This is a genomic window from Microbacterium sp. bgisy207, from assembly GCF_965345035.1.
Taxonomy (GTDB): domain Bacteria; phylum Actinomycetota; class Actinomycetes; order Actinomycetales; family Microbacteriaceae; genus Microbacterium.
In genome coordinates, this window is the sequence record NZ_CBDRMG010000007.1 from 167,289 (window position 1) to 222,662 (window position 55,374).

Here is a 55,374-nt window from a genome sequence, read left to right on the forward strand (position 1 = left end):
TCCCGGCGCCAGCACCGCGAAAGCGGCTCCCGCACCCGCGCCGTAGGCGACATGGAGCACCATCGCCCATCGCGTCACTTCGGCGCTCCGGTCGCGGCGGCGCGTGGGGCCGACCAGTCGCTGCAGGATGAGCGTCGGAGGCAGCGTGTCGATCGCGCCTCTGGCGCGGGCAGAGAGGAAGACACCCGTCATCGGGACGGTAGCGGTGGCTCCGGCAACAGCGCCGCGCACCGCGCGAGCGAGGATCGAGGAGGACATGGTCCCAGTGCACCCGGAAGGCGCCTCCCACGCGAGCGGGTTGACAGCACCGGAGTCAGGCGTCTGGGCGCTCGATGAGCACGAGGCCCTGCTTAGTCAACGCGACGGTCACCCATCCGTCCCCGAACAGATACGTCATCCCATATCCGTCCTCGTCCAGGGCGACGGCGTAGTCGGGGTTGGCGGTGATGTAGGTCCCTTGCTCGCCGTCCTCTCGGATCCAGCCTTGGGCGATCAGCTCGGATTGCAGCCGCGTCGCCTCGCTGGCGACGACAGGCGCCCAGCCGAACAGCAGGAGGTTGTCGGTCGCAGGGCCGTCGAAGTCCGCCCATGTGCACTGCAAGCCGTCTTCGACGACCGTCGCACCGACGAGGAAGTCCTCCGCTTGCGCGGTCCAGCCGTACCCTCTCAGCTCCTCCACCAGTGACGTCGAGATGAGGGTCTCGCACGTCGGTGCGGCGGCATCCGCGGTGGGTGCGGGGGAGGCATCCGGAGTCGCGATCGGCGCAGCGCTCGGCGCCGACGGCGTCGTGGGGCCGGTCGGATCTGGTGCGGGGGTCGTGGAGCAGGCGGCGAGACCGAGCACGCCGAGCACGGCCACCGCGAGAAGGGCAGGTCGGATCGGTCCGGATGTCACTGCGCGGACTCCTCACCGTGCAGCAGGGCGATGAACGCGTCGTGCAGGATGCCGTTGGTCGCGATACCGGAGCGGTCGCTCAGCGTGTGGCGTCCGTCGATCGCGGTGAACCGGCCGCCGGCCTCCTGCAGGATCGGGACGTAGGGGGCGATGTCGTACTCCTTCACGCCGAACTCGGCGACCATCTCGAGCCGGCCTTCTGCCAGCAGCATGTACGGCCACGCGTCCCCGTACCCGCGGTCCCGCCACACGGCGCGCGTGAGGCGGGTCAGGTCGTCGAGTCGCCCGGCGTCGTCCCACTGACGGATGCTTTGGAAGCTGACACTCGCCCGCTCGATCGCATCGACCTCCGACACCCGCAGCGGTTTCGCCTCGCCCGATGGCGCCGCCGTCCAGGCGCCGAGTCCGGTGGCGCCCCACCAGCGCCGACCGATCGCCGGCTGGCTTACGACCCCGACGCGGGGAACCCCATCGATCGCGAGCGCGATCAGGGTCGCCCACATGGGGATTCCCTTGAGGTAGTTCGCGGTCCCGTCGATCGGATCGATGATCCACTGCCGCGGCGCGTCTCCCGACGATCCGAACTCCTCGCCGAACACCCCGTCCTCGGGTCGCTCGGCGGCCAGGATGTCGCGGATCGCCCGCTCGGTCGCCAGATCTGCCTCCGTGACGTGCGACGCATCCGCCTTGACACGGATGTCGAGATCGGCCGCATCGAAGCGTTCCATCGACACGGCGTCGGCCGCATCTGCCAGGCGCAACGCGAGCGTCAACTCCGTCGCGAGGTCACCGTCGAAGGGTGCGTCAAAACGATTCGTCACGGGGGAGGAGGTCACACGATCAAGGATAGGTGGCGGCATCCTGAGCGATTTCCGGGTGACCTCATCGTGATGATAGAGTTGACCCTCGGTTCGCCGTGCGCTCTGCGCGGTACGTACCTCCGCGCCTCTAGCTCAATCGGCAGAGCAACTGACTCTTAATCAGTGGGTTCAGGGTTCAAGTCCCTGGGGGCGCACCATACTTTCCGCGGGGAGTCGCTCCCGCATTCGGACGCCTGCCGTCTTGCTCAAAGCGCCGTGAGAGTGCTCTCACATAGCGTTCACATAGCCGACTCCGAAGGTAGATTCTCTGGAGAGCAACACCTTCGCGGTATTCGGGTAATCGCGGAGAAGGCGGCCCGGGTGAGTTCACTCCCCGGGCCGCGTCTTCGTTTTCGGTCTCGCCGACGGCGTTCGATTGCCGCGATGTGCGGCGACGCCGGCGTCTGCACGGCGTGTCGCGGCAACCGAACAAGGCTGCGCGGGTCGCGAACCGGCCCGGGTCGCGAATCCATAACGGATGCCGACGAGCGCGCGCTGAAACTTGCCCTTGATGCCGCCGTCACCTACTGTAGACGTTACCTGAATCAGCTTTCAGGTATGCCCCTTCCAACGGTGAAAGGCACGCACATGCGGGTTACGAAGAAGTTGCTCCTGGGCACGGTGGTCGCCACCAGCGCCCTTGTTATGGCGGCCTGTGCGCCGCAGTCCGACGGCGGCGGCGCCGGAGGCGACCAGACGACGGGACCGTCCGAGGTCACGGTCGGCATCGTCTCGAGCGAGAGCGGTGCGCTTGCCGGCTACGGCGAGCAGTACCTCTGCGGTCTCCGTGCTGGTCTGGCCTACGCGACCGACGGTACGAACGAGATCAACGGCACCACCATCAACGTCGAGTACCGTGACGATGCCGGTGACCCCGACAAGGCCGTCACTGCCGTCAAGGAACTGATCGGTGACGGGGTGAACATCATCGCCGGCACGGTGTCCTCGGGTGTCGCACTCGCGGTCGCAGAGCAGGCGGAGCAGAACAAGGTGCTCTACATCGCCGGACCGGCCGCTGCCGACGCGATCACCGGCATCAACGACTACACGTTCCGCTCGGGACGTCAGAGCTCGCAGGATGTGGCAACGGCCGGGACCTTCCTCGACGACATCGCCGGCAAGACCGTGACGGTGTTCGCGCAGGACACCGCGTTCGGGCAGGGCAACGTCGCCGCCGTCGAGGCGATCCTCGGCGGCCAGGGTGCCACGGTGAACTCGGTGCTCGTGGCCGAAGACGTAACGGAGTTCACGCCGTTCGCGCAGCAGGTTCTCGCGGGAAGCCCCGATCTCGTGTTCGTCGCGTGGGCAGGTGCCACCTCAGGCGCGATGTGGCAGGCGATGAGCCAGCAGGGAGTGCTCGACGCGATCCCGGTGGTCACGGGACTCGGCGACTCCGCGACCTTCGGTGCCTACGGCGAAGCCTCCGAGAAGATCAACTTCTTGAACTACTACTTCCCCGGCGCCCCTGACAACTCCGTCAACACCGAGATGATCAGCCTCCTCGAGGAGGACGGGTGCACCCCCGACCTGTTCAGCCCGGATGGCTTCAACGCAGCGCTCATGATCGTCCACGCGATCGAAGAGGGGCAGGGCGACGTCGATGCGATGATCTCCGCTCTCGAGGGCTACTCCTTCGATGGCCCCAAGGGCACCCTGACGGTGCGAGCCGGCGACCACGCCCTTCTGCAGGAGATGTACCAGGTCAAGCTCGTTGCCGACGGCGACACCTTCGTCCCCGAGTTGGTCGACACGGTCGCCGCCGACGCGGTAGCTCCGGCCGAAGCGCAGTAAGAGGTCGACCGAAACATGAGCACTCCGGTTCCGTCCGCGCCCGCGCGACAGTCCACGCCCTCCGCTCTGCGGGTGGAGAGCTTGGGCCTGCAGATCGGCGGCGCGACAATTCTGAAGGATGTCGACCTCGATGTCGCCCCGGGTTCCCTGGTCGGCGTCATCGGGCCGAACGGCGCGGGCAAGACCACGCTGTTCAACGTCATCTCCGGCATCATGACCCCGACGACGGGTCGGGTTCTGATGAACGGCGAAGACATCTCGACGATGTCCGTGCCCGCCCGGGCGCGGGCGGGACTGGGGCGCACCTTCCAGACCTCGAGCCTGTTCCCCAAGCTCAGCGTCCTGGAGAACGTGCGACTTGCCGCGCAGGTCGCGGTCGGGCGCGATTACTCGCTGTTCCACTTCCCGACCGCGAAGGATGCAGCGACCCAGCGTGCGCTGCAGAACCTCGAGGAGGTGGGGCTGACCCACAAGCTCCTGACGCCGGCGGGCGATATCTCCCACGGCGACAAGCGCAAGCTCGAGATCGCGGTGCTGCTGGCCATGGATGCCAAGATCGTGCTGCTGGACGAACCGATGGCCGGGGTCGCATCGGGCGATGTCGCGGGCCTCGTCGACAACATCCGCGAGCTTCAGCAGCGGACCGGATGCACCGTCCTCATGGTCGAGCACCACATCGACGTGCTCATGGGTCTGGTTGAGAAGGTCGCGGTGATGTACTTCGGCTCGATCATCGCGTTCGACTCGCCCGCCGAGATCATGGCCAACCCGCTCGTGCAGAGCGCCTACCTCGGGACTGCCGCATGAGCGCCATCCTGGAGGTCACCGACCTGCGCTGCTCGATCGCCGGTCAGCCCGTGGTCGAAAGCGTCACCTTCTCCGTCCCCGCCACCGGGATCACGGCAGTGCTCGGCCGTAACGGGGTGGGCAAGACCTCCACGCTGCGCGGCATCCTGGGGCTCATCCACCGCCGAGGCGAGGTGCGACTGGCCGGGGAGCGCATCGACTCGCTCCCCACTCACCGGATCGTGAAACGGGGCGTCGGATACGTCCCGGAAGACCGCGAGGTGTTCGCCAAGCTCACCGTCGCCGAGAACCTCGCGCTGGCCGAGCGGCAGCGAAACCCCCGCCGCGAGTTCGTCGCCGAGCTGTTCCCGGATCTCGTCGGCAGACGCGATCAGATGGCCGGCACGCTCTCGGGCGGACAGCAGCAGATGGTCTCGGTCGCGCGAGCGCTCATGAACGACAACCAGCTCCTGCTGGTCGACGAGCCGACGAAGGGACTTGCGCCCAAGATCGTCACCGAGGTGGCTGACGCGCTCGAAGAGGCGGCCAAGATCGTGCCGATCTTGCTCGTGGAACAGAACCTCGACGTGGTCAAGCGACTCGCCCACGGCGCGATCGTCATCGACAGCGGCCGCGTCGTCCACACCGGTTCGGCGCGCGAGATCCTCGACGACGAGGAACTCACGCAGCGTCTGCTCGGCGTCCACGCCGAGCGACCCGCGGCTGCCGACACCGCACCATCCCCGGAGGCCCACTCGTGAGCACCATCATCCTCACCCTGGTGACCGGCGTCGGTCTCGGGGCGCTCTACTTCCTCGTCGCATCGGGCCTGAGCCTCATCTACGGCCTCATGCACGTCCTGAACTTTGCCCACGGCGCCTTCCTGACGCTCAGTGCGTTCCTCGGATGGATGGTCGCGCAAGCACTCGGCACCGAGTCGTGGTGGTCGTTCCTGGTCTCCATCCTGGTGGGCGCGGCCGTCGGTGCGGTGTTTGCGACCCTCACCGAACTCGTTCTCATCCGCCCGCTCTACGAGCGCCACATCGAACAAGTCCTCGTGACCGTCGGGCTCTCCTTCGCGGCCGTTGCCCTCTTCGAGGGCGTGTGGGGGACAGACGCCATCCCGATCTCGGGTCCGCCATGGCTCAAGGACACCACCGAGATCCTCGGTGCTCGCATTCCCAACGTGTACTGGGTGCTGATGCTCGCCGCCGCGCTCGTGCTGGCCGCGCTGGTGCTCTTCCTGAAGAAGACCCGCTACGGCATGATCATCCGCGCCGGCGTCGAGAACCGATCGATGGTGACGTCGCTCGGGATCGACGTGCGCCGCTCGTTCACCCTCGTGTTCGCCATTGGTGGCGCGGCGGCCGGAATCGGCGGGGTGCTCGCCATGCACTACTCGACGTTCGTCTCGGCGCACCTCGGGTCGACGCTGCTGATCTTCGCATTCATCGTGACGGTCGTCGGAGGGCTCGGGTCCCTCACCGGGGCGGCTGTCGCCTCCGTGGTCGTGGCGGTGCTGCAGCAGTTCGCGAACTTCTACCTCGGCGGCACAGGCGACTTCATCGTCGTCATCCTGCTGGCGGTCGTCCTGCTGGTGCGGCCCTCTGGTCTTCTCGGGAGGAAAGCATGAGCATCCGTCGATACTGGCCGGCCCTCATGGGTGTGGTGCTCGTGGTCTTCATGGCCCTCCTGCCGCTGCTGAACATCTCCATCCCCGGAGTGCTCCCCACGGCGACCTACCAGCCGGGAACGCTTGCGCTGCTGTCCCTGTGCATGGTGTTCGCTGCGCTCGCCCTGTCGTACAACCTGCTGCTGGGCACCTCGGGGATGCTGTCGTTCGGACACGCCCTGTATTTCGGAGCCGGTGCCTACGGTCTCGGGATCGCGCTCGAGCACTTCGGGGTCCCGATGTTCCCCGGGGTCTTCCTCGCCCTGATCGGCGGCATGGTCATCGCCTTCGTCACCGGCGCCGTCGCCATGCGTGTCTCGGGCATCCCGTTCGCGATGGTCACGCTCGCGTTCGCGCAAGCCGGTTCCGTGCTCGTGCGGCGCAACTCGGCGATCACCGGCGGTGAGGAAGGCTTGAGTCTGAACACCGACCAGGTGCCCGATGTCCTGGTGGGCGTGGTCAACACGCGCAATCTCTACTGGTTCGCCCTCGCGGTGCTCGTGATCGTCTACCTCGTCACCCTGTGGGTCGACACCTCCCGACTCGGGCACCTGGCCCGTGCCACGCGGGAGAACGAGCAGCGCGTCCGCGTCCTGGGGCTTCGCCCCTATCGCATCCGGCTGATCATCTTCGTGATCGCCGCGGTGCTCGCGAGCCTGGCAGGTGTCGCCTACATGCTGCTGCAGTCCGGAACCGTTCCCCGGGCGGTGTCGGCGGACCTCACGATCACAGTCCTCGTCATGGTCGTGCTCGGCGGTGTGGGATTCCGGTGGGGCGCGATCGTCGGGGGAGTGCTCTATACGCTTCTGGATCAGCGCCTGACCGTGCTCGCCGGGTCCGAGGCGATCGCGTCTCTGCCCGACATCCTTCGGATCCCGCTGTCAGAACCGCTGTTCCTGCTCGGAGCGCTGTTCATCATCGTCGTCATGTTCCTGCCCGGCGGTATCGCCGGCACGATCGACGGCTGGTGGCGTCGCCGCCACGGTGAGCGGCACGTGCGCGATAGTCTGCGGAGCATCGACGACGCGGAGGCAGATGCCGACGCGATCGGTGCCTCGGAGGTTCGGGCGTGAGCAACGACATACAGGACGAGTCGCACACGATCGGCCGGTGGCTGATCGAGCGCGCCGCGCACACACCGCATCGCATCGCGATCGACGATCGCGGCGTGACGATCGACTATGCCGACCTGGCCCGTCGGTCGCGTGCGCTCGCGGAGGGGCTCCTGGACGCCGGTTTCGGAGCCGGATCGCGCATCGCGACGGTCGCCGGGAACTCGATAGACCAGGTGGTGCTCTTTTTCGCCTGCGCGCTCACGGGCGCGGCATTCGTTCCGCTGTCGTGGCGTCAGACGACCAGAGAGCTCGTCGACACGCTCGGTCGCAGCGGGCCACACCTGGTGGTCGTCGACGATGAGTTCGCGGTCGCCGCGGGCGAAGCCCTGCGCGAGCTCGAGGCCGCGCCGCCGGTCGCGGCACTGGGCACCGCAGGAATCGAGCGCTCCCTACCTCTCGCCCAGCAGCCCCGGGATCGCCGGCCGGTCCGCGATGACGACCCGCTGCTCATCGTCTACACGTCGGGCAGCGAAGCGGCTCCCAAGGGCGTCATCCTGACCCACGCGAACTGTTTCTGGAACAACTTGGCGCTCGGTCGCGCGCTGCCCTTGGGTGAGACGGATGTCGTGCTGGCCGTCCTCCCGCAGTTCCACGTCGCCGCGTGGAACTGTCAGCCGCTGCTGGCGTGGTGGGGCGGAGCGACGGTCGTGCTCGAGCGGTCGTTCGACACCGAACGGGTGCTTCAGCTCATCCGGGAACGTCGCGTCACTGCCATGATGGGCGTGCCGACGCAGTACGCGATGCTCGCCGAGTCCCGTGGGTGGGCGACGAGTGATCTGTCATCGGTCCGCCTTGCTCTGGTCGGTGGCGCGACCCTTCCCGGGGCGGTTCGCGAGGCGTGGCAGGCGCGCGGCATCGAGCTGGTTCAGGGCTACGGTCTCACGGAGGCGGGGCCCAACGTGCTCCACTGCCCGAACGGCGTCGCTGCCGACCGCCGTGGGGCAGTTGGGCGACCGTACCCGCACGTGAGTGTGCAGGTCGTCGACCCCGAGACTCTCCTCCCGCTGCGCGGCGACGCGACCGGGGAGCTGTGGGTGAGGGGCCCGAGCGTTTTCGCCGGCTACCTCGGCGACCCCGCGGCCACGGCGCGCGCCATGCACGGCGACTGGCTGCGCACCGGAGATGTCGTCCACCGCGACGGCGACGGGGTCTTCACCGTTGTCGACCGGCTGAAAGACATCTTCATCTCGGGGGGAGAGAATGTCGCGCCGGCGGAGGTGGAGCACGCGTTGTGCCTGCATCCCCTGATCACGGGGGCCGCGGTCGTGGGTGTTCCCGACCCGGTGTGGGGGGAGCGTGGCGTCGCGTTCGTGACCGTCCGCTCGGGCGCGGTCCTGTCGCAGGACGAGGTCTTCGCGCATGCCCGCCGCACGCTCGCTGCCTTCAAGGTTCCGATCGCCATCCGGGTTGTCGACAGCCTGCCGCGTTCGTCGATCGACAAGCTCGCCCGCTCACGGCTGCGTGAGCACGCCCGGACGATTGCGGCATCCGCCCAGGAGGTGTCGCGTGAGCGTTCCCGCTGAGGATGAGGATGTCGCACCGGTGTCCTCGGCCACGGGGCGGCCGCTGACCAAGCGCGGCGAGGCCACCCGTCGGCGATTGCTCGAGGCAGCCGAGGCGGTGTTCGCCGACCAGGGCTACCACGAAGCATCGATCGTGAAGATCACCGAGCGTGCCGGCATCGGCCTCGGTACCTTCTACCTCTACTTCGACAGCAAGCAGACGATCTTCGAGGCGCTCGTCATCGACTTGAACCGACGGGTGCGCCACTCGATGTCCGAGTCGATGGCCGGAGCCACGACCCGGCTGGAGGCGGAGCGAGCGGGGTTTGCGGGCTTCTTCCGCTTCACCGCCGCCCACCCCGCTCTGTACCGGGTCGTGCGCGAAGCCGAGTTCGTCTCGCCCGAGATCCTTCGACTGCACTACACCCGCATCGTCGAAGGCTACGAGGCGGGACTGCGCGCAGCCCAGAGCAGCGGCGACGTCGATCGCGCCCTCGACCCCGAAGTCACGGCGTGGGCACTCATGGGTATGGGAGAGCTCATCGGCATGCGCTTCCTCCTGTGGGAGAGGGATGCCGACGGCAGGCCGCCCGCCGAGCTCGATCCGGCGGTCATGGCCTCGATGTCCACGCTCATCGACAACGCGCTCGCACCGCGAACAGAGCCATCTCGATCAACAAAGGAGGGCACCCCATGACCGAACAGGACCTCGCCGGACGGCGCGCGCTGGTCACCGGGGGAGCAAGCGGTATCGGACTGGCATGCGCGACGGAGTTCGCCTCACGGGGAGCGTCGGTCGTGATCGCCGACCTCAACGCGGATGCCGCGAACGCAGCTGCCGCGCAGATCGGCGGCGAATCGTGGGTCGTCGACCTCTCCGACACAGAAGCGCTCGACGATCTGCGCCTCGATGTCGACATCCTCGTCAACAACGCCGGCATCCAGCGGGTCAGTGCGATCCCCGAGTTCGATCCGGCAACGTTCCGCATGATGATGCGTCTCATGCTCGAGTCGCCCTTCCTGCTGGTGCGCGCGGCGCTCCCGCACATGTACGAGAAGGGCTGGGGGCGGATCATCAACATCTCCAGTGCGCACGGGCTGCGCGCGAGCCCGTACAAGGTCGCCTACGTATCTGCCAAGCACGGCCTGGAGGGCCTGTCGAAGGTCACGGCGTTGGAGGGAGGTGCGCACGGGGTCACGAGCAACTGCATCAACCCCGCGTATGTGCGCACGCCGCTCGTCGAGAAGCAGATCGCCGACCAGGCGAAGGTTCATGGGATTCCCGAGGACGAGGTCGTGGAGAAGATCATGCTCACCGAGACCGCCGTCAAGAGGTTGGTCGAGTCCGAGGAGGTCGCGTCTCTGGCCGGCTGGCTTGCCTCCGACAAGGCCGGAATGGTCACCGGCGCCTCCTACACGATGGACGGCGGGTGGACGGCACGATGAGCGCGCACACGTACCGCACCGTCGACGTCCCCGTTCCCGGCGGTGAACTTCACGTGGGGATCTGGGACCCGGTGGACGCGATGACCGGGGAAGTCCTGCTCGTCCACGGTGTGACGTCCTCTCACCTGGCATGGCCGTTCGTCGTCGAGGAGCTGCCGGGTATCCGTGCCATCGCCCCCGACCTGCGGGGCCGGGGCCGCAGCAACGAGGTGTCGGGCCCGGCGGGGCTGGCGGCGCACGCCGACGACCTCGCAGCGGTGCTCGATCAGCTCGGGATCGACCGCATCACCGTCGTCGGCCATTCCATGGGCGCGTTCGTCTCGGTGGTGTTCGCGCACCGGCATCCGTCGCGCGTGGAGCGTCTGCTCCTCGTGGACGGCGGGATGCCCCTCGACGTGCCGGCGGGGATGGATGCCGATGCCGTCGCGACCCATGTGCTCGGCCCCACCGCCGCGCGACTGTCGATGAGGTTCGCCTCGATCGACGACTACCTGGAGTTCTGGCGGCCCCACCCCGCGTTCGCGACCTCGTGGGCGCCCGAGCTCGAGAGCTACTTCGCGTACGACCTCGTCGACGACGGTGCCGGCGCGCTGCGCCCGGCGACGCGGTACGAGACGATGGTCGACGACACGATCGACATGAACACGGGCTCCGCACTGCCGGATGCTCTCGCCGAGGCGCAGCATCCGATCACCCTCCTGACGGTCCCGCGAGGGCTGCAGGATGAGGAGCCGGGACTGTACGCACCGGACTATCTCGACGGCGTGCTGGCCAGGTATCCGAGTGTCGAGCACACGCGCCTCGACGATCTGAATCACTACACGATCGTCATGAGCGAGGCCGGTGCGAGGGTCGTCGGCGACGCGGTTCGTGCGGTTCTGGCCCCGCGCGCAGCGCTGCGGGACTAGCGCCGGCATCAGCCGCGCGCGGCGGCGACCCGCGTCGTCAACTGGTGCGCGTGCGCAAGCAGGATGCGGCCGAGCTCGGGGAGCCGGTCCGGACCGAACCGGAACTCGACGCCGGTAAGGCTCAGGGCCCATTGCGGGTGTCCCTCCCGGGTGAACACCGCCGCACCGACACCGAAGCTCCCCTCGACGATGAGCCCCGGGTTCACGGCGTAGCCGCGCTCTTGCGTCTCCCGCAGGCGCGCGCGTAGGCGCGCGGGGGCATGCGCCGTGCCCCAACGGTCAGGCAGATCCGGATGCCGCTCGAAATACGCGTCCACATCGTGGGCTGGGAGGAACGAGAGGATGGCGAGCCCTGCCGAGGCCACGCCGAGGGGGAACCGCACCCCCTCCGAGAGCACGAACGAGCGGATCGGAAAGCTGCCCTCCTCGCGCAGCAGGCACACGGTTTCGTCGCCTCGCCGCACGGAGAGGAACGCGCTCTCTTCGGTGCGTACCGCGAGGGAGCGCACGATGTCACGCGCAAGGCTCGTGATGTCGTACCGCGAGGCAGCGGCGGCGCCCATCAGATACAGCTCGGGGCCGGGCATCCACGTGCCCCCGGATTCGTCCTGGTCGACGAGTCCCTCGTGACGCAGCGCCGTGAGCAGCCGGTGTGTGGTCGGGCGGGTGAGGCCTGCTCGACGCGCCAGTTCCGAGACGGTCAGACCTGCGGCCCCGCCCGCCGAGACCAGCCGCAGCAGCGATGCGGCACGGGCGATCGCCTGTGCACCGGGAATCGACCGTCCGTTGTCCATGATGTGGACAGTAGCTCGAATCGTGTCCACATCACAAGCGGATGCTGGAGTCCGTTGTCGGTGACCGCGACGATGAAGTGAGCGCGTCCAGCGGTGCGGGAGGCGCGGGAACACCGGCAGACCGAAGGAGCTCATCCGTGATCGACAAGACCTGGGAGTCGCCGGCCGCGGCCGTCGCTGACATCCCCGCCGGCGCGACCCTCGCCGTGGGCGGGTTCGGCCTGTCGGGCAACCCCATGGCACTGATCGAGGCGCTGCACGCGCGAGGCGTGGACGACCTCTCGATCGTGTCGAACAACTGCGGTGTCGATGACTGGGGTCTGGGCATCCTGCTGGCCGACAAGCGCATCCGCAAGATGACGTCGTCGTACGTGGGGGAGAACAAGGAGTTCGAGCGGCAGTTCCTCTCCGGAGAACTCGAGCTCGAACTGACCCCGCAGGGCACACTGGCTGAGAAGCTGCGCGCCGGGGGCGCCGGCATCGCGGCGTTCTACACCCAGACCGGCGTCGGCACCCAGGTCGCCGAGGGCGGGCTGCCCCGCCGCTACGACGGTGCCGGGGGCATTGCCGTCGCCTCTCCCGTGAAGGATGTGCGCACCTTCGAGGTCTCGGGCGGGCCGCGCGAATACGTGCTCGAGGAGGCGATTGTGACCGACTACGCGCTCGTGCACGCCCTGCGAGGCGATCGCCACGGCAATCTCGTCTTCAACAAGGCCGCACGCAACTTCAACCCTCTCGCCGCGATGGCCGGGCGGATCTGCATCGTGCAGGTCGAGGAACTGGTCGAGCCGGGTCAGATCGACCCGGATGCCGTGCACCTGCCCGGCGTCTACGTCCACCGCATCGTCGAGGTGGGTCCCGACATCGAGAAGCGCATCGAGCGGCGCACGGTCTCGGCCGCCGCCCCGGAAGGAGCCTGAGAGATGGCACTCACCCGCACCGAGATGGCCGCCCGCGCGGCCAAGGAGCTCTCAGACGGCGCGTACGTCAACCTCGGTATCGGCTTGCCGACCCTGGTTCCCAACTACGTGCCCGAGGGTGTCACGGTCGTCCTGCAGTCAGAGAACGGCATCCTCGGGGTCGGCCCCTACCCGGCCGAGGCGGATGTCGACCCCGACCTCATCAACGCGGGAAAGGAGACAGTGACGACCCTCCCGGGTGCCGCGTTCTTCGACTCCGCGACGAGTTTCGGGATGATCCGCGGCGGCAAGATCGACGCGGCCATACTCGGGGCGATGCAGGTGTCGGCATCGGGAGATCTCGCCAACTGGATGATCCCGGGGAAGATGGTCAAGGGACCGGGCGGCGCGATGGACCTCGTGCACGGGGCGGGAAAGGTGATCGTGCTGATGGAGCACGTCGCCAAGGACGGGAGCCCCAAGATCGTCACCGAGTGCTCCCTGCCGCTGACCGGCAGGGGAGTGGTCGACCGGATCATCACCGACCTCGCGGTGCTCGACGTGACAGCCGACGGGCTCGTCCTGGTGGAACTGGCACCGGGTGTGAGCGTCGAGGACGTCCGCACGGCGACAGAACCCGAGATCACCGTCTCGGACGACCTTAAGGTGGAGGCATGAACCACGAGGACGTCGTCATCGTCGGTGCCGCGCGCACCCCGCAGGGTCGGCTGAAGGGGCAGCTGTCATCGCTACCCTCGACAGCGCTGGGGAGCATCGCGATCCGCGGCGCGCTCGAGAAGGCAGGGATCTCACCGGACGCCGTCGACGCGGTGCTGGTCGGTCAGGTCCTGCCCGCGGGAGCCGGTCAGAACCCCGCGCGCCAGGCGGCGATCGGCGCCGGCATCGGCTGGGACGTGCCCGCCTCATCCATCAACAAGGTGTGCCTGTCAGGACTCACCGCCGTCATCGACGCCGCCCGGATGATCCGGCTCGGTGATGCGCGCGTTGTCGTCGCGGCCGGGATGGAGTCCATGTCGCAGGCTCCGCACCTGCTCATGGGATCGCGCGATGGCTGGTCCTACGGTTCGGTCGAGGTGCTCGACCACATGGCCTACGACGGCCTCACGGATGCGTTCGACCGCGAGAGCATGGGCGGTTCGACCGAGCGTCACAACGCCCGCTATGAGGTCACGCGCGAGCAGCAGGATGCCGTCGCAGCCCGGTCGCACCAGCGGGCGGCGGCGGCATGGGAGGCGGATGTCTTCGCCGACGAGATCGTGCCCGTGGAGATCCCGCAGCGCAAGGGCGACCCCAAGATCGTGACCCGCGACGAGGGCATCCGCCCCGAGACCACGGTCGACACCCTGGCAGGACTGCGCCCGGCCTTCTCGAAAGACGGCACGATCACGGCGGGTAACTCGTCGCAGATCTCCGACGGTGCTTCCGCGGTGATCGTCACGGGTCGTTCGCACGCCGATGAGAACGGCTGGCCGGTGCTCGCGGTGATCGGGTCCGCCGGCCAGGTAGCCGGCCCTGACAACACCCTCCACGCCCAGCCCGCGCGCGCGATCGTCGCGGCGTGCGAACGGGAGGGTATCGCGGCGTCAGATCTGGACTTCGTGGAGATCAACGAGGCCTTCGGTGCCGTCGTCGCCCGGTCCCAGGCGGAACTGGGCCTCCCGGACGAGGTCGTCAACATCCACGGCGGGGGGATCGCCATCGGGCATCCCATCGGCGCCTCCGGCAACCGGCTCGTCGTGCACGCCGTCCATGAGCTCCTGCGTCGAGGCGGGGGCACGGCCGCTGTCGCGCTGTGCGGCGGTGGCGGTCAGGGCGATGCACTGATCCTCAAGCGCTGAGGGCACACCCGCCGCGCGATCGACCGACCGGTCCACGAGGGCGGGTGCCGTCACATCGGCATCCGCCCTCGGTCACCTCTTACCGTCTTCGAGCCGCCGCGCGGCAGGGGAGTCGGCCGGAACGGGCTTGCCCTGATCGATCCGTCGCATGTCGACGATCGCTCCGACTGCCAGGGCGACGGTGATCCCCCAGTTCACCCACGCCAGCGCCGTGCGCCAGGTGAAGGTGTCCTCGCGCAGCGCGCGCAGGAGCGAAAAGCCCGAGATGACTGCTCCGATGATGCCGGTGCCGAAGAGGTACTTGCCCATGCGCTCCACGCTACACATGCGGCCCGCGCTGTCCAGCCCCGGCGTCGGGACCGGCGGAGCCGGTACCCTGGAGGTGCCCGCGTCCGCCATCGTGAAGGAGCTCGCGTGTCGCAAGCCAGTTTCGTCGTCGTCGCCAATCGACTGCCCGTGGATCGTGACGATGACGGAGGCTGGAGACGTTCACCGGGAGGCCTCGTCACCGCTCTGGAGCCGGTGATGCGCAAAGCCGACGGCGCATGGGTCGGGTGGCCCGGCAAGCCGGACCTGCATCTGGACCCGTTCGACTTCGAGGGAACCCACCTCGTGCCCGTGCCCCTGAGCGCCGACGAGGTGCAGAACTACTACGAGGGGTTCTCCAACGACACCATCTGGCCGCTGTACCACGACGTGATCTCCGCGCCGCGCTACCGGCGCGTGTGGTGGGACGCGTACGTCGACGTCAACCGCCGGTTCGCGGAGGCGTCCGCGGAGGCTGCCGCCGACGGTGCGACGGTGTGGGTGCAGGACTACCAGCTCCAACTGGTGCCGGCGATGCTGCGGCGGATGCGTCCCGACCTGACGATTGGCTACTTCCACCACATCCCGTTCCCGGCATACGGCCTGTTCTCACAGCTTCCGTGGCGTCGGCAGGTGATCGAAGGGCTGCTCGGAGCCGACGTCGTCGGTTTCCAGCGCACCGCCGATGCGAGCAACTTCGCCCGTGCCGTGCGCCGGCAGTTCCATTACACGACGAAGGCCTCGGGAATCACGGTGCCGATGGAGGACGGCAGCACCCGCAACGTGCTTGCGAAGGCATATCCCATCTCCATCGACGCGGAGTCGTACGTCACCCTCGCGCAACGACCCGACATCCAAGCGCGGGCCAAGGAGATCCGGGAAGGACTCGGCAACCCCAAGGCGGTCCTGCTCGGGGTGGACAGGCTCGACTACACGAAGGGCATCCGTCACCGGTTGAAGGCGTTCGGCGAGCTCCTCGTCGACGGCCGCCTGAGCGTCGAAGACGCCACCCTCGTCCAGGTGGCAAGCCCGAGTCGAGAGCGCGTGGATGCCTACATCCAGCTGCGTGACGAGATCGAGCTGACGGTCGGTCGCATCAACGGCGACTTCGACACGATGGATCACACCGCGATCCGGTACCTGCATCAGGCGTTCCCCCGCGAGGAGATGGTCGCTCTGTATCTCGCCGCGGACGTCATGCTCGTGACCGCGCTTCGCGACGGGATGAACCTCGTCGCGAAGGAATACGTCGCCAGCCGCATCGACAACCGCGGCGTGCTCTTGCTGAGCGAGTTCGCCGGAGCCGCCGACGAGTTGGGCTCGGCGATCCGGATCAACCCGCACGACATCGATGGCATGAAGGATGCCATCATGCGCGCCATCGACATGCCGGGAAGCGAGCAGGGGCGACGGATGCGGTCGCTGCGCCGCCGGGTCCTCGAGCACGATGTCACCGACTGGTCCAAATCCTTCCTGGAAGCGCTCGCCGCCGCGAAGCGCTGACTCGCCCGACGACGAAAGACCCGAGATGACGACTCCCGATGCACATCCCGTTTCCGCTGTCTCCGACCAGGTCCGGGACGCCCTGGCGACCGTGGCAGGAATTCCGAGACTGCTGGTGGCCCTCGATTTCGACGGCACGCTGTCGCCGCACGTCGTCGACCCGATGACGGCGCGGATGCTGCCCGCGGCGCGCGAGGCCGTGCATGCGCTCGCCGAGTTGCCCGAGACGACGGTCGCCCTCGTGTCGGGGCGGAGCCTCGTCGATCTTCGGATCATCGCCGAGCACGGCGACGACTCCCCGATCGTGCTGGCTGCCTCCCACGGTGCCGAGTACTGGATCCCGGGTGAGGGTGCCGTCGAGCCGGCGGAGGATGACGCCGAGCGCGGTCTGCGCGACCTGCTGCGCGCCCGCGCGGAAGAGATCGTCGCTGACTACGACGGCGTCTGGATCGAGCCGAAGACCTTCGGCTTCGGAGTCCACACCCGCAACGCGACTGATGAGGTCGGGGAGCAGGCGGCGGCCGCCGTCGACGCCATGGTCGCGGGCGCGGCTCCCGACTGGCGCCGGCGTACCGGCAAGAAGATCGTCGAGTACGCGTTTCGGCAGGAGGGCAAGGACACCGCGATCGCGAACCTGCGTGAGCGCCTCGGCGCGGACGCCGTGCTGTTCGCGGGGGATGACACCACGGACGAGGATGCCCTGCGAAGCCTGCAGCCGCAGGATCTGGGCATCCACGTCGGCGACGGCCCGACGGCAGCCCGCGTGAGCGTCGCGGATATCCCCGCGATGGCCGCTGCGCTGGCAGAGCTCGCGGATCAGCGCCGGCACGCGCAGGAATAGACTGCCAACATGGCCCCGCACGACAGCACCATCGACATCAAACCTCGGAGCCGGGTCGTCACCGACGGCATCGAAGCCACGACCTCCCGCGGAATGCTCCGCGCGGTGGGCATGGGTGACGAGGACTGGGACAAGCCCCAGATCGGCATCGCCTCCAGCTGGAACGAGATCACTCCCTGCAACCTGAGCCTGGACCGCCTGGCTCAGGGCGCAAAGGAAGGCGTCCATTCCGGGGGCGGCTACCCGCTCCAGTTCGGCACCATCTCGGTCTCGGACGGCATCTCCATGGGGCACGAGGGGATGCATTTCTCCCTCGTCTCGCGTGAGGTCATCGCCGACTCCGTCGAGACCGTCGTCATGGCCGAGCGCCTGGACGGCACCGTGCTGCTGGCCGGCTGCGACAAGTCGATTCCCGGGATGCTGATGGCCAGCGCCCGCCTCGACCTGTCGAGCGTCTTCCTCTACGCCGGGTCGATCGCGCCCGGTTGGGTGAAGCTCTCGGACGGCACCGAGAAGGACATCACGATCATCGACTCCTTCGAGGGCGTCGGCGCGTGCCTGTCGGGACGGATGAGCGAAGCCGACCTCAAGCGCATCGAGTGCGCGTTCGCTCCGGGCGAGGGGGCGTGCGGCGGCATGTACACCGCCAACACGATGGCATCCGTCGCCGAGGCGCTCGGTCTCAGCCTCCCCGGCTCGGCCGCGCCGCCCTCGGCCGACCGTCGCCGCGACGCGTTCGCGCACCGCTCGGGCGAAGCCGTCGTCAACCTGCTGAGGCTCGGCATCACGACGCGCGACATCCTCACGAAAGAGGCGTTCGAGAACGCGATCGCCCTCGCCATGGCACTCGGTGGGTCGACCAACGTCGTCCTGCACCTTCTCGCGATCGCCCGCGAGGCGGATGTCGAACTCAGCCTGCACGACTTCAACCGCATCGGCGACAAGGTGCCGCATGTCGCGGACATGAAGCCGTTCGGGAAGTACGTCATGAACGACGTCGACCGTCACGGCGGCATCCCGGTCGTCATGAAGGCGATGCTCGACGAGGGCCTGCTCCACGGCGACGCGCTCACCGTGACCGGCAAGACGCTCGCCGAGAACCTGCGCGATCTGAACCCGGACCCCGTCGACGGCACCGTGATCCACCGCTTCGACGACCCGATCCACGCCTCCGGTGGGCTGACGATCCTGCACGGCACGCTGGCGCCCGAGGGTGCTGTCGTGAAGACAGCCGGATTCGACGCGGCAGTGTTCGAGGGGCCGGCTCGGGTGTTCGAGCGCGAGCGTGCCGCGATGGACGCGCTCGAGGCCGGGGAGATCTCGGCGGGCGATGTGGTCGTCATCCGTTATGAGGGACCCAAGGGTGGCCCCGGGATGCGGGAGATGCTCGCGATCACCGCCGCCATCAAGGGTGCCGGCCTCGGAAAAGATGTACTACTCTTGACAGACGGCAGATTCTCGGGCGGCACAACCGGCCTGTGCATCGGCCACATAGCACCCGAAGCGGTCGACGCAGGTCCGATCGCCTTCGTGCGCGATGGTGATCTGATACGGGTCGATATCGCAGCTCGCTCGCTCGACCTACTCGTCGACGAGGCTGAGCTGAGTTCCCGCCGGCAGGGCTGGGAACCGCTTCCTCCGCGCTATACCCGTGGCGTTCTCGCCAAGTACACGCGACTCGTGCGTTCGGCATCCGAAGGCGCGACGACGAACTAGGCGTTCCTCTCTCGCAACTCTCGATCTCATCGCAAGGAATCCATCATGTCCTCCGACATCGCCACGGCCGTGCCCCGGCCACCCGCTCGCAGCGCTTCGGCACCTGTGATGACGGGAGCCGAGGCGGTCGTCCGTTCTCTCGATCTGCTGGGGGTGACCGACGTGTTCGGTCTGCCCGGCGGCGCGATCATGCCCGTCTACGACCCCCTGATGGACGACGACGCGGTTCGTCACATCCTCGTCCGTCACGAGCAGGGCGCCGGTCACGCGGCCGAAGGGTACGCGTCGGCGTCGGGCAAGGTCGGGGTTGCGATCGCGACGTCGGGACCGGGGGCGACGAACCTCGTGACGGCGATCGCGGATGCCTACATGGACTCCGTGCCGCTGCTGTGCATCACCGGTCAGGTGTTCTCGAGCCTCATGGGCACCGACGCCTTCCAGGAAGCCGACATCGTGGGCATCACGATGCCCATCACGAAGCACTCGTTCCTGGTCAAGCGCGCCGAAGACATCCCCGGTGCGATCGCCGCAGCGTACGAGATCGCCTCGACCGGTCGCCCCGGGCCCGTGCTCGTGGACATCACCAAGGATGCCCAGCAGGCCGAGGCTCCGTTCGTCTGGCCGCCCCAGATCGACCTGCCGGGGTACCGGCCGGTGACCAAGGCGCACGGCAAGCAGATCCAGGCGGCAGCGCAGCTGATCGCTGAGGCCGAGAAGCCCGTCCTCTATGTCGGTGGAGGCATCATCCGGTCGCGCGCGTCCGAGCAGCTGCGCGCGCTGGCCGAGGCGACCGGCGCTCCGGTGGTCACGACGCTGATGGCGCGGGGGGCCTTCCCCGACTCGCACGAGCAGAATCTCGGTATGCCCGGCATGCACGGCACGGTTCCGGCCGTGCTGGCGCTGCAGGAGTCCGATCTGATCGTCGCCCTCGGTGCCCGCTTCGATGACCGTGTCACCGGCAAGGCGTCGCACTTCGCTCCGAACGCGAAAGTGATCCACGTCGACATCGACCCCGCCGAGATCTCCAAGATCCGCGCGGCTGACGTGCCGATCGTGGGGGACCTGCGCGAGGTTCTCGTCGACCTCGAAGCGGCGTTCCGCGCGGGCGCCGATTCGGGCCGCGCCGACATCAGCCAGTGGTGGGCGTACCTGAAGGGGTTGCGCAGCGAGTTCCCGCTCGGCTACGCGCCTACCAGCGACGGGCTTCTGGCGCCCCAGCACGTCATCCAGCGGATCGGCGAGCTCACGGGTCCCGAGGCGATCTATGCCGCCGGCGTCGGGCAGCACCAGATGTGGGCAGCCCAGTTCATCAAGTACGAGCGCCCCAACGCCTGGCTGAACTCGGGCGGGGCCGGCACCATGGGCTACGCCGTCCCCGCGGCGATGGGCGCGAAGGTCGCCCAGCCGGATCGGGTCGTGTGGGCCATCGACGGTGACGGATGCTTCCAGATGACCAATCAGGAGCTCGCCACCTGCGTGCTCAACAACATCCCCATCAAGGTCGCGATCATCAACAACTCGTCGTTGGGCATGGTGCGCCAGTGGCAGACCCTGTTCTTCAACGGGCGTCACTCGCACACCGACCTCAACACCGGTCATGGCACCGCGCGGGTTCCCGACTTCGTGAAGCTCGCCGAGGCCTATGGCTGCCTGGCGTTGCGCGTCGAGAAGGAAGACGAGATCGACGAGGCGATCCGCGTCGCGCTGGAGACGAACGACCGACCCGTCGTCATCGACTTCGTCGTTTCGGCCGACGCCATGGTGTGGCCGATGGTGCCCCAGGGCGTGGGCAACAGCGAGATTCAGTACGCGCGTGATCACGCGCCGAGCTTTGATCAGGAGGACTGAGCCATGACGAGCCACGTGCTGAGCCTCCTGGTCGAAGACAAGCCGGGCCTGCTGACCCGCGTCGCTGGTCTGTTCGCCCGGCGCGGTTTCAACATCGAATCCCTCGCGGTGGGCGTCACCGAGGTGCCGGGTCTGTCGCGGATCACGGTCGTCGTCGACGTCGAGGGGCTTCCGCTCGAGCAGGTGACCAAGCAGCTGAACAAGCTCGTGAACGTCATCAAGATCGTGGAGCTGGACCCGGCGGCATCCGTGCAGCGCGAGCACATGCTCGTGAAAGTGCGTGCCGACAACGCGAGCCGCTCGAACGTTCTCGAGGTGATCAACCTGTTCCGGGCATCCGTCGTGGACTATGCCCCGGACGCCATGGTGATCGAGATCACCGGCGACAAGGGCAAGGTCGAGGCCTTCCTCCGCGCCATCGAGCCGTTCGGGATCAAGGAGCTGGCCCAATCGGGCATGCTCGCGATCGGCCGCGGCGGCAAGAGCATCACCGAGCGGGTTCTGCGCGGCTGACACGACCACGCCGGTCCGCTCTCGGTCGTTGAGCGGACTGGGCGAGAGAAAACGACCACAATCGCACAGTCAAGGAGAGACACCCCATGGCCGAAATGATCTACGACCAGGATGCCGATCTGGCCCTCATCCAGGGCAAGAAGGTCGCCATCGTCGGCTACGGCTCGCAGGGCCACGCCCACGCGCAGAACCTGCGTGACTCGGGCGTCGAGGTCGTCATCGCGCTCAAGGACGGCTCGAAGTCCGCGCCCAAGGCCCAGGAGGACGGCTTCGAGGTCAAGTCGGTCGCCGACGCCACGGCGTGGGCCGATGTCATCATGATCCTGGCGCCCGACCAGCACCAGCGCGGGATCTACAACAACGAGATCAAGCCGAACCTCACGCCCGGCAAGACGCTCGCGTTCGCGCACGGGTTCAACATCCGATTCGGCTACATCGAGGCGCCCGAGGGTGTCGACGTCATCCTTGTGGCCCCGAAGGCTCCCGGCCACACCGTGCGGCGCGAGTACGTCGCCGGCCGCGGCATCCCCGACATCATCGCGGTGGAGAAGGATGCCTCGGGCAGCGCCTGGGAGCTTGCGAAGTCGTACGCCAAGGCGATCGGCGGCACCCGCGCCGGCGTCATCAAGACGACCTTCACCGAGGAGACCGAGACCGACCTGTTCGGAGAGCAGGCCGTGCTGTGCGGTGGTGTCTCGCAGCTGATCCAGTACGGCTTCGAGACCCTCACCGAGGCCGGGTACCAGCCCGAGATCGCGTACTTCGAGGTGCTGCACGAGCTCAAGCTCATCGTCGACCTCATGTGGGAGGGCGGCATCGCCAAGCAGCGCTGGAGCGTGTCCGACACCGCCGAGTACGGCGACTACGTTTCGGGCCCGCGCGTGATCGACCCGCACGTCAAGGAGAACATGGCGGCGGTCCTCGCCGACATCCGTTCCGGCGCGTTCGCGGAGCGTTTCATCACCGATCAGGACAACGGTGCTGTCGAGTTCCTCGAGCTGCGTGAGAAGGCCGCGAAGCACCCGATCGAGGCGGTCGGTAAGGACCTGCGTGCCCTGTTCTCGTGGAAGCAGCAGGACGCCGACTACGTCGAGGGTTCCGCCGCGCGCTGATCCCCGCACCTTCGCCGAGCCCACACCTCCGGCACCGAGCCCACACGTCTGCCCACGCAGACCGTGTGGGGCCGCAACGGAGAGTGTGGGCTCGGCCGTGAGTAGGCTGGGCGTGTGAGCACCGACCGTGACGACGACGCCCTGTCCTGGGGCGACGACGACCCCACCCTCGAGACGGGGCGGGCGCTGCCGCCCGGGTACGTTGCGGTGGGCAAGGGGAGTGAGACGATCTCACCGACGTCTGCTGCGGGAACGGATGCCGACACCGCGGCGCGGGGCGATGCCGCTGCGACTGAAGACCTGCCCGAGCGAGAACTCGACCGGGCAGATGGTGATTCCTCGGCGCCAGCAAGCAATGCCGCGCTCATCATCCTGGGCGTCTTCGGCGGCGTGTACGCGCTCGAGAGCATCGGATGGATCATCGGGGGCCTCCGGCTGCAGCAGTACGCCGAGTTCCTGGTCGCACCGCTGGCGTATCAAGTGAGCCTCTGGCTGGCCGTGTTGACGCCGCTCATCTGGTTCGTCACGGTGCTGCTGCTCACCCGCGGCGGCCGGTCGTGGGTCCGTGTGCTGTTGCTGGTCGCGGGGGCTGTGCTCGTGCTGCCGTGGCCGTTCATCATGGTGGGGGCGATCGGGCAATGAGCGAGAACACCGACGCCGCCCAGACCGGAGCCACAGCATCCGTGACAGCGCGCCCCAGCGCACTCCCGGTCTGGCTGATCGCGACGATCGCGGGCTTCTTCGGCCTGTTCTACGCCTACGCGGTCTGGAACGCCGTCGCGTTCCTGGTCTCCCAGGCAAGCGGGCCCTTGGGTCTGAACGGCGGGGGATGGGCCCTGCTGCTGACAGCCGCGGCGTTCCCGATCATCGTGTTCGCTCTGGCGTTCGCGACCGGCTGGAAGCGCCGAGCCGGGGCCTTCGCGCTCATCATGCTCTCGGGCCTCGGGATCGTCGCGGTGTTCTGGATGAACGTGCTCGCGTACGCGGCGGTCTACGGCGCCTCGCTGCTCGGAGGCTGAGGTGACAACCGAGCGGGTCGACGGCGAATTCGCGTCGTCGAATGAGGGATACGAGCTCGCGTACGAGAGCTTCGACGACCGTCCCGGTCTCTCGGACTCCCACGCCAAGTGGGACGCGCTGACCCTGCCGGACGTCTCGGGCTCTTCGGCTCTCGATGTCGGCTGCAACGAGGGCTATTTCTGCGGACGTCTTCGATCGTCGGGAGCCGCATTCGTGTTCGGGTTCGATGCGGATGACGAGGTGATCGCGGTCGCTCATGAGCGATTCCCCGACGTCGGTTTCGCGGCCTTGGATTGGGACCGCTCGTGGGAGGGCACCGTTCCTCGTATGGGCCACTACGACATCGCGCTCCTCGTGTCGGCGCTGCACTACTCGCAGGCTCCCGAGCAGCTGGTGGGCAAGATCCATGACGCGCTGGCACCCGGGGGACTGCTCGTGTTCGAGGGCGGTGTCGCGCCGGGCGACGGTGACCGGGTCCGCGTCGTGCGTGAGCACGACGTGACGTGGCACTTCACCCATTCGGGGCTCGAGCGGCTGTTCGCCGCATGGCACATCGAACTGGTCGCACCCAGCGTCACGCAGGCGACCGATCCGGTGCCGAGGTTCGTCTACCACCTTCGTCGCTGAGCGACGCGCTCCGCGGAGCCCGATGCGTTCTGCGGGGCCTGGAGCGCGGCCACGAGCGCCGCGAGCATCAGGACGGTGGCGATCGCGAACATGATGGGCGTCGCGATCGCGATGGACATCCCGTAGGCGGGCAGCAGACTGAACAGCGCATATCCGTAGGCCGAGCCGGCTCGGCGGGCCGTGGTCTGGGCCGTCGCGGCGGGTGCCGTCGTCGAGGGATCCTCGGCGGCGCCCATGCCCCACGACAAGGCCTGCGGCGATGCAATGCCGACTCCCACTCCGCTGAGAAGGTTGCCGATCGCCGCGACCGTGAGTCCGATGGGCGCTGTCGACATTCCGATCAGTAGTGCGGTACCGATCGCCGAGAGCGCGAGTCCGGTGATCACGGTGGTGCGTACGCCCAGACGCGTCACCACCCAGGACGAGACTCCGCTGCCCACGGCGATCCCGCCGGTCACCGCAACGAGGAAGAGGCCGGCGGCGGTCGCCGACCACCCCGCGCGCTGCAGCAGGAGCGACTGGAAAGGCTGCGACGCTGCGACCGCCGCATACACGAGGGCACCGAGAGCCAGGGTCACCGAGAAGACGCGAGAGCCCCGAAGGCGCCTAGGGACGAACGGGGAATGCGCGCGTCGTTCAGCGAGCACGAATCCGGTGAGCGCCGCCACGGTGCCCGCGATCAGGATCGCGCCGAGGGCCGGTGCGTCGACCAGCGACTGGACTCCCACGGCGCCTGCAAGGATCGCGGCGCTCAGGAGCAACGCGAGAGACGGGGACGTCGGCGGCGCCTGCTCGCCGTCGCCGCGTGCGGTGCGCAGCAGGGGGAGGGAGACGAGCAGGATGGCGGCAGCCAGCGCGGTATGCACGGCGAACACGCCCCGCCATGAGAACAGATCGATCAGGAGTCCGCTTGCGAGCGGGCCGAGCGCGAGTCCGGCGGCGGTGAAGGCCGTCGTGACGGCGATCGCGCTCGAGAGCCCCTTCGCGTCCCGAGTCGCGGTGAGCAGCGCCAGACCCGCCGCGACGGCGACGGCGCTCGCCGCCCCCAGGAGCAGTCGTCCCAGGAGGAACACGGTGGTTCCCGGCGCCGCGGCCGTGACGGCGGCAGCGATCGTCATCACAGCGGCAGAGGCGATGAAGGTGCGACGGATGCCGATCCGACGCGCCGGGAACGACGCGAGGGGAGCGCATGCGGCCAGAGCGAGGGGGAAGGTGTTCTGCAGCCACATGAGCATCGATGCCGACGGCTGGAACGTGGCATCCAGCGACGGCAGCGTGATCGCGATCCCGGTGAGGTCCCAGGCCAGCAGGAGGTTGCTCATGGCGACCGCCGCGAGAGCGACGGCGGCGCCGGGTGCGGCAGCGCGGCCGGTCACGACGGTAGCTCATCCAAGAAGCGGACGACCTCGCACTCGCGCAGAGCCGACTCCAGCAGGCGCGCCCCGCGCAGGTAGGAGTCGTGCCGGGTTCCGCTGTCCCACGGGGGGACCTCCTGGAACATTCCGAACTGTGCGCACAGCGCGAGCCCTGCGAGGTAGTCGGGCCACTGCGACAGCGGCGGACGCCCGTGCTCGGACAGGCGCTGCATCCACAGCTCCCACGCTGCCCGGTGCGCAGCCCGGCTTCCGGCGCCCTCCTCCGTCTCGGACGCCAGCCGGGCGATGTCTATGGTCGGTATGCCGAGGGTCGCCGTGCCGAAGTCGACCAGAGCGAGCCCGCCGCGGCTGTCGCCTGCGCACCGCAGCACGTTGCGCGCTGTCGCGTCGCCGTGCGCGATCGTCGCGTCCCGCCGGCGGACCCACTCCAGCAGTCGCGGGTACCTCGCGAAGACGCTGTCGTACATCTCCACGGCATCCGGGCGCCTGCGGGCGACCTCGGAGCGCAACGTGTCCCACACGGCCGAGATCGCGTCCGCCATCAGGTAGCTGTGGCGGGGCAGATGCCGGCCGTGGCGCTCGGGCGTCGCGTGGAGGGCGGCGTATGCGGTGAGCGCGTCGGCGAGATCGGCCGTGCGAAGGGGGTCGAGGTCTGCTCCGGTTGCCGCGACGTCCTCGAGGATCAGCATCCCCGCATCGCCCGATTCGGACGCCACGGACCACAGGCACGTCGGGGTGCGCACGCCCGCGTGCGGGGCGACGTGGTCGTAGAAGGACTTTTCGGTCCGCCACTGAGGCAGCCGACGTCCCGTGCCCCGGAACGAGTCGCCGCTCGACTTCACGACGTAGCGTCGGGTCTCGGTCACGGCGGCGGGTCGTGGTGCCGACGTATCGCCCCGGGAGCTGCGCCTGAGCGTGATCGTTACCCGATCGATGCGACTTGTCGCCCCCGCCGCATCCAGGTCGGGTGTGATGCTGACCGACTTCACCGATCCTTCCTCGGACGAGAGGATCGATTCCCACCACGACGCTCGCTCGAGCTCACCCGCACCCACGCGCATGGACTGAGTGTGACATGCTCCGAGCGCGTCATCTGGTCGGGGTCCCTGCCGTGCCCGCGATAGGCTGGCGGCGGCCCGTCGTCATGGCGTGCGGCGCGGCATCCCCGTCACCCTGTGCTCGCGCTGTGCGCGTGGCGCATCTGCTCCGAAGGATCCACCCGTGTCCAAACCGGTCGTCCTGATCGCCGAACAACTGTCCCCCGCCACGATCGAGGCGCTCGGCCCGGACTTCGATGTCCGCAGCGTCGACGGCACCGACCGGCCCGCGCTGCTGGCAGCCCTTGCCGACGCCGATGCCGTTCTCATCCGTTCGGCCACGAAGATGGATGCCGAGGCGATCGCGTCCTCGCAGAAGCTCCGGGTGATCGCTCGTGCGGGAGTCGGCCTCGACAACGTCGACATCAAGGCCGCCACCGCCGCGGGGGTCATGGTCGTCAACGCCCCCACATCGAACGTCATCTCGGCGGCTGAACTGACCGTCGGGCACATCCTGAGCCTTGCCCGTCATATCCCGGCTGCGCACGCATCCCTCGCGCAGGGTCAGTGGAAGCGCAGTTCGTTCACGGGCGCAGAGCTGTTCGAGAAGACGGTCGGCATCCTCGGCCTCGGTCGTATCGGCGCGCTTGTGGCCGAACGGATGCGCGCCTTCGGCGTGCGCCTGGTCGGCTACGACCCCTACGTCACGCCCGCTCGCGCTCAGCAGCTCGGGGTTGAGCTGCTGAGCTTCGACGACGTCGTGCGTGAGAGCGACTTCCTCACCGTGCACATGCCGAAGACCCCGGAGACCACCGGGATGATCGGCGCGGAGCAGCTCGCGGCGATGAAGCCCACCGCCTACGTGATCAACGTCGCGCGCGGCGGCCTCTTCGACGAAGAGGCGCTGCTGGAGGCGCTCACGACCGGTCAGATCGCCGGTGCGGGCCTCGATGTCTTCACCGCGGAGCCGCCGAAGCCGGAGTCGGCTGCCGCGAAGCTCGTCGCACTCCCGAATGTCGTCGCAACCCCGCACCTGGGGGCCTCGACCGACGAGGCCCAGGAGAAGGCGGGTGTCTCGGTCGCCAAGTCCGTCAAGCTCGCGCTCGAGGGCGACCTCGTTCCGGATGCCGTCAACGTCGCCGGCGGTGTCATCGACCCGTTCGTGCGCCCCGGGATCGGTCTTGTCGAGATGCTCGGCCAGTTCTTCACCGGTCTCGCCTACGGCGCGCTCACCTCGCTCGATATCGAGGTGCGGGGGGAGCTGGCAGCCTATGACGTCAGCGTCTACCGGCTTGCCGCGCTCAAGGGCATCTTCACGAACATCGTCAGCGAGAACGTGTCGTACGTGAACGCGCCGCTCTTCGCCGATCAGCGCGGGATCGAGACCCGCATGATCGTCGAGGCGGAGAGCCCGCAGTACCGCAATCTCACGGTGCTGCGCGGAACGCTCTCGGACGGCACCGTGCTCAGCGTCGCCGGAACGCTCGCCGGAACACGCATGGTCCCGAAGGTCGTGGGGATCAACGGTTACGACATCGAGGTACCGATCGCCGGGCACCACGTCGTGATGCGCTACGGTGACCGCCCCGGGATCGTCGCGATCTACGGGCAGAAGCTCGGCGACGCGGGGATCAACATCGAGGGGCTGCAGGTGGCGCATCCGGATGCCGAAGGCCACGCCCTCTCGGTGCTGACCGTCGACTCCGCCGTGCCGGACGAACTGCTGGCGGAGATCCAGTCGGCCATCGGTGCCGACCTGCTGCGTCAGATCGAGATCGTCGAGCCGTAGGGCTCGTCGCGGACCGCCCGCGGTTCAGCGTCGCGCGCTCCGTTCAGCCTCGGGGGGCGGTGGCGCGCGCGATCAGGGCCACGAGAGCATCCATGTCATCGCCCCGGGGGACCGGCGTTGCCAGTCCGTCGTGCTGAAGAGCGTTGTTGTAGTAGACGCCGTCGCTGACGAGCAGGACCAGATCGAGCGCGGTCTTGTCGGCGACGTGCGGACGCAGTGTCTCGCTCCACCGCTCCCGCACGGTGCGCAGCGCATCGCTGGCCGCACCGCGCCCCGCCTGTGCGAGCCGCGCGACCGCGAGGATCGCCCGGTCCAGAGCCGTGCCGTTCATTGCCGAGGTGCGCACGTAATACCCGACGGGGCCTTCGTCGGATGCCGTCATCCGCGCGAGGTCGTCGTCGACACACTCCTCCAGGCGCGTGAGGAGCGCTGCCTCGAGTGCCTCCTTGGAGGCGAAGTGGTAGAGCAGACCACCCTTGGAGACTCCCGCTTCCCGTGCGATGGCATCCATCGTTGCGGCGCGCTCGCCGTCGGCGATGAGCAGGGACTCGAACGCATCGAGCACCTTCTCTCGGGCGTGGGGAGGACGGCTCATGCGCTCGATGCTAGCCAGGCGGACCTCATGACTGTTACTATACCAGCCAGACGGTATAGAAATTTGTGACACGGTGACGATATGACGACCCTGACCGAAGACATCCGCATCGCCGAGAGCGAGGGGCGGCCCGTGACGTGGCGCGGCTGGGCAGCGCTGGTCGTGCTGATGCTGCCCGTGTTGTTGATCTCGGTCGACAACACGGTGTTGAGCTTCGCGCTGCCCGAGATCGCGCTCGCGCTCGCGCCGACCGCCGCACAGCAGTTGTGGATCATCGACGCCTACCCGCTCGTTCTGGCGGGGCTCCTCGTGACGATGGGCACCCTTGGTGACCGGTTCGGCAGGCGACGGATGCTGCTGATCGGTGCCACCGGGTTCGCCACCGTGTCAGCGCTGTCGGCCTTCGCGCCCTCGGCCGAGTGGCTCATCGCGGGTCGTGCTGCTATGGGCCTGTTCGGCGCGATGATCATGCCCTCGACACTCGCGTTGCTGCGCAGCATCTTCACCCTCCGCCGTCAGCGTCGCCTCGCGATCGCGATCTGGGCCTCGATGTTCTCGGCGGGCGCGGCGCTCGGCCCGATTGTCGGGGGAGTGCTGCTCGAACACTTCTCGTGGGGATCCGTGTTCCTCATGGCCGTTCCGGTGCTCGTGCCGCTGCTGGTGCTCGCGCCGCTACTGGTTCCCGAGAGTCGCAACCCGGCTCCCGGCCGTATCGACGCTCTCAGCATCCTGTTGTCGATGGCGATGATGGTGCCGATCGTGTGGGCGATCAAGGAGTTCGCCGTGCACGGGTTCTCGACGATCGTCGTGGCCGCGGCCGCGGCGGGCGTTGTCTTCGGCGTCCTGTTCGTGCGTCGGCAGCTTCACGCGCGCGCCCCGATGCTCGACATGAGACTGTTCACCCGAGGCACCTTCAGCGGCGCGTTGCTGGTGAACCTCCTGAGCGTCATCTCCCTCGTCGGGTTCATGTTCTTCATCGCCCAGCACCTGCAGCTGATCGTCGGGCTCTCGCCCGTGCAGGCCGGGTTCGCCCTGGTGCCCTCGCTCGCATCCGTCATCGTCTCGGGTCTGCTGGTCGTGCCGATCGCCGCGCGGATCGCGCCCCGCATCGTCGTGCCCACGGCCCTCCTGTTCTCGTTCAGCGGCTACGTTCTGGTCGCCGTGACCGCCGGGCAGGGGGACCTCGGCTGGCTGCTGTTGGCGAGCGTGCTGCTGGGCATCGGAATCGGTGCCGCCGAGACCGTGTCCAACGAACTCGTGCTTGCGAGCGCGCCGCCGAGCAAGGCGGGCGCCGCGAGCGCCGTCTCCGAGACGGCCTATGAGTTGGGTGCCGTCCTGGGGACGGCGGTGCTCGGCAGCATCCTCACCGCGTCCTACCGGTCCGGGATCGCGATTCCTGCCGGCGTCCCGGCCGACCTCGCGCTGCAGGCGAGGGAGACTCTCGCCGGGGCGTACGTCGCAGCCGCGGATCTTGCGGCGCCGATCGCCGAGGCGTTGCGCGCCGCCGCCGCCACGGCATTCGATTCGGGGGTGGCAGCGACCGCCGCCGTGGGTGCCGGCCTCATGGTCCTGGCGGCGGTGATCGCGGCCACTACGCTGGGATCCACGCCGTCATCCGCGAGTCAGACGGCGCACCCCGAGAACGAGGAGAGCAATGTCGCGCGAGGTGAAGCTAGCGGTCATTCCCGGTGACGGCATCGGCGTCGAGGTGGTCGCCGAGGCCATGAAGGTTCTCGATGCGGTCACCGCGGACAGCGGCATCCGCTTCGAGAAGACCCCGTTCTCGCTGGGCGCCGCCCGCTACCTGGAAACCGGGGACACGCTCACGGATGCCGACCTCGAGGCCATCAAGGCACACGACGCGATCGTGCTCGGCGCGGTCGGTGGCGTTCCCGGGGATCCTCGCCTCAAGGACGCGAACATCGAGCGGGGACTGTTGCTGAAGCTGCGGTTCGAGCTCGACCACTACGTGAACCTGCGCCCCGCGAAGCTCTACACGGGTGCCCCCGGCCCGCTCGCGAACCCCGGCGAGGTCGACTTCGTTGTCGTGCGCGAGGGCACCGAAGGGCCGTATGTGGGCAACGGCGGTGCGATTCGCAAGGGCACACCGCAGGAGGTCGCGAACGAGACGTCGGTCAACACCGCGTTCGGAGTCGAGCGCGTCGTCCGCTACGCGTTTGCGTTGGCCGAGCGCCGACGCAAGAAGCTCACGCTCGTTCACAAGACCAATGTGCTCGTGCACGCCGGCGGAATCTGGCAGAGAATCGTCCACGAGGTGGCGCAGGAGCACCCTGACGTCGCCGTAGACTATCTCCACGTCGATGCGGCCACCATCTTCCTGGTCACGAACCCCGACCGCTTCGACGTGATCGTCACCGACAACCTCTTCGGCGACATCCTCACCGACTTGGCCGGCGCCATTACCGGAGGCATCGGCCTCGCCGCATCGGGGAACATCAACCCCGACGGCGCGTTCCCCTCGATGTTCGAGCCCGTCCACGGATCGGCGCCCGATATCGCGGGTCAGCAGAAGGCCGACCCCACCGCTGCGATCCTGTCCATCGCGATGCTGCTCGATCACCTCGGGCTGCACGCGGAATCCGCCCGCGTCACCCGTGCGGTGGAGGAGGACATCGCGGACCGGGGCGATGCCGCCCGCACCACTGCGCAGATCGGTGACGCGATCGTCGCCCGCCTTCAGGCGTAGCCTGGAGCCATTCGGCTCCCCGGATCGCCGGGCGATTCCGACACCGACGCGCTCGAACGACTGGATTTCGACATGACACTTCTTGACACCGACCCCGACGCCGGACTCGAGCCCCTGCAGTTCCACGTCGCCAAGAACCTGCAGGCCAAGACGGATGCCGAGCGCGAGGCGATCCTCGCCAACCCCGGCTTCGGCGTGCACTTCACCGACCACATGGTCGACATCTGCTGGTCGGTCGGCGGCGGCTGGCACAAGCCTCAGGTCAAGCCGTACGGCCCGCTCGCCCTCGACCCCGCCGCTGCAGTTCTGCACTACGCGCAGGAAGTGTTCGAGGGCATCAAGGCCTACCGCCACGCGGACGGTTCGATCCACACGTTCCGTCCCGACCAGAACGGTCGCAGGCTGCAGCGCTCGGCGCGACGCCTCGCCCTTCCCGAGCTTCCGGTGTCGTACTTCATCCAGTCGCTCGAGGAACTCATCGCCGTCGACGGCGCCTGGGTGCCCTCGGGCGAGAACCAGAGCCTGTACCTGAGACCGTTCATGTTCGCCAAAGAGGCGTTCCTGGGCGTGCGCCCCGCGCACAAGGTCGGCTACTACGTCATCGCGAGCCCCGCAGGCGCCTACTTCAAGGGCGGCGTGACCCCCGTGACGATCTGGCTGAGCGAGGACTACTCGCGGGCAGGCAAGGGCGGCACGGGTGCGGCCAAGACCGGCGGCAATTATGCGGCCAGCCTGCTGCCGCAGTCCGAGGCCTACGAGAACGAGTGCGATCAGGTCGTCTTCCTCGACCAGGACGGCAACGTCGAAGAGCTCGGCGGGATGAACATCGTGTTCGTCTTCAAGGACGGCACCGTCGTGACCCCGCAGTCCGACTCGATCCTCGAGGGCGTCACCCGGGACTCGATTCTGCAGTTGGCCGCCGACCGGGGACTCCACGTGCAGGGACGCAACATCTCGCTACGCGAGTGGCGCGAGGGTGTGGCATCCGGCGACATCGTCGAGGTGTTCGCGTGCGGCACGGCCGCGGTGGTGACCCCGATCGGTGTGCTCAAGGGTCGCGACTTCGTCGATCAGCAGCCGGTCGGCTCGCTTGCGCTCGAGCTGCGGCAGGAACTCACCGACATCCAGTACGGCCACGCCGAAGACCGGCATGGTTGGCTGCACCGGCTGGGCGGCTGAGGAGGCAGGGTCGGTGAGAGTCGCTCGATTCAGCCATGATGACAGCATCCGTTACGGCATCCTCGATGAGCGGGAACTGGTCGTCCTGTCGGGCGACCCGATGTTCGCCGGGTACGACACCACAGGGGAGCGGGTTCCGCTCACTGACGTGACGTTGCTTGCGCCGGTCATTCCGCGGTCGAAGGTCGTGTGCGTCGGCAAGAACTATCACGATCACGCCGCCGAGATGGACAGCGAAGCGCCGACCGAGCCGCTGCTGTTCCTCAAGCCCAATACGGCCGTCATCGGACCGGATGACGCGATCGTGTTGCCGCCGCAGTCATCGCGCGTGGACTTCGAGGGCGAACTGGCGGTGGTGATCGGCCGAATCGCGAAGAACGTGACACCGGATGCCGCCCTGGACTACGTCTTCGGCTACACGATCGGCAACGACGTGACAGCGCGGGATCTGCAGCGCGCCGATGGGCAGTGGGCGCGGGCCAAAGGCTTCGACACCTTCTGCCCGCTCGGCCCGGTCATCGAAACCGAGTTCGATCTGGGTGGCGGCGCGGAACTGACGACGCGGCGAAACGGCGAGGTCGCGCAGCGGGGGTCGATCGCGGACATGATCCATTCGGTTGCCGACATCATTGCCTACGCGTCGGCGGTGTTCACCCTGTTGCCGGGCGACGTCATCCTCACCGGGACGCCCGCGGGCGTCGGGCCGTTCGTCGCGGGCGACGTCGTGGAGGTCGCCATCGACGGCCTGGGGGTCCTGCGCAACACGGCGCGGGTGGCCGAGCCGCGTCCGTGAGCCCGCTCACAGAGTGGGTCGACGACCACCAGGAGGCACGAGAACTCGCCGGCATCCAACGGCGCACCGTGTGGGTGCTCTCCGCCGGGCAGGTGCTCGGCGGACTCGGCTTCGGCGCGACAGTCTCGCTCGGCGCGGTGCTGGCCGCGGATGTGGCCGGAGACGAGTCGCTGTCGGGTCTGGCCGCGGCGGGAGTGACGCTCGGCACTGCCGCGCTCGCGGTTCCGCTGGCAGCCTTGGCGCGGCGCCGCGGTCGGCGCATCTCACTCGCCTCCGGAATGGCCATCGCGCTCGTGGGTGTGACCCTCGTCGTGGCCGCCGCCGCGCTGCGTTCGTTCCCGCTGCTGCTGCTGGCTTTCGGACTGGTCGGAGCGGGGCAGACCGCGAACCTGCAATCCCGATTCGCGGCGGCCGATCTGGCCACGGATGCCACCCGCGGCCGTGACCTCTCGATCGTGGTGTGGGCGACGACCATCGGCGCCGTGCTCGGCCCGAACCTCGTGCAACCGGGCCAGGCGATCGGGGACGCGCTCGGCATGCCGCCCCTCACCGGACCGTATGTCTTCACGATCGTCGCTCAAGCGCTGAGCATTGTCGTCTACCTGTTCGCGCTGCGCCCCGACCCGCTCTTGGTGGCGCAGACGGTCGCGCAGCGTCGCAGTGACCGCGTCGTCGCCCAGATCGTCAAGCCAGACCGTCCGACCCCGGCACGTTTCGCGATCTTCGCGAATGCCGCGGCCCACGGCGTCATGGTCTCGATCATGGCGATGACGCCGGTGCATATGCTGCACCACGGGGCGAGTCTCACGATCATCGGCTTGACCATCAGCCTGCACATCGCCGGGATGTATGCCCTGTCGCCGGTGTTCGGCATCCTGGCCGACCGCGTGGGTCGCATCCCGACGATCCTGGTCGGGCAGGCGCTGCTGGCGGCATCCGTGCTCACGGTCTTCTTCGGCGCCGAATCGACCGCGGCCGTCACCGTTGCGCTGATTCTGCTCGGACTGGGATGGAGCGCCGCCACGGTGGCGGGGTCGGCGCTGCTGACCGAGTCCTCATCGGAGCTTCGCCGGACGAGGCGGCAGGGTATCAACGACCTGTCGATGAGCCTCGTGGGCGCGGTCGGCGCGATCGTGTCGGGTGTCGTGCTCGGATGGATCGGATTCGCGGGCCTCGCCCTGGTCGTCGGCATCGCGGTCATCGCGACCGTCGTGCTCGCGCCTCTTGGTCGGATCCGTGGCGACGAGCCAGGACCTGGCGCGTCGACCTAGCGTCCGAGGGCGCGTGCAGCAGCGTCGACGTCGGCGGCCGTGTTGTACAGGTGAAAGGCTGCGCGGGCGCGGCCTGCGCGGCCGGATGCGGTGATGCCGGCAGCCCTGAGGCGTGCGAGATCGCCCCCGGTCGGGTCGTCCCAGCTGACGATCGCGCTGGGGATCGTCGGCTCTGGCAGGTCAAGACGTGCCCGGAAGGTCGCGGCCATCGTCGTCGTGTGGTCGTGTACGGCACCCTGGTCAAGACCCGCGGCAAGGTGGAGTGCCGCCTCCGCGCCGACGAAGGCCTGCCACGCCGGTGAGAGGTCGAAACGGCGGGCGGTCTCGGCGAGAGGGTGCTCGTGACCGTAGAGCGAGGTCCACGGGTCTGCCGCGGAGTACCAGCCGGCGAACAGCGGTGGGATACGGGGAGCGAACTCCTCCGAGACGGTGAGGAAGGCGACACCCCGAGGGGCTCCGAGCCATTTGTACGCGTGGCAGATCGTGGCATCGAAGGGGCCGGCGTCCACCGGCAGCCATCCCACCGCCTGTGTGGTGTCGCACAGGGTACGGGCGCCGTGGGCCCGGGCGGCGGCAGTGACGGCATCCGTGTCGGCAACGGCGCCGTCGCAGGACTGGACGAGCGAGAAGGCGACCAGCGCGGTCTCGTCGTCGATGCGCGCGGCGAGGTCGGCCAGCGGCGCCGTGCGCACGGTCAGCCCCTGCGGGGCGTGGGCGAACGGGGCCGCGAGAGAGGCGAACTCGCATTCCGGGACGAGGACTTCGGCGCCGGCAGGCAGGCTCGCGGCGATCAGTGCGACGAAGGCGGAGGTCTGTGAGCCGATCGCCACCCGATCCGGACTGACGCCGACGAGACCGGCGTAGGTCTCGCGGGTGTTCTCGACGATCGTCGTGTACCGCGAGATGTCGGGGTGGGCGAGGCACCCGCGGTCGAGATCGTCGATCATGGCGGCGCGGGTGGAGTGGGCCATGAGACCGACGCTCGACGCGTTGAGGTAGCCGCGCGCGGCAGGGAATTCCTGCGCGATCAGTGCCGCGGGAAGCTGCCACTCCGACGTGGTGGTGGCGGCGGTGCCGTCGGCGGGGGCGAGGGGGCCGGTCATGAGTCCAGCGTCGTCGTCGCGCAGCAATTCGTCTATGGCAGGTATTCAATCAAAAGCATGACGTGCCGTTATGATTCGAGGATGGTCGATAGACGTGCGGACGAGCTCGGGCCGCTCTCGGGCGAGCTGGACGTGCATGCAATGCGCGTCATCCGCGCCATCGCCGACGAGGGATCGATTACGGGCGCCGCTGCCGCGTTGGGCTACAGTCAGCCAGCCGTCAGTCAGCAGGTCAAGCGCATGGAGGCGCGGCTGGGCATGCCGCTTGTCGAGCGGGTGGGAAGGCGCCTGCGCCTGACCGAGGCAGGTCGGGTGCTGGCGCGCCACGCGCCGGCCGTCACGACCGCGCTGGATGCCGCCGCCGACGAGTTGGCCGAGATCCGCGGTCTGCGGCGGGCGCGGGTGCGGCTCGTGGGCTTCCCCTCGGCGTCGCCGACGATCGTGCCGCGGCTGCTGCGGGAGCTGGCGGTATCCGCCCCTGGGCTGACCGTGACCTATGTCGAGGCCGAGCCTCCCGAGGCGGTTGAGGCGGTGCGCGAGGATCGCGCCGACATCGCGGTGACCTTCAGCTATCCAGGGGACCGGGACGATCCGCACGGCGAGAGTGCCCGCGGGCTCGCGGTGCGGGCGATCGGCACCGATGAGCTCATGCTGGTGCTTCCCGAGGGGCATGCCGCTGCCGGGACCGAGGGTGTGGACGTCGCGGCGCTCGCAGACGAGAACTGGATCGCCGGATGCCCGCGCTGTCGGGGTCACCTGCTCGAGATGTGCGGACGGGCGGGATTCTCGCCGCGCATCACCTTCGAGACCGACAACGTGGCCGCTGTGGAGGGTCTCGTCGCCCAGGGGATCGGGGTGGCGACGCTGCCGCGGCTGGCTGTCGCCTCGTTTCCGCCGGTTGCCGGCATCCTCACGCGTCCGCTGCCGCCGGGGGAGCAGCGCAGACTGCACGTCGTCACGGCGCACGGCGCCGATCGGGTGCCCGCCGTGCGCACGACGATCGATGCCCTGGAACGGGTCTGCCATTCGCTGGGCGACCGCACGCACGGCCCGGGCACGACCTGCGCGGCGACCTAGATGTCCTAGCTGCAACTGACCTAGACCGGCCGGCTGAGTCGCACCGCGCGGCGACCTGGGCTCGCCTGTACCCACGCCTGCACTACCGCGCGGCGACCTGGACGCACCGCTCCTCACGCCGGCGCTGCCGCGCGTCACCGTCAGGCCGCGTAGTCGAATCGGGCTCGCCCGCCGAGGCGGGGAGTGCAGGCCGGGTCGACATGGCGAGGCGGGATCAACCAGACCCGTGCCGTGACGCCGGTGCCGTCGATACGGATCTCCCAGCCGTTGTCGTGTACGCGATGATGACACGAATCGCACAGGAGTACGCCGTTGTCGAGATCGGTGGGTCCGGCATCCCTCGCCCACCATCGGATGTGGTGGGCTTTGGTCATTCCGGGTGGGAGTCCGCAGCCGGCGCATCCGCCGTCGCGTTCGGCAAGAGCGAGCTTCTGTGCCCGGGTGAAGAGCCGTTTCTCGCGGCCCCAGTCGAGGATCTCGCCGTGGGATCCGAGGACGCAGGGGATGACGCCGCCCCCGGCTGCCAACCGACGGGCCGTCGCCACCGAGACGGGCTGGTCGATACCGTCGATGAGGGCGGCTCCGGTGCCCTCGGTGAGCTGCTCGAGCGTCATCCGGACCACGACGGTCGCACCTTCGATGGGGACGTCCTTGTGGTCGCAGCCGAGGAGGTGGGAGGCGAGCAGCGCGAGGGCGTCGGCCTGCATCTGCGGAACCGTGCGTCGAGGAGCATCCGCGTCGGCGGGGGAGAGTGCGCGCAGGTGTTCCGATCCCGCGCCATTCGCGGCGCCGCCGCCGAGCGCGTCGGCCTGGGCGCGGAACTCGGCCGAGACGAGCGCTTCGATCGCGGTCTTGATGGGTGCGGCGGTCTCGGGGTCGAGGGTGGCGCGCAGGTGCAGCAACCCGGCCCGCTCGAACATGTGCAGTGCGCGATCCGCCCGTAGCTCGGACTCTTTCGGCTCGAGGCCGTCGGGGTCGAGGTGAGCCTCGGCGCGCGCGATGACCTTGGCGAGCTGGTCGAGAGTCAGGCCGGCCGCCTGCTGGACGAGCGTCTGCTCCGCAGCATCCAGGATCTCGCGGTCACAGCGCATCGCCACCCGGTCGAGCATCGCGATGATCGCCGCCGCAGCGGGCATGCCGATGCTCCCCGATGAGAGTCCGGCAGCGACGTGCGGATGCCGAGCCGGCGCATCCTCGCCGCTGAACGTGGGTCGAGGTGCGGTCGCCTCGCCGACGGCGACGAGCCGTGCGGCATCGCCGTTGGTCGTGCCGGTCGTCGCCGCGACGAGCGCGATCGGGTTGCGGTAGCCGTGCTTCTTGGCCAGGCCGTCGGGTCCGAGCTCGGGGCGGGAGTGTCGTGCGATCTCGGAGGCGACGCGCGCGTGGACGGCATCCAGATGACGTCGAAGTCGACCGAGATGATCGTTGGCGGCGACCAACTGCGTCTCGTCGAGGCTCTCGATCGGAAGGCGTTCACCGCCCGCCGACACCGGCCACGATCCTACGACGCCGTCGAGGGCGTCGAGGAGGTTGGCCAGCGGATCGTTCATGTCTACGACTCTAGAGCCCACCACCGACATCGATATATAGAACATAAGGACGAAGAGGCAGACCATCCGAATCTCGATCCTGGGGAGGAATCAACGAATCAGCGGCGCTGCTGTCGGCGCCCCTCTCGCAACTAGACTGGGTCCCTATGCCCGCGTCACCGCATCCCGCCACCACGACCGCCACCGGAACCGACGTCCGCGTCCGCTTCTGCCCTTCGCCGACGGGGCTGCCGCACGTCGGTCTCGTGCGCACGGCGCTGTTCAACTGGGCCTACGCGCGGCACAACGGCGGCACGCTCGTCTTCCGGATCGAAGACACGGATGCCGCACGCGACTCCGAGGAGAGCTACCACCAGCTGCTCGATGCGCTGCGGTGGCTGCGGATCGACTGGGACGAGGGCGTCGAGGTCGGTGGACCCCACGCGCCGTACCGGCAGTCGCAGCGGCACGAGATCTACCGCGGGGTGCTCGAGAAGCTCGTCGAGGCCGGCGTCGTGTACGAGAGCTACTCGACCGCCGAAGAGATCGACGCCCGCAACGAGGCGGCGGGACGGGCCAAGCAGCTCGGCTACGACAACTACGACCGCGACCTGACCGACGAGCAGAAGGCGGCGTTCCGTGCCGAAGGCCGCGAGCCCGCCTGGCGGCTGCGCGTGCCCGATCACGACCTGACCTACGTCGACCTCATCCGCGGCGAGGTCACCTTCCCGGCGGGTTCCTTCCCCGACTTCGTCGTCGTGCGCGCCGGTGGCGTGCCGCTCTACACGTTCGTGAACCCGGTCGACGATGCGCTCATGGGCATCACTCACGTCATCCGTGGTGAGGATCTCATGCCGTCCACGGCACGTCAGCTCGCGCTCTATGACGCGCTCGTGGCCGCGGGAGTCACCGACTTCGTGCCCCGGTTCGGTCACATGCCGCTCGTGCTGGGGGAGGAGGGCAACAAGAAGCTCTCCAAGCGCGACCCGAAGGCCGACCTCTTCCTGCAGCGCGAGAAGGGCTTCATCCACGAGGGGCTGCTCAACTACCTCGCCCTCCTCGGTTGGTCGATCGCTCCCGACCGTGACGTGTTCTCGCTCGACGAACTCGTCGCCGCGTTCGACATCGCCGACGTCAACCCCAACCCCGCGCGCTTCGATCAGAAGAAGGCCGAGTCGATCAACGGCGACCACATCCGGATGCTGGCTGCCGATGACTTCGCCGCCCGCCTCGTGCCGTACCTCGTCGCCGCGGGCGTCGTGTCGGATCCGATGACGGATGCGCAGGAGCGCATGCTCGCGGCATCCGCCCCGCTCGTGCAGGAACGGATGCAGCTGCTCGGCGACGCTCCGGGACTGCTCGGGTTCTTGTTCACGGATGCCGTCACCTACGAGGACGATGCGCTGAAGTCCCTGCCCGCCAATGCGGGGGAGGTGCTGGTGGCGAGTGTCGGCGCGATCGAGCTGATCCCCGAGGCGGAGTTCACTGCCGCGGCGATCCAGGAGGCGCTCTCGGGGGCGCTCATCGACGGACTCGGGCTGAAGCCGCGCGTCGCGTACGGTCCGCTCCGGGTCGCGGTCAGTGGTCGCCGGGTCTCGCCGCCGCTGTTCGAGTCGATGGAACTGCTCGGCAAGGATGCGTCGATCTCGCGCTTGGGGGCGCTCGTGGCGCACCTCGCGGCGTCGTGACGCGCCGAAGCCGGGCGTGGTTTGGCGGGGCCTTGGGCGTCGTCTAGACTTGACCCTCGGCGCCCGTTCCGGCGGGAACCCTTGGGGTATGGTGTAATTGGCAACACGGCTGATTCTGGTTCAGTTGTTCTTGGTTCGAGTCCAGGTACCCCAGCAAGAGAAACCCGCGGAATACCGCGGGTTTCGTCGTTGACGCTGAGGGTCCATACAGGTCGGCTTCGGGATCGTCCGGTGTGCGCTATGTCAGCACTGCCTGGTGGGCAGGCCGCGACTCCGGCACTCTGGGAGTCGCAGCGTGAGGCTGGCGATCCGTCTACCTCGGCCGATCGGCGTCGGCCGCGAAGCCTTTGCGTGTCGTGCGGACCTCGAGCGTTTCGAGCTCTTGGAAGAACGTGATCTGCCATCCCGCCGGTCCCTGAACCCGCGCGTTGATCGTGCGGAACGGGGTCTCTACCGGCGGTGCAATCACGGACGCGCCGGATGCCTCCGCTGCCGCGACCGCACCTGTCGTGTCGGTGACTTCCAGCGCGATGCGCAGCGCCGTGCCTGACTCGGATGTCGGGGCGTTCTCGATCGCGTTGATCGCGCGGGCGTGCGTGGGAGTTGCCAGTTCGATCGTTGCGAGACCCGCATGAAGGATCGCGACGCGGTCATCGCCTCGTGTTGCGAACGCGGGCTGCTCGGGCATGCCGAGAACGTCGCGGTAGAAATGGAGGGCGCTATCGAAGTCGTCGGTCTCGATGATCAAACGCAGCTGGCGTGGTGGTTCGGACAGTTCCATGCTCACCACTGTGCGCCCTGACGTGGGTGTCAGGGTCAAGGCCGAGGCTTCGACGCAGCTGAGCCAGGGCGTCGAGCTCGGCGTCGATTGCGCGCTTCTCATCCTCAAGTCGATCTGCTGCCGCATCGAACGCGTGCCGCAGCCGCGCGGCATCCGGATTCGGTGACGCCAGAGAAGGGAGAAGCTCACTGATGACGGAACTACAGAATCCGGCATCCAGCAGCGCGCGGATCTGCGCGACTGCGGCGGGAGCCGATTCGTCATAAATACGCTGCCCGCTGGCGGTTCGCTGAGGATGGAGCAACCCCTGAGCCTCGTAGTACCGCAGCGAACGGATGCTGACACCCGTCGTGGCCGCAAGCTCACCGATCCGCATCGGTCCATTCTCGCGCGCCGAGGACCGGCGGTCGGATGCCTGCACGGAGGTGAGCGTCTGGTTTACTCTCGAAAGATCACGTGACCTGGGGGGATCGGGTGTCCCCGGGGTTGCTCGTCCGCTGACCCCGGAGATGTGCCCATGCAGCTGCGCCTGCGCCGTTCCTTCGCTGCCGTCTCGATCCTGGCTCTCCTGCTGACCGGAGCCGTGGCTATGCCCGCAGCTGCTCAGTCCGCAAGCGAGAGCGTCGTGGCGTCGGGCGAGGACTGGACGGTCGAGCGGGCGCCCGGCGGGTACATCGTGACGCTGCACCTGGACGAGCCGCTGCCCGTCGTCAGTGACGCGCCCACGCTCATCGTGGACGGCGAGACGGTCGGGATCGCGCGCACGAGCGAGGGCGGCCGCACGCTCACCGTGACGACCTTCGATGAACGCGTCGCGTCCGCGCGCGATGTCGTGAAGGGCTGGGCCTCGGGTTCGGGTCCGAAGGCGGGGGAGCAGGGACCACGTGGGCCTGGGCAGCGCAGCGCCCCCGAGCCAGAGAACGACGTGCTCCAGGATCAGCTCGACGCGCTCGCGCCCACCGCCTCGATTGCCGATCCTTCCGAGCCGGGCCCTTACACGGTGACGGAGGCCGAGTACGACTTCGGTGACCGCGCTGTGGCTCTCGCCGGGTACGAGGACACCCGCGGGGAGGTGACGGGCAAGCTCTACCTGAGCTCGGCGACGGGCCAACGGCCGGTCGTGGTGCTGCAGCACGGCCGGCACGCCACGTGCGGCGATGCGATCACAGGAGAGTCCGAGTCGGCGTGGCCATGCGCCGACGATCGGATGGTCATCCGGTCGTACCTCGGATACGAAGAGACGGGGCGCGCCCTCGCGTCGCACGGCTACCACGTCATCTCGGTCTCGGCGAACGCGATCAATGCGACGGATGCCGAACTCACACTCGATCAGGGCGCCCAGGCGCGGGGGCGGCTCGTGCTCGACGCTCTCGACATACTCGACCGGCTCAATCGCGGCGAGACGGTGAGCTTCGAGGACCGGCCCGATGGTGCAGACCCCGTGGACCGTAGCTTCGATGAGGCGCTCGCGCGGGCGGTGGCGCGCGCGGATCAGCCGGCGCCCCCGTCGGGACTGGCCGCCGCGGAACTCCAGGGGCGCTTCGACCTCAGCCGCGTGGGTCTGATGGGGCATTCGCGCGGCGGCGAAGGCGTCGTCACTGCCGCACAGCTGAACGCCGCCGAGGAGCAGCAGTACGGCATCCTCTCGGTCCTCCCGCTCGCGCCGACCGACTTCGCCCGTCGCACGCTCTCGGATGTGACGACCATGGCGGTGCTGCCGTATTGCGACGGCGACGTGTCCGACCAGCAGGGCCAGAAGTACATCGACGACTCGCGCCATGCGTTCGGTGACGACGTCTTGCGGTCGGCCGTGTGGGTGATGGGCGCCAACCACAACTTCTTCAGCACGGTGTGGACCCCCGGTGAGTATCCCGCCGGGGGAGCGGATGACTGGGATCCCACCGACACGACGTCGTCGTGCTCGACGTCGGACCCGACGCGGCTGACCGCCGCGGAGCAGTATCAGGTCGGCGTGACGTTGATGACGGGCTTCTTCCGCTACACCCTGGGCGGTGAGGCCCAGTTCCAGCCGCTCCTCGACGGGACGATCGCGCCGACGACCAACCGGATTCCCTTCGCCGACATCCGGGTGATCGCGACACAGGCGCGGTCGGCGACCGACCTCGTGACGGACTTCGTGGCGGGCGACGCGTTCATCGTGGTGGAGGGCAACGCGACCGTCGAGGTGTGCGAGGGGTCGATGCCCACGGCCGAGAATCCGTCCTGCTCGGGCCGCTTCGATGCGCAGGTGCCGCACTGGAATCCGGGCATGCTCGCGGCGTACGTGCCGCTGTTTCCCGCGACGGTCTTCCGGTGGGACGACACCGGCGCGACGCAGCTGCGGGTGATTGTGCCCGACCAGTTGCGGGATGTGCGCGGTCGCAGCCAGCTGACACTGAAGGCGGCACCGGGGGATGAGGTGTCGCTGGGAACGGACTTCGCGATCACCCTGGTCGATGGCGCAGGTCTCGAGTACTCCGTGGCGGCATCCTCTCTCAACCCGTACGCGGTCAACCGGATGCCGGGCGGCGCACCGCAGCTGGACAAGATCGTGCTGCAGCAGATCACTCTGCCGCTTGCTGATGTGACGGATGTTGATCTCGGAGACATCCGTGAGGTGCGACTCGAGCCGCAGATCGGTGCAGACGGAGTGGTCTTCGGCTCGGTCATCCTCTCCGACCTCGCCTTCGATTCTCCGGCAGCGGGGACTCCCGCGCCCGTGACGCGGTCAGCGGTCAACATAGCGATGACTCGTGTCGAGGAGGGAACCGAGCCGTGGACCGCGTATGTGGCGGCGTGGCTGGACCGACCCGCTGCGGTTCCTGTCAGCGCGTACGTCGGCACGATGCCCGGTCCGGGTGGCTCCGCGCCGCCGGCCGGGCTCGGGGCTGAACGCGTCACTTTCGCTCCGGGCCAGACGTGCGTGCCCGTTCCGGTGCTGATCGTCGGCGACCACGATTCGTCCGGTTCGGCGCTCGCCGTGGCCGGCACGGCAGCGACGACGAGCCGGGAAGCGGTGTCGGGGTCATCGGACTTCTCCAGCATCCTGGTCCGTGAGGATGACGGGGTCGGAGGTGCTGGCGCAGACGCGGTACCGGCATACGGCGTGCAAGGCGACGTGTGCGCGGAGTTGGTTGCCTCGCGGGCGCCGGGCGCACTGAACCTCTCGGATACCGCACCTGCGCGGAGTTCGTCGGTGCGCCTGACGGCCACCGGCTTCCGCGTCGGCGAGGCAGTCATGGCAACCGTGGGCGGCGACCCGCTCCCTGCGGTGATCGCGGGGGCCGACGGCACCGCCCAGATCGACACGGTGATCGCCGCTGACGCGCCCCTCGGCCCGGTCACCATCGTCGCCCGCGGCGCAGGATCGAACCGCGTCCAGGAGGCGACCGCGGTCGTCCGGGATGGGCAGCCATCGCCCACGGCAGACCCAACGGCCTCACCGACCGTCACGGGATCCCCCGCCACAAGCGGTGGCGGCAGGCCCCTCGCCCACACCGGCGCCGACGGGGCCGTATGGATCGCCCTTGCCGTCGTTGCCGCGATGCTGACCGGGACTGGAGCCGTCCTGACCACGGAAGTACGCCGCAGACGCAGGCTCTGAGCGGAGTCAGAGCGCGCGCCGACGGCTGGATGACCGTTCGGCCTCGGTTTTCACTCCGGACGGATGAAGTCCGCCACCCGATCCAGCGCGCTGGGCACGAGCCGGAAGTAGGCCCATGTGCCGCGCTTGGAGCGGGTGAGAAAGCCCGCGTCGGTGAGCACCTTGAGGTGGTGAGACACGGTCGGTTGGGCGAGTCCGATCGGTTCGGTGAGGTCGCAGACGCACGCCTCCTGACCTTCGCTCGCCGCGACGATCGACAGCAACCTCAACCGCGCCGGGTCGGCGAGCGCCTTCAGCGCGGATGCCAGGTCCTGTGCATCCTCCTGGGCGAGAGGCGCCGTCGCAAGTGGCGCGCAGCAGGCCGGTGCGGTCGTGGCGGGGATGATGTCGAGGGCGGTCATACATCGATGATAGTGAATATTGACAGATTTCGATATAGGGGGACATACTGACCTTCGACATCCGTTCGAGATCGCCCGGAGGCATCCATGACACTGCTCGATTTCACTGCTCGCCCCGCTGTCGGCGACGGCCTCGGAACGCTCCCCGTGGTCATCATCGGCGCAGGCCCCGTGGGGCTCGCCGCCGCCGCGCACCTGCTCGAACGCGGCATCGAGGTCGTCATCCTGGAGGCCGGCGACGGCGTGGCATCGTCGGTGCGACGCTGGGGGCACACGCGCCTGTTCTCGTCGTGGCGCACTCTTATCGACCGCGCCGCCGAGCGACTTCTCGCTGAAGCCGGCTGGAGTGCGCCGAGCGATCTCGATCGGATGCCGACCGGGCAGGAACTGGTCGACGAGTACCTCGCGCCCCTCGCTGCGCTCGATGCGATTGCGTCGCGGACCCGGTTGTCGACGCGGGTGACCGCTGTCGGGAAGGACGGGATCGACCGCACTCGCACGCAGGGACGAGCCCGTGTGCCCTTCCTCGTGCAGATCGAAGATGCCGACGGGCAGCCCTCGGAACTGCGCGCCCGGGCGGTCATCGACGCCTCCGGAACCTACGAGACCCCCAACCCGCTCGCCGCATCTGGACTGGACCTGCGGGGCGGCGCAGAGGTCGCCGACCGCGTGCTCCACGCGCTGCCGGATGTCCTCGGCGCCGACCGGGAGCTTTTCGCTGGGCGCCACACGACCGTCGTCGGTGCGGGCCACTCCGCTGCCAACACGCTGCTGGCGCTCGCCGACCTCGCAGAGCGCGAGCCCGGGATCCGCATCACCTGGCTGCTGCGCACGCCGTCGGCGTCGCGCGTCACCGCATCCGAGGCCGACGAGCTGCCAGGTCGTGCGCGTCTGGGGGCTCGCACGGATCAGCTCGTGGCATCCGGGCAGATCGAGATCGTGGATTCGTTCCGCATCTCCCGCGCAGAGCGCACCGAGACCGGAGTACTGCTGCTCGGCACCCGCGACGGGGAGCCCGCGGTGCACGAAACCGACCTGGTCGTGAATGCGACGGGGTTCCGCCCGGATCTCGGGATGCTGCGGGAGATCCGTCTCGAACTCGACGACGTTGTCGAGGCGCCCCGCCGTCTCGCGCCGCTGATCGACCCGAATGTCCACTCCTGCGGAACCGTGCCTCCCCACGGGTTCGCTGAGCTGCAGCATCCCGAGCGCGGCTTTTTCATCGTGGGCATGAAGTCGTATGGTCGTGCCCCGACCTTCCTGCTTGCCACCGGTTATGAGCAGGTGCGTTCGGTCGCCGCGTGGCTCGACGGCGATCTCGAGTCGGCATCCTCGGTGCAGTTGACGCTGCCGGCGACGGGCGTGTGCTCGACGGATGCTGCCGGCACTGGATCGTGCTGTTGACGACGACGGTGCGTCCGATGACGTCGGCGGACTGGGCGAGTGTCGAGCGGATCTTCGCGGCGGGAATCGCGGGCGGCGAGGCGACCTTCGAGACTGAGACGCCCGACTGGGCAGGCTTCGACGCGGGCAAGGTCTCGGTGCCGCGTCTTGTGAGTGTCAGTGAGGCGGGGGAGGTCGTCGGGTGGGCGGCGGCCTCACCCGTGTCGACACGCGCCGCCTACCGGGGCGTCATCGAGCACTCCGTCTATGTCGCGCCCGAGTACCAGGGCCGAGGCGTCGGGCGTGCGCTGCTCGGGCGGTTCGTGACGGATGCGGATGCGGCGGGGTTCTGGATGATCCAGTCCAGCGTCTTCCCCGAGAACGTCGCGAGCCTTCGTCTGCACGAGTCGTGCGGGTTCCGGGTCGTGGGGCGACGCGAACGGATCGCTCGCTCACAGCTCGGGCCTCATGCCGGCCAGTGGCGGGACACGATCCTCATCGAGCGTCGGTCACTTCGCAACGGCGTCGACTGAGCTCATCGAGCTCCATCAGCTCACGATCTCGTCGATGCTGAGCTCACGATCTCGTCGATGCTGATGTCGGTTGCGTGTGCTGCTGCTGGCTTCCCGCCGCGACACCCGCCGCCCAGCCCGGCGCCCGGCAACCGACCGGGGGAGTGAGAGTCATCGCGTCGATGCCTGCTCGGCAGAGCGCCCACGCGATCAGTGAGTTGCTGTTCCACATGTCGCCGGTAGGTGGAACGACACGCCCCCAGGTGTGACGAGGGATGTCGGGAAGGGCGTCGAGCAGCGCGTGTGCCCGCGTCCGGCCCAGCGTGATGACGGTCGGCGGTGCCACGGCATACGCGCGATCGGGCAGGGTCCCCTCGGGCCACGCGCGGACCTCGTATCGGAACAGCCGGAATCGGCCCAGCGCGCGCAGGCCCACCGGTCCGGTAGTGACAACCCCCGAGGCATCCTGTGGCTGCCCCCACTGCGGCGTCATCTCAATGACGAATCGGCCGCCGTCCGTGAACAGCTCGAGCGCTGCGTGCACGAGCTGTTGCGGCGCTCTGCGGTCGTGACGAGCCGACAGCAGCTCCCACCATCTGCTCGTGCGCGCCACAACCATTCCTCCCGCGCCGACCGGAAGCCACCAGAGTTCCGCGCGATCTGTGCTCTCGGCATCCACGGCTCCATCGTCGCCGGTGGCAGGCGTGACAGCATCGGCCACAAGTCCCAACGGGGCATTGACATGCAAGTAGTTACTTGCGTATTGTCCGGGTGTGGGCGATGTCTTTCACGCGCTTGCCGACTCGACCAGGAGACTGATCCTGGACGAGCTGGCGCAGCGCGATGGCCAGAGCCTGTTCGAGATATGCGGCCGACTCGCCGTGCATCACGGGGTCGGGATGACCCGGCAGGCGATCTCGCAGCATCTCGCGGTGCTCGAAGAGGCAGGCCTCGTTCGTTCCGAGCGCGCCGGTCGCACCAAACTGCACTACCTCGACACCGCTCCGTTGAGCGGATTGACCGATCGATGGCTTCCCCAGACGAAGGAATGACATGAGCATCCGCATCACCGTGACGAGCGTGTTCGTTGACGACCAAGCCAAGGCCCTGGCGTTCTACACCGACACTTTGGGATTCGTCGTCAAGCACGACATCCCGCTCGGCGAGTTCCGCTGGCTGACCGTTGTCGGTGCCGATGATCCGGACGGGACCGAGCTGCTGCTCGAGCCTGACCAGCACCCGGCCGCCAAGGCGTACAAAGAGGCCCTGGTCGCCGACGGCATCCCTGCGGCATCCTTCGGGGTGGATGACGTCGCCGAGGCGCACGCGGACCTGGTCGCGAAGGGGGTGCGTTTCACACAGGAACCGACGGCCATGGGGCCGGTCGTGGTCGCGACGCTCGATGACACGTGCGGCAACCTCGTCCAGATCTCCAGTCCCGCGTGATCCTCTAGCCGGGACCGGCGTACGCCGGGGACGCCTAGCCGGAAGCTGTGACGAGTCGCGAGTCGCGAGTCGCGGGCGTGGGGCGATCGAACGGGACCGCAACGATCGGGTATGCGCGGGTCGGATCTCGCAGGCTGGATGCCGAAGGAGGCCCCATGATCGCGGAACTCAATCGACTGATCGATGTCATCGACGACGACCTGTCCGAAGACCTTGACATCGCCGCGCTCGCGCGGGAGGCGGGCGTGACGGAGTACCACCTGCGGCGGATGTTCTCGTCTTTGGTCGGGATGCCGCTGTCGGAGTACACACGTCGGCGACGGATGACGGTCGCAGCCGCGGCGGTCGTCGCAGGCGACCCGCTGCTCGATATCGCGGTGCGGTTCGGGTACGGGTCGACCGAGGCGTTCGGCCGGGCGTTTCGCGCGGTCCACGGTTCGTCGCCTGCCGAAGTCCGGATCAGTGGTGGCCCCCTTCGCACGCAACCGAAACTCAGGCTCCGCCTGACCGTCGAAGGGAACACCACCATGGACACGCGCATCGCCGAACGCCCTGCGTTCCGTCTCGTCGGACACGCCACGCGCGTTCCGCTCATCCACGAAGGAATCAATCCGCACATCCAGCAGTTCGTCGCAGCGCTTCCCGCGAGCGAGCACGCCCGTCTCAAGGAGCTCAGCAGCACGGAGCCGGGTGGGTTGCTGCAGGTCAGCGATGGCGCCGACCCGGACTACACGGAGGGAACCGAACTCACCTACCTGCACGGCGTCGCTCTGGATGCCGCGGCACCCGTGCCCGCTGATCTCGATGTGATCGAGGTCGAGGCGGGACAGTGGGCCGTGTTCCGCACGTCCGGACCCTACCCTGCAGCGCTCCAGGAGGCCTACGCGGCATCCGCGTCGGACTGGTTCCCCTCCAACCCCTGGCAGCTGCGCTCTGGTCCCTCGATCGTCGCGATGCTCGATCGTGCTGACGACGTCAGCACCGCAACGACCGAACTCTGGATGCCGATCGCTTGCCGATAGTGCGGCCCCCGCCCGGCGCCTACCGGGCCGGCGTCAGCACTCCCGCGGCATCCAGCGTGAGCTCGGCATTCAGCCCGAGCCGATCGAGAAAGCCGCGGTCGTGACTGACGACGATCATCGCGCCGCGGTAGGCGCTGAGCGCGTCGATGAGTTGCTCCGTGGTGTGCAGATCGAGGTTGTTGGTCGGCTCATCGAGCACGATCAGTTGCGGAGGCGGGTCGGCCAGCAGCACGTGCGCGAGCGCGACGCGGAATCGCTCCCCGCCGGAGAGCGTCCCCACGGGCCGATCGACCATGGCGCCGCGCACGAGGAGCCGCGCGAGCTGATTGCGAAGCTCTGCTCGGGGCATGTGCGGGGCGACCCGGGCGACATTCTCGATGACGGATGCAGCATCGTCGAGGTTGTCGAGCCGTTGCGAGAGCTCGCCGATGCGGTCGACGTGAGCGACGGCAACCGCCCGCCCGGGTGCCGCGGCCACGCCCGCAATGAGCCCTTGAAGCAGCGTGGTCTTGCCGACGCCGTTCGGTCCGGTGATCGCGATCCGCTCCGGCCCCTGGAGGACCATCGTGCGCCCATCGGTGCCGGTGAGTTCGGCGATCCGCTTGCCTGAGGGCACGGCGGGGTCGGAAAGGTCGATGCTGACCCGGTCGTCATCACGGATGCGTGACTCGGCGTCGTGGAGGGAACGCTGCGCCGCCTGTATCCGGTCATCGAGCAGTCCGCGCAGCTTTCCTTGCGTCTTCTCGGCGGAGTTGCGCCGGTCGTTGACGACAGCGCCGATGTACTTGCGATTGACGGCATCCTTCTTCCCCTGTCGCTCGCTGTGGGCGATGCGCTCGGCCGCAGCGATCCGCTGCCGCTTCTCGACGCGGACGGCGTGTTCCGCGGAACGGACCGCGCGTTCGGCTGCCTCCTGCTCCCGTGCCACCTGCTCGCAGAACGCGCTGTATGGGCCGCCGTAGAGCGTGAGCGACCCCGCCCGCAGTTCGGCAGTGTTCTGCATCCGCTCGAGCAACTCGAGATCGTGACTGACCACGATCACGGGGCCGTTCCACGCGCCGATGAGTTCGTGCACGCGCACCCGTCCGTCGGCATCGAGATTGTTCGTCGGCTCGTCGAGCAGCGCAATGTCGGCTCCGCGCATTCGAATGCCGACGAGCGCGGCGATCATCGCTTCACCGCCCGAGATTGTGCTCACCGGTCGATGCAGGTCATCGATGTCCACGCCCGCTGCGCTCAGGGCGGCGGCTGCCTGCTCCTCGATGTCCCAGTGCGTGTCGATCGTGTCGAACAGCGCGGGATCGATCTCTCCCTGCTCGACCGCCGCGATCGCGTCGACGATCGACCGGATGCCGAGAAGATCGATCACCGCGCGGCCCGGGCCGGCATCCGTCCGCTGCGGCAGATAGTCGACGACGCCGGCCGCCTGGACGGATCCGGATGTCGGAGTCAGTCTGCCGCCGATCAGACGCAGCAGCGTCGACTTGCCGACGCCGTTGAGACCGACCAGACCCGTCGAGCCGGGCGGGAACGAACCCGACACAGCGTCGAGAACGCGGTGGCCGTCGGGCCAGGTGAACGTGAGGTCGTGCAGAACGACGGAAGGAACGGGGGCAGGCATGCGGAACTCCAGAGCGTGTCGGTTCCTGACGACGTCAGGGGTGACGCTGACACGGGTCCGCGGAAAGAGAGCGTGGTCCGGTCAGCAGGGGATGCTGAAGCCCGAACCTTTCATGTCTCTTCCTTGCCGTTCACTCCCCCTCACGAGCAGCAGATGCCGCGGGAGTGCGCCATCAGTATGCCACTGCCGCGGCGGAACGCGCACATGTATGCGCCAGGCACGGTCTGGCGCTTAGCGCGTCCCGGCGGCTAGGCGAATCTGCACGATGTTCTCGGTTTCGTCGATCTCGGCCACCTGCGGGTGGGCCTTGATGAACTCCGTGAAGCTGCGAAAACCCAGGGCCCGCTCGCTGAAACCCGGGTCCAGCCGCGTGATCAGGCTCTTGACGACGTTTGCGTGCTGCCAGTCCGTGCCCTCGCGGTCGCCCTCGAGCCGTAGCGCGCGCTCAAGCAGCTCGGCGCCCGGATCGGCGGCCTTCTTGCGGCTGCGGCGCGTCTTCGCGGCCACGGCGCTCTCGGCATCCTTCCCCGGCTGGCGCTCGATGCCGGGAAGAGCGTCGTAGGTGTCGAAGCGGTCGCAGGCAGCGGCGAGGGACCGGGCGCTGGACCCCGCGACCCCGACGCCGACAACGAATCGACCGAGGCGCTTGCAGCGCTGTGCGAGGGGCACGTAATCCGAGTCGCCGGCGACGATGACGACGTGCGACAGGTCCGGCAACCGGAACATGTCCTCTACAGCGTCGACCGCGAGCCGGATGTCGGCGCCGTTCTTCGCATACGCCGCCGCGGGGAACAGCTGCACGAGATCGACCGCGCGCGCCACGAGCTGGCTGCGGTACTCGGCGTTGACCGGCGAGGACCAGTCGGCGTAGGCGCGGGTCAGCACGAGGGTGCCGAAGGATGCCGCGTAGTCGATGATCGCGCCGAGGTCGACGGTGGCCGCAGCCAGGCGCTCGGCGATCTCCGGCTCGGTGGGGTCGGCCGCGATGCGCTGCCGGTCACGGCCATAGGCGTTGCGCCCGTGCACCGTGTCGTACCAGGACATGACGATGTTGTCGAAGTCCAGGTACACCGCGACCCGCGGGTCGGTTCTCTCGGCCACGCTCACTCCTCGTCGTTCGACAGGGGCCTGCCGGTTCCGATTCGAGCCTAGTCCGCGCCTGCGACCCTCGCGCGGGTCGTGCCATCAGATGGCGCAGTCGTACACCGCGTTGCTCGGGGCATCCGTCGCCGCCGTGCAGTTCTCTGCGACCCACGCCTGGATCTGAGCGGATGTCGATGAAGATCCGCTATCGCGCGCCGCCGCCCCTCCGGGTTCACTCGCCGTGAGCACGTAGCGTAGGTCGCCGTCTGCCACGAGTTGTCGGAACTCCTCGAGAGTGGGGACAGCGTCGCTGCCATTGAAGCCGCCGATCGGAAGAACCGATCCGCCGTCGGTCGCGAGGATGATGCCGGCGGCGCTTTGCGCTCCGAACGTTGCGACCATGTAGTGCGCGTCACCCTGGTTCTCTTGCAGCCATGCAACCAGGTCGGCGGACGCGGTAGAGGCGGCTGTCCCGCCGAAGGCTTGCCCGAGGCCCGCCATCGGCCCGATCCCCGGATTCTGCGCTCCTCCCGGCTGGCCCGCCCGGGAGCCCGGATCCCCGCCCTGTCCCGGCGCCGCGCCCACCTGGGGAGAACCGGTGCCAGGAGCGCCGCCCTGTCCCGGCGCCGCGCCCAATCCACCGTCCGGGCCCCCGCCGCCCATCTCAGAGACGCCGCCGGCGACGGGATTGATGTCGCTCGGATTGGCAATCGTCACCGCCGCCCAGACCGCGGGTGTGAGCACCAACGCGAGCGTGGCAACCAGCGCGGTTATCCACCGCGGGACGAACCGTCGAGTCTGGTTGCGCCGCCCGCTCGCTGCGAACACCAGCACGATTGCGACAGCGCCGATGGCTGCCTGAACCACCGAGACCACGGTGGAGTAGCCCGGGTACCACAGCGAAATCAGCACCGCGGTCACTCCTGTGACGGCGATGAGCGACACCTGCGGCCACAGGATGCCCCGTTGCCGTGCCACCCCGAACGCGAGCCCGATGAGCAGGGCAACGGGCAGAGCGAGCGCGGCCGTATAGAACTGGTGCATCCCGTCGACCGCAGAGAACATCGCTGCGAACACGACGAGCCATGTGCCGAGGAAGACCGTGACCGGGCGCGAGAAGCGCAGCATCCAGAGCACACCCGTGGCGAGCAGCGCCGCCGGCAGCAGCCACGCGATCTGGCCCGCGAGCTGCTCGGTGAACAACCGGACCACGCTCGGATCGCCGGAGAAGGGCGGGCTGAACGACAGGTACTCTGACGAGTCGGCCGTGGCGGAGAAGCGGCCAAGGCCGTTGTAGCCGAACACCATCTCCCAAGGGTTGTTGCTCAGCGTGCTGCCGATGTAGGGCCGCGAGTCGGCGGGGATGAGGGAGACGATGACGATCCAGGTCAGCGACGTCGCAATGCTCACGGCCCCGGCGACAGCGACATGCCAGACTCGTCGGGCGACCGGCTGGGCGGTGACCAGGTACGCGAGCGCAAGAGCCGGCCACACCGCCCACGCGACGAGCATGTACGTCTGGAAGGCGAGTGCGACGAACAGGCCTGCCGCGATGAGCCACCCGAGGCTCCGCTGGGTGAGGGCACGCGCCGCGGCCCACGCGACCAGCGCCAGACTGAGCACGAAGAAGGTCTCGGGCTGGTTGGAGCGCGATACGGCGATGAGGATCGGCGTCGTGGCCACCACCGCACCCGCGATCAGCCCGGCCATCGGCGAAACGAGTCGCCGCCCGGTCACTGCCACCACCACGACGGTGGCCACCGCGGCGAGCGCGTTGGGCACGACGACGGTCCACGTCGCGTAGCCGAACACGGCGACGAACAGGGCGGGGATCCAGAACGACCCGGGGATCTTGTCGAGTGTGACCGTCCCGGCCGGGTCGAACGCGCCGAAGAAGAAGTTCGCCGGATTCTGGCTCATCGAGACGGCGATCGCCGCGTAGTACTGCGACTCGGACGCCGAGTCGATCGCCCACACGGTCAACAGCGCGGTCGCGACGGCCAGGGCGGCGAGGCCGAGCCGGAAGCCCCACTGTCGCCGCGCCGATGCGATGCGCGAGCGGGGGGTCGATGAGACGGATGCCGGGGGCAGCGGGGGAGCATCGGTGACCATGCATCCGACGGTAGGGAGCACCGTGTGGTGCGACCTTTCGGCATCCTATGAACGTCCTATGGTCGTGGGCGTCGGAGCGGAGTCGCTTCGGATCGGCCCCGCGCCTGCGGGCCGGCTCGATAATGGGACTCATGAGCGCGACGTTGCCGAGGGATCTCCGTCGCGAACTCGAGGCCCTCCGGGAGCGGGCGTACGGTCCGCGCGCTGACATCGCAACGGATCCGGATGCCGCAGCGCGGCTCACCGAGCTCGAGGAGCTCTCGCGCCGCGGCGACGAGCAGGGACCCGGTGAGTCGCCGATCACGGATGCCGATGTGCGCGCCGATCCTGACGGTCCGCTGCCGGGGCCGGAGGGCACTGAGCCGGCCTCGGTCACGCCCGTGCTGCCGGTTCCGAGGGTGATCTGGTGGCGGCATCCGGGAGCAGTGCTTACGGTGGGTGCCGCGCTCGCTGTCGGCCTTGTCGCGGGGCTCACGCTCCCGGTCCTCTGGACCTCGAGACCCGATATCGTCGCAGCGCTCGACCGGGACGCCCTGGTCGATCCGACAGAGGCGTGGATCCGGCAGGCCGAGCGGGCACTCGATGTCGATCCCGGGACCCTCCAGCAGTACGAGCAGGTGGAGGGTGTCACGATGTGGACCGGCGCCAGTGCCGACGGCGCGCGGTGCCTCATCGTCGTCTGGGGCGAGCTGTGGGGAAACGGGAGCTGCGCGCCCGACCCCCTCGACCCGGTCGTCGACTTCCGCGTGAACCCTGACATCCCCATGCCACTGGCGTCGTCGCTCGAGGACGGCGGGGTGGTGCGCTTCGTCGCTCGAGGCGACGTTGTGGAGATCTGGGTGCGCGAGCCTGCCGGCCGCGGACCCGAGCTCAACGACAGCTGACCGAAGGGGCCGTGTCAGATGTCGATGGTGGCCCCGGCGTCCAATTCGAGGAACTCGCCGCCGCCCTGTTCGGTGGCCCACCGCAGACGCTGACGCCCCATGGTGCGGCCGATGATCGAGAGTGTCATGTCGTGTGTGCCGAAGCACAGGCGCGGTGCGACAGCCAGGACGAAGTCCATCGCTTCGCCGATCTTCAGCCACGGCGCGCCGACCGGTGCCGCGAGAAGCTTCACGTCTCGCCCCTCGGGGACATCGTACGAATCCCCGGGGTAATAGAACCGGTCGTTCACGAGCACGCCGACGTTGTCGATCACCGGGATCGAGTCGTGGATGACGGCGTGGCGGCCTCCGAAGAATTCGAGCTCGAA

54 protein-coding genes, 2 tRNA genes and 1 pseudogene (2 of these 57 running past the window's edge) are annotated in these 55,374 nt (G+C 68.4%); 39 read left to right on the plus strand and 18 right to left on the minus strand.

All coding sequences use genetic code 11. The features are described from left to right. The 3 genes in view from ACSGC5_RS08740 to ACSGC5_RS08750 are tightly spaced (at most 55 nt apart) and all read right to left on the minus strand, a layout consistent with a single transcriptional unit that may run on beyond the window. Positions 1-258 carry the 5' portion of a hypothetical protein gene (locus ACSGC5_RS08740; RefSeq protein ID WP_434970253.1) on the minus strand. Its footprint begins 195 nt before the window's first position, so 258 of the gene's 453 nt are visible here — the first part of the coding sequence; the start codon lies at positions 256-258; its stop codon lies off the left edge, out of view. 55 nt (positions 259-313) lie between these two features. Further along, positions 314-895 (minus strand): hypothetical protein, encoded by a 582-nt coding sequence (locus tag ACSGC5_RS08745; RefSeq protein WP_434970254.1) that lies wholly within the window; start codon positions 893-895, stop codon positions 314-316. Beyond that, the gene (locus tag ACSGC5_RS08750) at positions 892-1,755 is read right to left on the minus strand and encodes an inositol monophosphatase family protein (RefSeq protein ID WP_434970255.1); all 864 of its coding nucleotides are present in this window, start codon (positions 1,753-1,755) and stop codon (positions 892-894) included. The genes ACSGC5_RS08745 and ACSGC5_RS08750 overlap by 4 nt, the downstream gene beginning before the upstream one ends. 82 nt (positions 1,756-1,837) lie before the next feature. Here ACSGC5_RS08750 and ACSGC5_RS08755 point away from each other — a divergent pair. From ACSGC5_RS08755 to ACSGC5_RS08800, 10 genes are all read left to right on the plus strand, one after another. Then, positions 1,838-1,913, plus strand: a tRNA-Lys gene (locus ACSGC5_RS08755). Positions 1,914-2,343: 430 nt separating this feature from the next. Continuing rightward, the gene (locus tag ACSGC5_RS08760) at positions 2,344-3,546 is read left to right on the plus strand and encodes a substrate-binding domain-containing protein (protein ID WP_434970256.1); all 1,203 of its coding nucleotides are present in this window, start codon (positions 2,344-2,346) and stop codon (positions 3,544-3,546) included. Positions 3,547-3,561: 15 nt separating this feature from the next. Next, on the plus strand, positions 3,562-4,353 hold the full coding sequence (locus ACSGC5_RS08765) for an ABC transporter ATP-binding protein (protein WP_434970257.1): 792 nt from the start codon (positions 3,562-3,564) through the stop codon (positions 4,351-4,353). Continuing rightward, the gene (locus ACSGC5_RS08770) at positions 4,350-5,093 is read left to right on the plus strand and encodes an ABC transporter ATP-binding protein (RefSeq protein WP_434970258.1); all 744 of its coding nucleotides are present in this window, start codon (positions 4,350-4,352) and stop codon (positions 5,091-5,093) included. Before ACSGC5_RS08765 ends, ACSGC5_RS08770 begins: the two co-directional genes overlap by 4 nt. Then, positions 5,090-5,965, plus strand: coding sequence for a branched-chain amino acid ABC transporter permease (locus tag ACSGC5_RS08775; RefSeq protein ID WP_434970259.1), 876 nt, complete (start codon positions 5,090-5,092; stop codon positions 5,963-5,965). Before ACSGC5_RS08770 ends, ACSGC5_RS08775 begins: the two co-directional genes overlap by 4 nt. Next, on the plus strand, positions 5,962-7,077 hold the full coding sequence (locus tag ACSGC5_RS08780; RefSeq protein WP_434970260.1) for a branched-chain amino acid ABC transporter permease: 1,116 nt from the start codon (positions 5,962-5,964) through the stop codon (positions 7,075-7,077). The genes ACSGC5_RS08775 and ACSGC5_RS08780 overlap by 4 nt, the downstream gene beginning before the upstream one ends. After that, positions 7,074-8,642, plus strand: a complete 1,569-nt coding sequence (locus ACSGC5_RS08785) for a class I adenylate-forming enzyme family protein (protein WP_434970261.1) — start codon at positions 7,074-7,076, stop codon at positions 8,640-8,642. Before ACSGC5_RS08780 ends, ACSGC5_RS08785 begins: the two co-directional genes overlap by 4 nt. Further along, positions 8,626-9,318 carry a TetR/AcrR family transcriptional regulator gene (locus ACSGC5_RS08790; RefSeq protein WP_434970262.1) on the plus strand — a complete coding sequence of 231 codons (693 nt, stop codon included), beginning with the start codon at positions 8,626-8,628 and terminating at the stop codon, positions 9,316-9,318. The genes ACSGC5_RS08785 and ACSGC5_RS08790 overlap by 17 nt, the downstream gene beginning before the upstream one ends. Then, positions 9,315-10,067, plus strand: coding sequence for a 3-hydroxybutyrate dehydrogenase (locus tag ACSGC5_RS08795; RefSeq protein WP_434970263.1), 753 nt, complete (start codon positions 9,315-9,317; stop codon positions 10,065-10,067). The genes ACSGC5_RS08790 and ACSGC5_RS08795 overlap by 4 nt, the downstream gene beginning before the upstream one ends. Beyond that, complete coding sequence (locus ACSGC5_RS08800; RefSeq protein WP_434970264.1) at positions 10,064-10,975, plus strand: alpha/beta fold hydrolase; 912 nt, start codon at positions 10,064-10,066, stop codon at positions 10,973-10,975. Before ACSGC5_RS08795 ends, ACSGC5_RS08800 begins: the two co-directional genes overlap by 4 nt. An 8-nt stretch (positions 10,976-10,983) precedes the next feature. On the opposite strand, the gene ACSGC5_RS08805 is transcribed toward ACSGC5_RS08800, so the two are convergent. Next, positions 10,984-11,769, minus strand: coding sequence for an IclR family transcriptional regulator (locus ACSGC5_RS08805; protein ID WP_434970265.1), 786 nt, complete (start codon positions 11,767-11,769; stop codon positions 10,984-10,986). A gap of 137 nt (positions 11,770-11,906) precedes the next feature. Here ACSGC5_RS08805 and ACSGC5_RS08810 point away from each other — a divergent pair, with 137 nt between their 5' ends. The 3 genes from ACSGC5_RS08810 to ACSGC5_RS08820 are packed head-to-tail and all read left to right on the plus strand — an operon-like array spanning position 11,907 to position 14,527. Continuing rightward, entirely contained in the window at positions 11,907-12,689 is a 783-nt protein-coding gene (locus ACSGC5_RS08810; RefSeq protein WP_434970266.1) for a CoA transferase subunit A, read from the plus strand. A gap of 3 nt (positions 12,690-12,692) precedes the next feature. Then, positions 12,693-13,346 (plus strand): CoA transferase subunit B, encoded by a 654-nt coding sequence (locus ACSGC5_RS08815; protein ID WP_434970267.1) that lies wholly within the window; start codon positions 12,693-12,695, stop codon positions 13,344-13,346. Then, entirely contained in the window at positions 13,343-14,527 is a 1,185-nt protein-coding gene (locus ACSGC5_RS08820; protein ID WP_434970268.1) for an acetyl-CoA C-acetyltransferase, read from the plus strand. Before ACSGC5_RS08815 ends, ACSGC5_RS08820 begins: the two co-directional genes overlap by 4 nt. A gap of 72 nt (positions 14,528-14,599) precedes the next feature. On the opposite strand, the gene ACSGC5_RS08825 is transcribed toward ACSGC5_RS08820, so the two are convergent. Further along, positions 14,600-14,836 carry a hypothetical protein gene (locus ACSGC5_RS08825; RefSeq protein WP_434970269.1) on the minus strand — a complete coding sequence of 79 codons (237 nt, stop codon included), beginning with the start codon at positions 14,834-14,836 and terminating at the stop codon, positions 14,600-14,602. Between the two features lie 105 nt (positions 14,837-14,941). Between ACSGC5_RS08825 and ACSGC5_RS08830 the strand changes: the two genes are divergently transcribed. From ACSGC5_RS08830 to ACSGC5_RS08870, 9 genes are all read left to right on the plus strand, one after another. Beyond that, positions 14,942-16,336 (plus strand): alpha,alpha-trehalose-phosphate synthase (UDP-forming), encoded by a 1,395-nt coding sequence (locus ACSGC5_RS08830; protein WP_434970270.1) that lies wholly within the window; start codon positions 14,942-14,944, stop codon positions 16,334-16,336. A gap of 25 nt (positions 16,337-16,361) precedes the next feature. Then, positions 16,362-17,177, plus strand: a complete 816-nt coding sequence (gene otsB / locus ACSGC5_RS08835) for a trehalose-phosphatase (protein WP_434970271.1) — start codon at positions 16,362-16,364, stop codon at positions 17,175-17,177. Positions 17,178-17,186: 9 nt separating this feature from the next. Further along, on the plus strand, positions 17,187-18,893 hold the full coding sequence (ilvD, locus tag ACSGC5_RS08840; protein ID WP_434970272.1) for a dihydroxy-acid dehydratase: 1,707 nt from the start codon (positions 17,187-17,189) through the stop codon (positions 18,891-18,893). A 45-nt stretch (positions 18,894-18,938) separates the two neighbouring features. Then, a complete protein-coding gene (locus tag ACSGC5_RS08845; protein ID WP_434970273.1) occupies positions 18,939-20,741 on the plus strand; it encodes an acetolactate synthase large subunit in 1,803 nt (600 codons plus the stop codon). Between the two features lie 3 nt (positions 20,742-20,744). Continuing rightward, positions 20,745-21,254 carry an acetolactate synthase small subunit gene (ilvN, locus tag ACSGC5_RS08850; RefSeq protein ID WP_434970274.1) on the plus strand — a complete coding sequence of 170 codons (510 nt, stop codon included), beginning with the start codon at positions 20,745-20,747 and terminating at the stop codon, positions 21,252-21,254. Between the two features lie 86 nt (positions 21,255-21,340). Next, positions 21,341-22,366 carry a ketol-acid reductoisomerase gene (gene ilvC / locus ACSGC5_RS08855; RefSeq protein ID WP_434970275.1) on the plus strand — a complete coding sequence of 342 codons (1,026 nt, stop codon included), beginning with the start codon at positions 21,341-21,343 and terminating at the stop codon, positions 22,364-22,366. Positions 22,367-22,480: 114 nt separating this feature from the next. Then, complete coding sequence (locus tag ACSGC5_RS08860) at positions 22,481-23,008, plus strand: DNA polymerase III subunit gamma/tau (RefSeq protein ID WP_434970276.1); 528 nt, start codon at positions 22,481-22,483, stop codon at positions 23,006-23,008. Then, positions 23,005-23,385 carry a bacitracin resistance protein gene (locus ACSGC5_RS08865; RefSeq protein WP_434970277.1) on the plus strand — a complete coding sequence of 127 codons (381 nt, stop codon included), beginning with the start codon at positions 23,005-23,007 and terminating at the stop codon, positions 23,383-23,385. The genes ACSGC5_RS08860 and ACSGC5_RS08865 overlap by 4 nt, the downstream gene beginning before the upstream one ends. A 1-nt stretch (position 23,386) precedes the next feature. Continuing rightward, positions 23,387-24,013, plus strand: a complete 627-nt coding sequence (locus ACSGC5_RS08870) for a class I SAM-dependent methyltransferase (RefSeq protein WP_434970278.1) — start codon at positions 23,387-23,389, stop codon at positions 24,011-24,013. On the opposite strand, the gene ACSGC5_RS08875 is transcribed toward ACSGC5_RS08870, so the two are convergent. Beyond that, positions 23,995-25,389: an MFS transporter gene (locus tag ACSGC5_RS08875; protein WP_434970279.1), complete on the minus strand. Its 1,395-nt coding sequence runs from the start codon at positions 25,387-25,389 to the stop codon at positions 23,995-23,997. The two genes, ACSGC5_RS08870 and ACSGC5_RS08875, sit on opposite strands and share 19 nt — an antisense overlap. Continuing rightward, positions 25,386-26,450: an aminoglycoside phosphotransferase family protein gene (locus tag ACSGC5_RS08880; protein WP_434970280.1), complete on the minus strand. Its 1,065-nt coding sequence runs from the start codon at positions 26,448-26,450 to the stop codon at positions 25,386-25,388. Before ACSGC5_RS08880 ends, ACSGC5_RS08875 begins: the two co-directional genes overlap by 4 nt. Positions 26,451-26,610: 160 nt before the next feature. On the opposite strand from ACSGC5_RS08880, the gene serA reads away from it, so the two are divergent. Further along, on the plus strand, positions 26,611-28,215 hold the full coding sequence (gene serA, locus ACSGC5_RS08885) for a phosphoglycerate dehydrogenase (RefSeq protein ID WP_434970281.1): 1,605 nt from the start codon (positions 26,611-26,613) through the stop codon (positions 28,213-28,215). 43 nt (positions 28,216-28,258) lie between these two features. Here serA and ACSGC5_RS08890 read toward each other — a convergent pair whose 3' ends face one another. Then, entirely contained in the window at positions 28,259-28,810 is a 552-nt protein-coding gene (locus ACSGC5_RS08890) for a TetR/AcrR family transcriptional regulator (RefSeq protein ID WP_434970282.1), read from the minus strand. Positions 28,811-28,891: 81 nt separating this feature from the next. On the opposite strand from ACSGC5_RS08890, the gene ACSGC5_RS08895 reads away from it, so the two are divergent. The 5 genes from ACSGC5_RS08895 (at position 28,892) to ACSGC5_RS08915 (ending at position 34,760) form a co-directional block, all read left to right on the plus strand. Further along, complete coding sequence (locus ACSGC5_RS08895) at positions 28,892-30,502, plus strand: MFS transporter (RefSeq protein ID WP_434970283.1); 1,611 nt, start codon at positions 28,892-28,894, stop codon at positions 30,500-30,502. Continuing rightward, complete coding sequence (locus ACSGC5_RS08900; RefSeq protein WP_434970284.1) at positions 30,465-31,517, plus strand: 3-isopropylmalate dehydrogenase; 1,053 nt, start codon at positions 30,465-30,467, stop codon at positions 31,515-31,517. Before ACSGC5_RS08895 ends, ACSGC5_RS08900 begins: the two co-directional genes overlap by 38 nt. 72 nt (positions 31,518-31,589) lie before the next feature. Next, on the plus strand, positions 31,590-32,696 hold the full coding sequence (locus ACSGC5_RS08905) for a branched-chain amino acid aminotransferase (protein ID WP_331791484.1): 1,107 nt from the start codon (positions 31,590-31,592) through the stop codon (positions 32,694-32,696). Between the two features lie 13 nt (positions 32,697-32,709). Then, entirely contained in the window at positions 32,710-33,489 is a 780-nt protein-coding gene (locus ACSGC5_RS08910; protein ID WP_434970285.1) for a fumarylacetoacetate hydrolase family protein, read from the plus strand. After that, positions 33,486-34,760: an MFS transporter gene (locus ACSGC5_RS08915; RefSeq protein WP_434970286.1), complete on the plus strand. Its 1,275-nt coding sequence runs from the start codon at positions 33,486-33,488 to the stop codon at positions 34,758-34,760. Before ACSGC5_RS08910 ends, ACSGC5_RS08915 begins: the two co-directional genes overlap by 4 nt. Here ACSGC5_RS08915 and ACSGC5_RS08920 read toward each other — a convergent pair. Further along, positions 34,757-35,863, minus strand: coding sequence for an aminotransferase class V-fold PLP-dependent enzyme (locus tag ACSGC5_RS08920; protein ID WP_434970287.1), 1,107 nt, complete (start codon positions 35,861-35,863; stop codon positions 34,757-34,759). The two genes, ACSGC5_RS08915 and ACSGC5_RS08920, sit on opposite strands and share 4 nt — an antisense overlap. A gap of 81 nt (positions 35,864-35,944) precedes the next feature. Between ACSGC5_RS08920 and ACSGC5_RS08925 the strand changes: the two genes are divergently transcribed. Further along, complete coding sequence (locus ACSGC5_RS08925) at positions 35,945-36,940, plus strand: LysR family transcriptional regulator (protein ID WP_434970288.1); 996 nt, start codon at positions 35,945-35,947, stop codon at positions 36,938-36,940. Positions 36,941-37,080: 140 nt separating this feature from the next. Here ACSGC5_RS08925 and ACSGC5_RS08930 read toward each other — a convergent pair whose 3' ends face one another. Continuing rightward, positions 37,081-38,490, minus strand: a complete 1,410-nt coding sequence (locus tag ACSGC5_RS08930; protein ID WP_434970289.1) for a DUF222 domain-containing protein — start codon at positions 38,488-38,490, stop codon at positions 37,081-37,083. A 146-nt stretch (positions 38,491-38,636) separates the two neighbouring features. On the opposite strand from ACSGC5_RS08930, the gene gltX reads away from it, so the two are divergent. Next, on the plus strand, positions 38,637-40,157 hold the full coding sequence (gene gltX, locus ACSGC5_RS08935) for a glutamate--tRNA ligase (RefSeq protein WP_434970290.1): 1,521 nt from the start codon (positions 38,637-38,639) through the stop codon (positions 40,155-40,157). An 82-nt stretch (positions 40,158-40,239) separates the two neighbouring features. Next, a tRNA-Gln gene (locus ACSGC5_RS08940) sits at positions 40,240-40,311 on the plus strand. Between the two features lie 159 nt (positions 40,312-40,470). Here the strand turns inward: ACSGC5_RS08940 and ACSGC5_RS08945 are convergent. Beyond that, positions 40,471-40,938, minus strand: coding sequence for a VOC family protein (locus ACSGC5_RS08945; RefSeq protein WP_434970291.1), 468 nt, complete (start codon positions 40,936-40,938; stop codon positions 40,471-40,473). Here ACSGC5_RS08945 and ACSGC5_RS08950 point away from each other — a divergent pair. After that, on the plus strand, positions 40,937-41,104 hold the full coding sequence (locus tag ACSGC5_RS08950; protein WP_434970316.1) for a hypothetical protein: 168 nt from the start codon (positions 40,937-40,939) through the stop codon (positions 41,102-41,104). The two genes, ACSGC5_RS08945 and ACSGC5_RS08950, sit on opposite strands and share 2 nt — an antisense overlap. 18 nt (positions 41,105-41,122) lie before the next feature. On the opposite strand, the pseudogene ACSGC5_RS08955 reads toward ACSGC5_RS08950, so the two are convergent. After that, positions 41,123-41,314 (minus strand): annotated as a pseudogene (locus tag ACSGC5_RS08955) (MerR family transcriptional regulator); the annotation flags it as partial. Positions 41,315-41,455: 141 nt separating this feature from the next. Here ACSGC5_RS08955 and ACSGC5_RS08960 point away from each other — a divergent pair. Beyond that, positions 41,456-44,542 carry a hypothetical protein gene (locus tag ACSGC5_RS08960; RefSeq protein WP_434970292.1) on the plus strand — a complete coding sequence of 1,029 codons (3,087 nt, stop codon included), beginning with the start codon at positions 41,456-41,458 and terminating at the stop codon, positions 44,540-44,542. 50 nt (positions 44,543-44,592) lie between these two features. On the opposite strand, the gene ACSGC5_RS08965 is transcribed toward ACSGC5_RS08960, so the two are convergent. Beyond that, a complete protein-coding gene (locus ACSGC5_RS08965) occupies positions 44,593-44,943 on the minus strand; it encodes a metalloregulator ArsR/SmtB family transcription factor (protein ID WP_434970293.1) in 351 nt (116 codons plus the stop codon). A gap of 87 nt (positions 44,944-45,030) precedes the next feature. Between ACSGC5_RS08965 and ACSGC5_RS08970 the strand changes: the two genes are divergently transcribed. Both ACSGC5_RS08970 and ACSGC5_RS08975 read left to right on the plus strand, forming a co-directional pair. Then, entirely contained in the window at positions 45,031-46,347 is a 1,317-nt protein-coding gene (locus ACSGC5_RS08970) for an FAD-dependent oxidoreductase (RefSeq protein WP_434970294.1), read from the plus strand. A 17-nt stretch (positions 46,348-46,364) separates the two neighbouring features. Beyond that, on the plus strand, positions 46,365-46,859 hold the full coding sequence (locus ACSGC5_RS08975) for a GNAT family N-acetyltransferase (protein WP_434970295.1): 495 nt from the start codon (positions 46,365-46,367) through the stop codon (positions 46,857-46,859). A 43-nt stretch (positions 46,860-46,902) separates the two neighbouring features. On the opposite strand, the gene ACSGC5_RS08980 is transcribed toward ACSGC5_RS08975, so the two are convergent. Next, on the minus strand, positions 46,903-47,517 hold the full coding sequence (locus ACSGC5_RS08980) for a hypothetical protein (protein WP_434970296.1): 615 nt from the start codon (positions 47,515-47,517) through the stop codon (positions 46,903-46,905). A 94-nt stretch (positions 47,518-47,611) separates the two neighbouring features. On the opposite strand from ACSGC5_RS08980, the gene ACSGC5_RS08985 reads away from it, so the two are divergent. From ACSGC5_RS08985 to ACSGC5_RS08995, 3 genes are all read left to right on the plus strand, one after another. Then, complete coding sequence (locus ACSGC5_RS08985; protein ID WP_331791497.1) at positions 47,612-47,890, plus strand: ArsR/SmtB family transcription factor; 279 nt, start codon at positions 47,612-47,614, stop codon at positions 47,888-47,890. A 1-nt stretch (position 47,891) separates the two neighbouring features. Continuing rightward, entirely contained in the window at positions 47,892-48,284 is a 393-nt protein-coding gene (locus ACSGC5_RS08990; protein ID WP_331791498.1) for a VOC family protein, read from the plus strand. A gap of 155 nt (positions 48,285-48,439) precedes the next feature. Next, complete coding sequence (locus tag ACSGC5_RS08995) at positions 48,440-49,306, plus strand: AraC family transcriptional regulator (RefSeq protein WP_434970297.1); 867 nt, start codon at positions 48,440-48,442, stop codon at positions 49,304-49,306. A 19-nt stretch (positions 49,307-49,325) separates the two neighbouring features. On the opposite strand, the gene ACSGC5_RS09000 is transcribed toward ACSGC5_RS08995, so the two are convergent. From ACSGC5_RS09000 to ACSGC5_RS09010, 3 genes are all read right to left on the minus strand, one after another. Beyond that, complete coding sequence (locus ACSGC5_RS09000) at positions 49,326-50,927, minus strand: ABC-F family ATP-binding cassette domain-containing protein (RefSeq protein WP_434970298.1); 1,602 nt, start codon at positions 50,925-50,927, stop codon at positions 49,326-49,328. A gap of 231 nt (positions 50,928-51,158) precedes the next feature. Then, positions 51,159-52,028, minus strand: coding sequence for an NYN domain-containing protein (locus ACSGC5_RS09005; RefSeq protein WP_331791500.1), 870 nt, complete (start codon positions 52,026-52,028; stop codon positions 51,159-51,161). An 84-nt stretch (positions 52,029-52,112) separates the two neighbouring features. Then, a complete protein-coding gene (locus ACSGC5_RS09010) occupies positions 52,113-54,122 on the minus strand; it encodes an ArnT family glycosyltransferase (protein WP_434970299.1) in 2,010 nt (669 codons plus the stop codon). A 131-nt stretch (positions 54,123-54,253) separates the two neighbouring features. On the opposite strand from ACSGC5_RS09010, the gene ACSGC5_RS09015 reads away from it, so the two are divergent. Beyond that, complete coding sequence (locus ACSGC5_RS09015; protein ID WP_434970300.1) at positions 54,254-55,006, plus strand: hypothetical protein; 753 nt, start codon at positions 54,254-54,256, stop codon at positions 55,004-55,006. Positions 55,007-55,020: 14 nt separating this feature from the next. Here the strand turns inward: ACSGC5_RS09015 and ACSGC5_RS09020 are convergent, their stop codons facing one another. Beyond that, positions 55,021-55,374 carry the 3' portion of an MBL fold metallo-hydrolase gene (locus ACSGC5_RS09020; protein ID WP_434970301.1) on the minus strand. 285 nt of this gene lie beyond the right edge of the window, so 354 of the gene's 639 nt are visible here — the last part of the coding sequence; its start codon lies beyond the right edge, outside the window; its stop codon occupies positions 55,021-55,023.

Coding starts and splice junctions, on each gene's coding strand:
- ACSGC5_RS08765 (WP_434970257.1), top strand. CDS start 3,562: ATGAGCACTCCGGTTCCGTCCGCGCCCGCGCGACAGTCCACGCCCTCC.
- ACSGC5_RS08995 (WP_434970297.1), top strand. CDS start 48,440: ATGATCGCGGAACTCAATCGACTGATCGATGTCATCGACGACGACCTG.
- ACSGC5_RS08800 (WP_434970264.1), top strand. CDS start 10,064: ATGAGCGCGCACACGTACCGCACCGTCGACGTCCCCGTTCCCGGCGGT.
- ACSGC5_RS08750 (WP_434970255.1), bottom strand. CDS start 1,755: ATGCCGCCACCTATCCTTGATCGTGTGACCTCCTCCCCCGTGACGAAT.
- ACSGC5_RS08945 (WP_434970291.1), bottom strand. CDS start 40,938: ATGGAACTGTCCGAACCACCACGCCAGCTGCGTTTGATCATCGAGACC.
- ACSGC5_RS09010 (WP_434970299.1), bottom strand. CDS start 54,122: ATGGTCACCGATGCTCCCCCGCTGCCCCCGGCATCCGTCTCATCGACC.
- ACSGC5_RS08905 (WP_331791484.1), top strand. CDS start 31,590: ATGACACTTCTTGACACCGACCCCGACGCCGGACTCGAGCCCCTGCAG.
- ACSGC5_RS08825 (WP_434970269.1), bottom strand. CDS start 14,836: ATGGGCAAGTACCTCTTCGGCACCGGCATCATCGGAGCAGTCATCTCG.
- ACSGC5_RS08780 (WP_434970260.1), top strand. CDS start 5,962: ATGAGCATCCGTCGATACTGGCCGGCCCTCATGGGTGTGGTGCTCGTG.
- ACSGC5_RS08865 (WP_434970277.1), top strand. CDS start 23,005: ATGAGCGAGAACACCGACGCCGCCCAGACCGGAGCCACAGCATCCGTG.
- ACSGC5_RS08895 (WP_434970283.1), top strand. CDS start 28,892: ATGACGACCCTGACCGAAGACATCCGCATCGCCGAGAGCGAGGGGCGG.
- ACSGC5_RS08820 (WP_434970268.1), top strand. CDS start 13,343: ATGAACCACGAGGACGTCGTCATCGTCGGTGCCGCGCGCACCCCGCAG.
- ilvC (WP_434970275.1), top strand. CDS start 21,341: ATGGCCGAAATGATCTACGACCAGGATGCCGATCTGGCCCTCATCCAG.
- ACSGC5_RS08920 (WP_434970287.1), bottom strand. CDS start 35,863: ATGACCGGCCCCCTCGCCCCCGCCGACGGCACCGCCGCCACCACCACG.
- ACSGC5_RS08925 (WP_434970288.1), top strand. CDS start 35,945: ATGGTCGATAGACGTGCGGACGAGCTCGGGCCGCTCTCGGGCGAGCTG.
- ACSGC5_RS08890 (WP_434970282.1), bottom strand. CDS start 28,810: ATGAGCCGTCCTCCCCACGCCCGAGAGAAGGTGCTCGATGCGTTCGAG.
- ACSGC5_RS08845 (WP_434970273.1), top strand. CDS start 18,939: ATGTCCTCCGACATCGCCACGGCCGTGCCCCGGCCACCCGCTCGCAGC.
- gltX (WP_434970290.1), top strand. CDS start 38,637: ATGCCCGCGTCACCGCATCCCGCCACCACGACCGCCACCGGAACCGAC.
- ACSGC5_RS08950 (WP_434970316.1), top strand. CDS start 40,937: ATGCTCACCACTGTGCGCCCTGACGTGGGTGTCAGGGTCAAGGCCGAG.
- otsB (WP_434970271.1), top strand. CDS start 16,362: ATGACGACTCCCGATGCACATCCCGTTTCCGCTGTCTCCGACCAGGTC.
- ilvN (WP_434970274.1), top strand. CDS start 20,745: ATGACGAGCCACGTGCTGAGCCTCCTGGTCGAAGACAAGCCGGGCCTG.
- ACSGC5_RS08880 (WP_434970280.1), bottom strand. CDS start 26,450: ATGCGCGTGGGTGCGGGTGAGCTCGAGCGAGCGTCGTGGTGGGAATCG.
- ACSGC5_RS08795 (WP_434970263.1), top strand. CDS start 9,315: ATGACCGAACAGGACCTCGCCGGACGGCGCGCGCTGGTCACCGGGGGA.
- ACSGC5_RS08900 (WP_434970284.1), top strand. CDS start 30,465: ATGTCGCGCGAGGTGAAGCTAGCGGTCATTCCCGGTGACGGCATCGGC.
- ACSGC5_RS08805 (WP_434970265.1), bottom strand. CDS start 11,769: ATGGACAACGGACGGTCGATTCCCGGTGCACAGGCGATCGCCCGTGCC.
- ilvD (WP_434970272.1), top strand. CDS start 17,187: ATGGCCCCGCACGACAGCACCATCGACATCAAACCTCGGAGCCGGGTC.
- ACSGC5_RS08930 (WP_434970289.1), bottom strand. CDS start 38,490: ATGAACGATCCGCTGGCCAACCTCCTCGACGCCCTCGACGGCGTCGTA.
- ACSGC5_RS08965 (WP_434970293.1), bottom strand. CDS start 44,943: ATGACCGCCCTCGACATCATCCCCGCCACGACCGCACCGGCCTGCTGC.
- ACSGC5_RS08990 (WP_331791498.1), top strand. CDS start 47,892: ATGAGCATCCGCATCACCGTGACGAGCGTGTTCGTTGACGACCAAGCC.
- ACSGC5_RS08960 (WP_434970292.1), top strand. CDS start 41,456: ATGCAGCTGCGCCTGCGCCGTTCCTTCGCTGCCGTCTCGATCCTGGCT.
- ACSGC5_RS08760 (WP_434970256.1), top strand. CDS start 2,344: ATGCGGGTTACGAAGAAGTTGCTCCTGGGCACGGTGGTCGCCACCAGC.
- ACSGC5_RS08970 (WP_434970294.1), top strand. CDS start 45,031: ATGACACTGCTCGATTTCACTGCTCGCCCCGCTGTCGGCGACGGCCTC.
- ACSGC5_RS08975 (WP_434970295.1), top strand. CDS start 46,365: ATGACGTCGGCGGACTGGGCGAGTGTCGAGCGGATCTTCGCGGCGGGA.
- ACSGC5_RS09015 (WP_434970300.1), top strand. CDS start 54,254: ATGAGCGCGACGTTGCCGAGGGATCTCCGTCGCGAACTCGAGGCCCTC.
- ACSGC5_RS08770 (WP_434970258.1), top strand. CDS start 4,350: ATGAGCGCCATCCTGGAGGTCACCGACCTGCGCTGCTCGATCGCCGGT.
- ACSGC5_RS08815 (WP_434970267.1), top strand. CDS start 12,693: ATGGCACTCACCCGCACCGAGATGGCCGCCCGCGCGGCCAAGGAGCTC.
- ACSGC5_RS09000 (WP_434970298.1), bottom strand. CDS start 50,927: ATGCCTGCCCCCGTTCCTTCCGTCGTTCTGCACGACCTCACGTTCACC.